Annotated in this window: 56 protein-coding genes and 1 riboswitch (1 of these 57 running past the window's edge); of the genes, 43 read left to right on the plus strand and 13 right to left on the minus strand. The window is 41.0% G+C overall.

All coding sequences use genetic code 11. From position 1 onward, the window contains the following. Nucleotides 1–126 precede the first annotated feature (126 nt). The 19 genes from tnpA to ACT170_RS09795 all read left to right on the plus strand — a co-directional run bounded on the left by tnpA (nt 127) and on the right by ACT170_RS09795 (nt 17510). Nucleotides 127–600, plus strand: coding sequence for an IS200/IS605 family transposase (gene tnpA / locus ACT170_RS09705; protein ID WP_002891962.1), 474 nt, complete (start codon nt 127–129; stop codon nt 598–600). Nucleotides 601–1185: 585 nt separating this feature from the next. Then, complete coding sequence (locus tag ACT170_RS09710; protein WP_048790367.1) at nt 1186–1464, plus strand: chorismate mutase; 279 nt, start codon at nt 1186–1188, stop codon at nt 1462–1464. Nucleotides 1465–1542: 78 nt separating this feature from the next. Beyond that, nucleotides 1543–2898, plus strand: coding sequence for an anthranilate synthase component I (gene trpE / locus ACT170_RS09715; protein WP_368404454.1), 1356 nt, complete (start codon nt 1543–1545; stop codon nt 2896–2898). Continuing rightward, nucleotides 2895–3461: an aminodeoxychorismate/anthranilate synthase component II gene (locus ACT170_RS09720; RefSeq protein ID WP_013991050.1), complete on the plus strand. Its 567-nt coding sequence runs from the start codon at nt 2895–2897 to the stop codon at nt 3459–3461. The genes trpE and ACT170_RS09720 overlap by 4 nt, the downstream gene beginning before the upstream one ends. A gap of 89 nt (nt 3462–3550) precedes the next feature. After that, a complete protein-coding gene (trpD, locus tag ACT170_RS09725; protein WP_037604060.1) occupies nt 3551–4555 on the plus strand; it encodes an anthranilate phosphoribosyltransferase in 1005 nt (334 codons plus the stop codon). After that, nucleotides 4552–5319, plus strand: coding sequence for an indole-3-glycerol phosphate synthase TrpC (trpC, locus tag ACT170_RS09730; RefSeq protein ID WP_022496113.1), 768 nt, complete (start codon nt 4552–4554; stop codon nt 5317–5319). Before trpD ends, trpC begins: the two co-directional genes overlap by 4 nt. Beyond that, nucleotides 5306–5887, plus strand: coding sequence for a phosphoribosylanthranilate isomerase (locus ACT170_RS09735; RefSeq protein WP_037611884.1), 582 nt, complete (start codon nt 5306–5308; stop codon nt 5885–5887). The genes trpC and ACT170_RS09735 overlap by 14 nt, the downstream gene beginning before the upstream one ends. Next, the gene (gene trpB / locus ACT170_RS09740) at nt 5884–7092 is read left to right on the plus strand and encodes a tryptophan synthase subunit beta (protein ID WP_037604058.1); all 1209 of its coding nucleotides are present in this window, start codon (nt 5884–5886) and stop codon (nt 7090–7092) included. Before ACT170_RS09735 ends, trpB begins: the two co-directional genes overlap by 4 nt. 3 nt (nt 7093–7095) lie before the next feature. After that, on the plus strand, nt 7096–7878 hold the full coding sequence (gene trpA / locus ACT170_RS09745; RefSeq protein WP_070437788.1) for a tryptophan synthase subunit alpha: 783 nt from the start codon (nt 7096–7098) through the stop codon (nt 7876–7878). Nucleotides 7879–8039: 161 nt separating this feature from the next. Then, complete coding sequence (locus tag ACT170_RS09750; protein ID WP_173018408.1) at nt 8040–8177, plus strand: YrhK family protein; 138 nt, start codon at nt 8040–8042, stop codon at nt 8175–8177. Nucleotides 8178–8664: 487 nt separating this feature from the next. Continuing rightward, nucleotides 8665–9795: an MFS transporter gene (locus ACT170_RS09755; RefSeq protein WP_230310999.1), complete on the plus strand. Its 1131-nt coding sequence runs from the start codon at nt 8665–8667 to the stop codon at nt 9793–9795. Nucleotides 9796–9962: 167 nt separating this feature from the next. After that, complete coding sequence (locus ACT170_RS09760; protein WP_004183215.1) at nt 9963–10394, plus strand: CopY/TcrY family copper transport repressor; 432 nt, start codon at nt 9963–9965, stop codon at nt 10392–10394. Between the two features lie 3 nt (nt 10395–10397). After that, entirely contained in the window at nt 10398–12626 is a 2229-nt protein-coding gene (locus ACT170_RS09765) for a heavy metal translocating P-type ATPase (protein ID WP_444818263.1), read from the plus strand. 80 nt (nt 12627–12706) lie between these two features. Continuing rightward, on the plus strand, nt 12707–12910 hold the full coding sequence (gene copZ / locus ACT170_RS09770; RefSeq protein ID WP_002884431.1) for a copper chaperone CopZ: 204 nt from the start codon (nt 12707–12709) through the stop codon (nt 12908–12910). 138 nt (nt 12911–13048) lie between these two features. Then, entirely contained in the window at nt 13049–14095 is a 1047-nt protein-coding gene (locus tag ACT170_RS09775) for a D-alanine--D-alanine ligase (RefSeq protein WP_179968994.1), read from the plus strand. 440 nt (nt 14096–14535) lie between these two features. Continuing rightward, nucleotides 14536–15216 carry an amino acid ABC transporter permease gene (locus ACT170_RS09780; RefSeq protein ID WP_444818264.1) on the plus strand — a complete coding sequence of 227 codons (681 nt, stop codon included), beginning with the start codon at nt 14536–14538 and terminating at the stop codon, nt 15214–15216. Continuing rightward, nucleotides 15176–15853 (plus strand): amino acid ABC transporter permease, encoded by a 678-nt coding sequence (locus ACT170_RS09785; RefSeq protein ID WP_022496121.1) that lies wholly within the window; start codon nt 15176–15178, stop codon nt 15851–15853. Before ACT170_RS09780 ends, ACT170_RS09785 begins: the two co-directional genes overlap by 41 nt. A 1-nt stretch (nt 15854) precedes the next feature. After that, entirely contained in the window at nt 15855–16613 is a 759-nt protein-coding gene (locus ACT170_RS09790; protein ID WP_022496122.1) for an amino acid ABC transporter ATP-binding protein, read from the plus strand. A gap of 42 nt (nt 16614–16655) precedes the next feature. After that, on the plus strand, nt 16656–17510 hold the full coding sequence (locus ACT170_RS09795) for a cysteine ABC transporter substrate-binding protein (protein ID WP_002884332.1): 855 nt from the start codon (nt 16656–16658) through the stop codon (nt 17508–17510). A gap of 117 nt (nt 17511–17627) precedes the next feature. Here the strand turns inward: ACT170_RS09795 and ACT170_RS09800 are convergent, their stop codons facing one another. Genes ACT170_RS09800 through ACT170_RS09810 form a run of 3 tightly spaced genes read right to left on the minus strand, consistent with a single transcriptional unit; the run spans nt 17628 to nt 19672 of the window. Further along, complete coding sequence (locus ACT170_RS09800) at nt 17628–18311, minus strand: hypothetical protein (protein ID WP_022496123.1); 684 nt, start codon at nt 18309–18311, stop codon at nt 17628–17630. Then, nucleotides 18283–19008: a hypothetical protein gene (locus ACT170_RS09805; protein WP_444818265.1), complete on the minus strand. Its 726-nt coding sequence runs from the start codon at nt 19006–19008 to the stop codon at nt 18283–18285. Before ACT170_RS09805 ends, ACT170_RS09800 begins: the two co-directional genes overlap by 29 nt. Further along, complete coding sequence (locus ACT170_RS09810; protein ID WP_148512909.1) at nt 18977–19672, minus strand: hypothetical protein; 696 nt, start codon at nt 19670–19672, stop codon at nt 18977–18979. The genes ACT170_RS09805 and ACT170_RS09810 overlap by 32 nt, the downstream gene beginning before the upstream one ends. A 142-nt stretch (nt 19673–19814) precedes the next feature. On the opposite strand from ACT170_RS09810, the gene ACT170_RS09815 reads away from it, so the two are divergent. The 3 genes from ACT170_RS09815 (at nt 19815) to ACT170_RS09825 (ending at nt 23836) form a co-directional block, all read left to right on the plus strand. Further along, nucleotides 19815–21188, plus strand: coding sequence for a UDP-N-acetylmuramoyl-tripeptide--D-alanyl-D-alanine ligase (locus ACT170_RS09815; protein ID WP_179968992.1), 1374 nt, complete (start codon nt 19815–19817; stop codon nt 21186–21188). Nucleotides 21189–21276: 88 nt separating this feature from the next. Next, nucleotides 21277–21942: a YwaF family protein gene (locus tag ACT170_RS09820; RefSeq protein WP_179968991.1), complete on the plus strand. Its 666-nt coding sequence runs from the start codon at nt 21277–21279 to the stop codon at nt 21940–21942. Nucleotides 21943–22291: 349 nt separating this feature from the next. Then, nucleotides 22292–23836 carry a peptide chain release factor 3 gene (locus ACT170_RS09825; RefSeq protein WP_002884210.1) on the plus strand — a complete coding sequence of 515 codons (1545 nt, stop codon included), beginning with the start codon at nt 22292–22294 and terminating at the stop codon, nt 23834–23836. Nucleotides 23837–24365: 529 nt separating this feature from the next. On the opposite strand, the gene ACT170_RS09830 is transcribed toward ACT170_RS09825, so the two are convergent. The 3 genes from ACT170_RS09830 to thiT all read right to left on the minus strand — a co-directional run bounded on the left by ACT170_RS09830 (nt 24366) and on the right by thiT (nt 27243). Next, nucleotides 24366–25544 (minus strand): ryptide export MFS transporter, encoded by a 1179-nt coding sequence (locus tag ACT170_RS09830; RefSeq protein WP_048790316.1) that lies wholly within the window; start codon nt 25542–25544, stop codon nt 24366–24368. 112 nt (nt 25545–25656) lie between these two features. Next, nucleotides 25657–26499: an Rgg family transcriptional regulator gene (locus tag ACT170_RS09835; RefSeq protein ID WP_444818266.1), complete on the minus strand. Its 843-nt coding sequence runs from the start codon at nt 26497–26499 to the stop codon at nt 25657–25659. A gap of 168 nt (nt 26500–26667) precedes the next feature. Beyond that, nucleotides 26668–27243 (minus strand): energy-coupled thiamine transporter ThiT, encoded by a 576-nt coding sequence (gene thiT / locus ACT170_RS09840; RefSeq protein ID WP_049553635.1) that lies wholly within the window; start codon nt 27241–27243, stop codon nt 26668–26670. Nucleotides 27244–27324: 81 nt separating this feature from the next. Beyond that, nucleotides 27325–27444, minus strand: a riboswitch (TPP riboswitch). Nucleotides 27445–27547: 103 nt separating this feature from the next. Between thiT and ACT170_RS09845 the strand changes: the two genes are divergently transcribed. The 3 genes from ACT170_RS09845 (at nt 27548) to ACT170_RS09855 (ending at nt 30627) form a co-directional block, all read left to right on the plus strand. Next, a complete protein-coding gene (locus tag ACT170_RS09845; RefSeq protein ID WP_013991039.1) occupies nt 27548–27928 on the plus strand; it encodes a PH domain-containing protein in 381 nt (126 codons plus the stop codon). 12 nt (nt 27929–27940) lie between these two features. Then, nucleotides 27941–28846 (plus strand): magnesium transporter CorA family protein, encoded by a 906-nt coding sequence (locus tag ACT170_RS09850; protein ID WP_004183190.1) that lies wholly within the window; start codon nt 27941–27943, stop codon nt 28844–28846. A gap of 194 nt (nt 28847–29040) precedes the next feature. Further along, nucleotides 29041–30627 (plus strand): DEAD/DEAH box helicase, encoded by a 1587-nt coding sequence (locus ACT170_RS09855; protein ID WP_004183188.1) that lies wholly within the window; start codon nt 29041–29043, stop codon nt 30625–30627. A 56-nt stretch (nt 30628–30683) separates the two neighbouring features. On the opposite strand, the gene ACT170_RS09860 is transcribed toward ACT170_RS09855, so the two are convergent. The 3 genes from ACT170_RS09860 to ACT170_RS09870 are packed head-to-tail and all read right to left on the minus strand — an operon-like array spanning nt 30684 to nt 32706. Then, nucleotides 30684–30953: a GIY-YIG nuclease family protein gene (locus tag ACT170_RS09860; RefSeq protein ID WP_104021280.1), complete on the minus strand. Its 270-nt coding sequence runs from the start codon at nt 30951–30953 to the stop codon at nt 30684–30686. A gap of 3 nt (nt 30954–30956) precedes the next feature. Next, nucleotides 30957–31721 (minus strand): tRNA1(Val) (adenine(37)-N6)-methyltransferase, encoded by a 765-nt coding sequence (locus ACT170_RS09865; RefSeq protein WP_004183185.1) that lies wholly within the window; start codon nt 31719–31721, stop codon nt 30957–30959. Nucleotides 31722–31770: 49 nt separating this feature from the next. Then, complete coding sequence (locus tag ACT170_RS09870) at nt 31771–32706, minus strand: polysaccharide deacetylase family protein (RefSeq protein WP_022496131.1); 936 nt, start codon at nt 32704–32706, stop codon at nt 31771–31773. A 129-nt stretch (nt 32707–32835) separates the two neighbouring features. Here ACT170_RS09870 and ACT170_RS09875 point away from each other — a divergent pair, with 129 nt between their 5' ends. The 14 genes from ACT170_RS09875 to ACT170_RS09940 all read left to right on the plus strand — a co-directional run bounded on the left by ACT170_RS09875 (nt 32836) and on the right by ACT170_RS09940 (nt 49305). Further along, a complete protein-coding gene (locus ACT170_RS09875) occupies nt 32836–33591 on the plus strand; it encodes a lysophospholipid acyltransferase family protein (RefSeq protein WP_037599200.1) in 756 nt (251 codons plus the stop codon). Nucleotides 33592–33703: 112 nt separating this feature from the next. Next, on the plus strand, nt 33704–34399 hold the full coding sequence (locus ACT170_RS09880) for a helix-hairpin-helix domain-containing protein (RefSeq protein ID WP_104021279.1): 696 nt from the start codon (nt 33704–33706) through the stop codon (nt 34397–34399). After that, a complete protein-coding gene (locus ACT170_RS09885; RefSeq protein ID WP_444818267.1) occupies nt 34389–36629 on the plus strand; it encodes a DNA internalization-related competence protein ComEC/Rec2 in 2241 nt (746 codons plus the stop codon). Before ACT170_RS09880 ends, ACT170_RS09885 begins: the two co-directional genes overlap by 11 nt. A gap of 85 nt (nt 36630–36714) precedes the next feature. Further along, nucleotides 36715–37977, plus strand: a complete 1263-nt coding sequence (locus ACT170_RS09890; RefSeq protein ID WP_084915391.1) for a UDP-N-acetylglucosamine 1-carboxyvinyltransferase — start codon at nt 36715–36717, stop codon at nt 37975–37977. Between the two features lie 65 nt (nt 37978–38042). Next, a complete protein-coding gene (locus tag ACT170_RS09895) occupies nt 38043–38588 on the plus strand; it encodes a GNAT family N-acetyltransferase (protein WP_324711573.1) in 546 nt (181 codons plus the stop codon). Beyond that, nucleotides 38581–39861 (plus strand): CBS-HotDog domain-containing transcription factor SpxR, encoded by a 1281-nt coding sequence (gene spxR / locus ACT170_RS09900; protein ID WP_002884454.1) that lies wholly within the window; start codon nt 38581–38583, stop codon nt 39859–39861. The genes ACT170_RS09895 and spxR overlap by 8 nt, the downstream gene beginning before the upstream one ends. A gap of 39 nt (nt 39862–39900) precedes the next feature. Further along, entirely contained in the window at nt 39901–40761 is an 861-nt protein-coding gene (locus ACT170_RS09905) for a methionyl aminopeptidase (RefSeq protein WP_004183173.1), read from the plus strand. A 1-nt stretch (nt 40762) separates the two neighbouring features. Continuing rightward, entirely contained in the window at nt 40763–41722 is a 960-nt protein-coding gene (locus tag ACT170_RS09910; protein WP_002891558.1) for a YihY/virulence factor BrkB family protein, read from the plus strand. Nucleotides 41723–41812: 90 nt separating this feature from the next. After that, nucleotides 41813–42322 carry a QueT transporter family protein gene (locus ACT170_RS09915; RefSeq protein WP_002891556.1) on the plus strand — a complete coding sequence of 170 codons (510 nt, stop codon included), beginning with the start codon at nt 41813–41815 and terminating at the stop codon, nt 42320–42322. A 50-nt stretch (nt 42323–42372) separates the two neighbouring features. Beyond that, a complete protein-coding gene (gene ligA, locus ACT170_RS09920; protein WP_444818268.1) occupies nt 42373–44331 on the plus strand; it encodes an NAD-dependent DNA ligase LigA in 1959 nt (652 codons plus the stop codon). A 9-nt stretch (nt 44332–44340) separates the two neighbouring features. Then, nucleotides 44341–45354 carry a diacylglycerol kinase gene (locus ACT170_RS09925; RefSeq protein WP_004183144.1) on the plus strand — a complete coding sequence of 338 codons (1014 nt, stop codon included), beginning with the start codon at nt 44341–44343 and terminating at the stop codon, nt 45352–45354. Nucleotides 45355–45476: 122 nt separating this feature from the next. Further along, nucleotides 45477–46502, plus strand: a complete 1026-nt coding sequence (locus ACT170_RS09930; RefSeq protein ID WP_038676603.1) for a hypothetical protein — start codon at nt 45477–45479, stop codon at nt 46500–46502. 78 nt (nt 46503–46580) lie between these two features. Beyond that, nucleotides 46581–47570, plus strand: a complete 990-nt coding sequence (locus tag ACT170_RS09935) for a helix-turn-helix transcriptional regulator (protein ID WP_022496795.1) — start codon at nt 46581–46583, stop codon at nt 47568–47570. 106 nt (nt 47571–47676) lie between these two features. Continuing rightward, nucleotides 47677–49305 carry a hypothetical protein gene (locus tag ACT170_RS09940; protein ID WP_038676601.1) on the plus strand — a complete coding sequence of 543 codons (1629 nt, stop codon included), beginning with the start codon at nt 47677–47679 and terminating at the stop codon, nt 49303–49305. A gap of 37 nt (nt 49306–49342) precedes the next feature. On the opposite strand, the gene ACT170_RS09945 is transcribed toward ACT170_RS09940, so the two are convergent. Both ACT170_RS09945 and ACT170_RS09950 read right to left on the minus strand, forming a co-directional pair. Beyond that, nucleotides 49343–49822 (minus strand): QueT transporter family protein, encoded by a 480-nt coding sequence (locus ACT170_RS09945; RefSeq protein ID WP_013991025.1) that lies wholly within the window; start codon nt 49820–49822, stop codon nt 49343–49345. 72 nt (nt 49823–49894) lie between these two features. Next, nucleotides 49895–50722, minus strand: a complete 828-nt coding sequence (locus ACT170_RS09950) for an exodeoxyribonuclease III (RefSeq protein ID WP_002884246.1) — start codon at nt 50720–50722, stop codon at nt 49895–49897. A 548-nt stretch (nt 50723–51270) separates the two neighbouring features. Here ACT170_RS09950 and ACT170_RS09955 point away from each other — a divergent pair. Then, nucleotides 51271–52320, plus strand: coding sequence for an LLM class flavin-dependent oxidoreductase (locus tag ACT170_RS09955; RefSeq protein ID WP_022496799.1), 1050 nt, complete (start codon nt 51271–51273; stop codon nt 52318–52320). Between the two features lie 95 nt (nt 52321–52415). Next, nucleotides 52416–53168, plus strand: a complete 753-nt coding sequence (locus ACT170_RS09960) for a DUF4767 domain-containing protein (RefSeq protein ID WP_129852021.1) — start codon at nt 52416–52418, stop codon at nt 53166–53168. An 83-nt stretch (nt 53169–53251) separates the two neighbouring features. Here ACT170_RS09960 and tehB read toward each other — a convergent pair whose 3' ends face one another. Further along, nucleotides 53252–54130, minus strand: a complete 879-nt coding sequence (tehB, locus tag ACT170_RS09965; protein ID WP_444818269.1) for an SAM-dependent methyltransferase TehB — start codon at nt 54128–54130, stop codon at nt 53252–53254. 778 nt (nt 54131–54908) lie between these two features. After that, on the minus strand, nt 54909–56231 hold the full coding sequence (locus ACT170_RS09970; protein WP_118189195.1) for a matrixin family metalloprotease: 1323 nt from the start codon (nt 56229–56231) through the stop codon (nt 54909–54911). A 213-nt stretch (nt 56232–56444) separates the two neighbouring features. Here ACT170_RS09970 and ACT170_RS09975 point away from each other — a divergent pair, with 213 nt between their 5' ends. Further along, nucleotides 56445–57182, plus strand: a complete 738-nt coding sequence (locus tag ACT170_RS09975; protein ID WP_201041672.1) for a LytR/AlgR family response regulator transcription factor — start codon at nt 56445–56447, stop codon at nt 57180–57182. A gap of 310 nt (nt 57183–57492) precedes the next feature. After that, a protein-coding gene (locus tag ACT170_RS09980) for a sensor histidine kinase (RefSeq protein ID WP_444818270.1) crosses the window boundary here: on the plus strand, nt 57493–57671 show its 5' portion. Its footprint extends 1000 nt past the window's final position; the window shows 179 of its 1179 coding nt (coding positions 1–179); its start codon is at nt 57493–57495; its stop codon lies off the right edge, out of view.

Here is a 57671-nt window from a genome sequence, read left to right on the forward strand (position 1 = left end):
CGAAAACCACTAGCTGTGCTAGTGGTTCCGAAAAGCTTTTAGCGATGTATCAAAAAAGTCCCCCTAAAGTGTTATATTAGATAAGGTTTCCCGACCACTAACTAATATACAAAAGGAGGACCCCTGATGAGACAGGATAATAATAGTTTAGCACATACTACATGGAATTGTAAGTATCATATTGTTTTCGCCCCAAAATATAGACGTCAGATAATTTATGGGAAATACAAAGCAAGTATTGGTCAAATCTTACGGTTATTATGTGAAAGAAAAGGTGTTGAAATTCATGAAGCAGAAGCTTGCCCAGATCATATTCACATGTTAGTGAGTATACCACCGAAACTAAGTATTTCTTCATTTATGGGATATTTAAAGGGTAAAAGTAGCTTAATGATATTCGACCGACATGCTAATTTAAAGTATAAATATGGGAATCGCAAATTTTGGTGTCGAGGCTTTTATGTTGATACGGTTGGGCGAAATCAGAAGCGAATTGAAGAATATATTCGTAATCAATTACAAGAAGACGTGATAGCAGATCAGCTCAGTCTTTTTGAGGAATATGATCCGTTTACAGGTGAGAAGAATAAAAGAAAGTAATCTTAAAGAGACCCGCTAGACGGGTCAGCTAGCAAAGGTGGTGCTGAAGGGAAACCATTCGGTAGGCCTTTAGGCCTCGGCCGGTAGCAGAGGCTTTCAGCCGAAGAGCAAGCCACCCGTTCTCACGGGTGGTTTTGACTTTGTAAAGTGTGACGACAAGACTATCTCGCTCTCTGAATTAGGTATAGACGAATCTTATAAGGGAGGAATTGTCAAAATTAACAGAAAATTCTTGACATCTCTCTAAAAAGGAGTACAATAGTTAGTAAATCAGAAAGTAACTGGTCTTAGATTTTCAGGGAGCCTGCGGTGATTGTGAGTAGGTAATCGAGATGAGCGAACATTGGGCTGATTGGATGATAATGAGAAGGTAATACATATCCTTCTCGGTTGGCACCCCTTACCGTGCAACTCCTTGTTAGAGGAGATAGAGATGATGGTCGTTTTTTTGGAGACCATTAACTGAGGTGGTACCGTGTTAAACTAGATTTAATGCCCTCACAGAGTTTTTCTCTGTGAGGTTTTTTGTTTACTTTTATCTTTAAAGAAGTGTTATTTCATTATTCAATGAAAGGTTGGGTATTTATGGATGCATTAAGCGATATTCGAATGGACATTGATAATATTGACAGACAGTTGCTTCGACTATTGGCCCAACGTCAAATACTTGTGGAAAAGGCAGGACGGCTTAAACCCAAGGGAGACAAGGTTGCTGTCCAGGCTAGTGATCGTGTTGCTCGAGTGATAGCAAACCGTCGTAAGGAGGCACTAGAGCTTGGCTTATCTCCAGATGTGGCTGAAAGTGTTTGGAGAAGCATGATTAAAGCATTTATTGCTTTGGAAGAGAAAGTGAACAAAGAATAATATGGTGCCAATACATCCTATAAAGGAGCCTTGCATCAGTCTTATTACTCTCGATAAACCAGTTTGAAAGGAAATATTATGAGAAAAATTTTACCAGCCGATACCTTAACACCAATCTTGGCTTATATGCGTGTTCAGGGGGAACACAAGGTTATCCTTGAATCTATTCCTCGTGAGAAGGAAAATGCACGTTTTTCTATTGTTGCCTACAATCCGGTCTTTGAAGTAACCTTCAAGGATGGTGTTCTTTATGAAAATGGTAAGGCGATTGATCAAGATCCTTTCGAATACTTGGACCAAGTAACAGTCAAGGGCATCAAGTCTGACCTACCTTTCGCAGGTGGTGCTATCGGGTTTGCAGGCTATGACATGATTGGTCTCTATGAAAATATCGGTGAGATTCCAGAAGATACGATTGGGACACCTGATATGCATTTCTTCATCTATGAGTCTTATTTGATTTTTGACCATAAGAAGGAAAAGGTATATGTGGTTGAGGACAATATCTACTCTGGTCGTGACAACGATGCGGTGCGTCAAGCTCTTGGTCAGGTGGTAACCAATCTCCAGACTCAGGCACCAAACGAGTTTACACCTCAGGCCTTGCAAGCCTTGCAATTTTCAAATCATATCGAAAAAGAAGTCTTCATGGATATGGTGGGTAAGGCCAAGAAACTTATTCGTGAGGGAGATATGTTCCAATGTGTGCTTAGCCAACGTTTTTCAGCGGACTTTGAGGGAGATCCTTTAGATTACTACCGTAACTTGCGTGTGACCAACCCATCAAACTATCTTTATTTCTACGATTTTGGAGACTATCAGGTGATTGGTGCTAGTCCAGAGAGTTTGGTTTCAGTGAAGAATGGAGAGGTGGTAACCAATCCGATTGCTGGAACTCGCCCTCGTGGTGCCAATGAGGCTGAAGATGCTGCTTTGGCAGATGAACTCTCACATGATGTCAAAGAAACTGCGGAACACCGTATGTTGGTTGACTTGGGACGTAATGATATTGGTAAGATTGCTAAAAATGGTACAGTCAAGGTGACCAAGTATATGGAAGTTGAGTATTTCCGCTATGTGATGCACCTTACTAGTGTGGTTAAGGGGCAACTCTTGCTGGAATTGACAGCACTTGATGCACTTAAATCAACCCTACCAGCTGGAACCGTATCAGGAGCACCTAAGATTCGTGCCATGCGTCGTATCTATGAGCTTGAGCAGGAAAAACGTGGTATTTATGCGGGAGCTATTGGTTATCTGTCTGCGACAGGAGATATGGACTTTGCCATTGCCATCCGTACTATGATTCTCAAAAATCAAAAAGCCTATGTTCAAGCAGGTGCAGGTGTTGTTTACGATAGTGTTCCTGAAAATGAATTTTACGAAACGATTAACAAGGCGAAAGCTATGACAAGAATAGGAGATGCCCAATGATTTTATTAGTTGATAACTATGACTCTTTTACCTATAATTTGGCACAATACCTAGGGACATTTACAGAGGTAAAGGTCTTGCGTAACGATGATGAGACCCTCTATGAAGAGGCGGAAAAAGCTGATGGGCTTGTTTTTTCACCAGGTCCAGGTTGGCCGGCTGATGCGGGTAAAATGGAAGCCTTGATTAAGGATTTCGCTGGTAAAAAACCGATGATGGGGATTTGCTTGGGGCATCAGGCTATTGCGGAAACTTTTGGCGGTAAACTTGGCTTGGCTAAGAATGTCATGCATGGGAAACAAAGTAACATCACTTTTGAAACGCCATCACCTATTTTCAAGGATATCGACAATGATGTCCCAATCATGCGTTACCATTCTATTGTTGTTGACCAAATGCCAGAGGGCTTTGATGTGACAGCTATTACAACTGATGATCAAGAAATCATGGCCATTCAACATAAGGAGCTACCTATTTACGGTTTGCAATATCACCCAGAAAGTATCGGAAGTCCAGATGGGCTTAAGATGGTTGAAAATTTCGTAAAAATCGTTGCAGGCTAGTTGGATAGTCTTTGGACTAGATTTGTCTACGCTCAAAACCTCTCGCGTGCATCAGATAACATTGAACAGTTTTTTAAAGGAAAACAGATATGAAAGAAATATTCCTACAAATCTCAAACCGCCAAGACTTGTCTCAAGATCAAGTCCAAGCAGTCTTTGACCGTATTCTCAAAAATGAAGTCTCAGAAAGCCAAATCGCTGCCTTCCTTATGGGGCTTAAGACTAAGGGGGAAACAGCAGATGAAATCACAGGTATCGTGCGTGCCCTCAAATCACATGCGACTGCCTTGCCTGAGACTTTCACGGATGCTATGTGTAACTGTGGAACTGGTGGGGACCAGTCTTATAGCTTTAACATTTCGACTACTGTTTGCTTTGTCCTAGCAGCGGGTGGTATCCGTATGGCCAAGGCTGGTAACCGTTCGATTTCCTCTAAATCTGGTTCGGCAGACGTCCTTGAAGCCCTTGGAATCAACGTTGCGGCATCACCAGAAACCCTATCTAAAGCACTTGACGAGGTTGGTTTGGCCTTTATCTTTGCCCAAACCATGCACCCAGCTATGCGTTTTATCGGTCCAGCTCGCCAAGCTCTTGGGATTCCAACGATTATGAACTTGGTTGGGCCACTGGCTAATCCACTTGACCTTGAGACACAACTCATGGGGCTCTATCGTGTGGAATTGCAGGAGATTGTTGCTAATGCTATTCAACAGTTGGGACGTAAACGTGCGGTTATTATCACAGGTCCTGACAATATGGACGAAGCTGCCCTCTATGGCACTAACACCTACACCCTTTTGGAAGATGGTCACATCAGCCAGCACACTTTCACTTATGAAGATTTGGGTATGGAAAAGGTTGAGTTGTCTGACATCACAGGTGGCGATGCCAAGGAAAATGCAGAGATTCTCCTTAGTGTCTTGAAAAATGAAGCTAGTCCTTATCTTGAAACAACAGTGCTTAATGCAGGTCTAGGCTTCTTTGCCAATGGTAAGGTTGAGACTATTAAGGAAGGTGTTGAGCTTGCTCGTCAATTGATTGCGGACGGCTCAGCCCTAGAGAAACTTCGCCAACTCCAAGAGGTACAAGTATGAGTAAAGCCTTTCTCCCAACAATCTTAGAACAAAAAGAAAAAGAAGTGGCCCAGTTGGTCATGGAAGACTTGCAGCCCTTACGTCAGACCTATCGTCTTTATGATTTTCTCAAGTCAAATCAAAACAAGCTGCAAATTATTTCTGAAGTGAAAAAAGCTAGTCCAAGTATGGGTGATATTAACCTAGATGTGGATATTGTGGCTCAGGCCAAGACCTATGAAGAAAATGGTGCAGCCATGATTTCTGTTTTGACAGATGAGGTTTTCTTCAAGGGTGATATTTCCTATTTGAAAGAAATTTCGTCACAGGTGGCTATTCCAACCTTGGCTAAGGACTTCATTATTGATGAGAAACAGATTGTGCGTAGTCGTAATGCGGGTGCGACAGTCATTCTCTTGATTGTAGCCGCCTTGCCAGAGGCTCGCCTCAAGGAGCTCTACGATTTTGCGACAAGCCTTGGCTTGGAAGTCTTGGTTGAAACGCATAATCTGCCAGAATTGGAAGTTGCTCATCGTATTGGTGCTGAGATTATCGGCGTTAACAACCGTAATTTGGTCACTTTTGAGACAGATATCAACACCAGTCTTGAGTTATCAACGCATTTCAAGGACAAGCCTGTTTATATTTCTGAGTCGGCTATTTTTACAGGTCAGGATGCTGCCTTAATTGCCCCATATTTTAATGGGATTCTAGTAGGAACTGCCCTTATGACAGCTGAAAATGTGGCTGAAAAGGTCAAGGAGTTGCAAATTGACAAAGGTTAAAATTTGTGGACTATCGACACCAGAAGCAGTGGCAACTGCAGTTGAAGCAGGTGCTGACTACATTGGCTTTGTGTTCGCCAAGAGCAAGCGTCAAGTGAGTCTTGAACAAGCTCGCGAGCTGGCTAAAGGGGTGACTGGTCAGACAAAAATCGTTGGTGTCTTTGTTTCACCAAGTCTTGAGGAACTGGAAGAAGCAATTGGTCAGGTTCCCTTAGATATCGTTCAGATTCATGGAACTTTTGATGAAGACCTGATTCCAAAGATTTCAGTACCAGTTATTCGAGCTATTCAGATTTCAGATAGTGATTCTCAAGTCAAGAGCCAGGCGGATTATCTTCTCTTTGATGCTCCCATTGCTGGTAGCGGTCAGACTTTTGACTGGCAGCTTTTGGCTGATAAGCAGATTGAGCAGGATTATTTCATCGCTGGTGGCTTAACTGTGGACAATGTGGCAGAGGCCAAGGAGACTTTCCACCCCTATGCCTTAGATGTTTCCTCAGGTGTCGAGACAGATGGTCACAAAGATTTAGACAAGATTAAAGCATTTATAGAAAGAGTGAAAGCATGACATATCAACAACCTGATGCAAAAGGATTTTACGGAAAATTCGGTGGTCAGTTCGTTCCAGAAACGCTGATGACAGCCGTTATTGAATTGGACAAGGCCTATCGTGAAGCCAAGGAAGACCCAAGTTTCCAAGCGGAATTGGATGACCTCCTCAAAAACTATGTGGGACGTGAGACGCCACTTTACCACGCCAAACGTTTGACTGATCATATCGGTGGAGCGCAAATTTATCTTAAACGTGAGGACCTTAACCACACAGGTGCCCACAAGATTAACAATGCCCTTGGTCAAGTCTTGCTTGCCAAACGTATGGGCAAGAAGAAAATCATCGCCGAAACTGGTGCGGGTCAACACGGTGTTGCAACAGCAACAGCCGCAGCCCTTTTCGACATGGACTGTACAATCTATATGGGTGAAGAAGATGTTAAACGTCAGGCGCTTAACGTTTTCCGTATGGAATTGCTTGGTGCCAAGGTATTTAGCGTAACAGATGGTTCGCGCGTACTTAAGGACGCTGTAAATGCAGCCCTTCGTGCTTGGGTTGCAGGTATCGAGGATACGCACTACATCATGGGTTCTGCCCTTGGTCCTGCACCATTCCCAGAAATTGTTCGTGACTTCCAATCTGTCATCGGTCGTGAGGCCAAGCGCCAATATGCAGAGATTTCTGGCGGTAAATTGCCTGATGCTGTAATGGCTTGTATCGGTGGTGGTTCAAATGCTATCGGTATGTTCTACCCATTTGTTAATGATAAATCAGTAGCCATGTATGGTGCTGAGGCTTCTGGTTTGGGGCTTGATACTGAAAAACATGCCGCAACCTTTGCCAAAGGCCGTCCAGGTATTCTTCACGGAGCGCTTATGGATGTTCTCCAAGATGCTCATGGTCAAATCATGGAAGCCTTCTCTATCTCAGCTGGTCTGGACTACCCAGGGGTTGGTCCTGAGCACTCTTATTTCAACGAAATTGGACGTGCGACTTACGACTCTATCACAGATGAAGAAGCTCTCGAAGGCTTCAAACTTCTGTCACGTTTAGAAGGTATTATCCCTGCCCTTGAGTCTAGCCATGCCATTGCGCTTGCGCAAAAAGTGGCAGCTAAGATGTCGCCAGACCAAAGCCTCATTGTCTGCCTCTCAGGTCGTGGGGACAAGGACGTTATGCAGGTTAAAGAACGTTTCGAAGCTGAAGCAGAAGGGAAATAAACCATGACAAAAACACTAACAAAACACCTACAAGCTATCAAAGACAGTAAACGCGGTATTTTCGTACCTTATATCATGGCTGGTGACCACGCTAAAGGTCTAGACGGGCTCTTTGAGACTATCGCTCTCTTGGAAAATAGTGGTGTCTCAGCTATTGAGGTGGGTATTCCATGGTCAGACCCTGTGGCCGATGGTCCCGTTATTGAACTAGCAGGACAGCGTAGTTTGGCTAAAGATGTGACTTTGACCGCTATTATCAAGAAGCTTCAGGAACAAAAAACGCAGGTTCCTTTGGTTATCATGACCTACATCAACCCAGTTTATCAATATGGTATTGAAGCCTTTGTTAAGGACTTGGCAGAGACATCTGTCAAGGGGCTCATTATTCCTGATTTGCCAGATGAACACGCTGACTTTATTACCCCATATTTGAAAGACAGTGATATTGCTCTCGTGCCTTTGGTAAGCTTGACTACAGGTATTGACCGTCAGAAACAGTTGATTGATGGAGCAGAAGGTTTTATCTACGCCGTTGCCATCAATGGTGTTACTGGTAAGACTGGTAATTACCGTGATGACCTTGACAAACACTTGGCTAACTTGACTGCCCATGCTGATATTCCAGTGCTTACAGGTTTTGGTGTATCAACAGAGGAAGACATCAAACGTTTTAACGCTGTGTCAGACGGTGTTATCGTGGGATCAAAAATTGTCCGTGACCTCCACGACGGTAAGGAAGAAGAAGTCGCTGAATTTGTTACATTCGGTTCACACTTTGAAAAATAGCAGATGCTACTCTCCAGAAATGGGGAGTATTTTTTATCAAATCATTCTTTGGGACAATTTGATTTTCTTAGTTATCAAGCTTATAATATGGGTGGATTGTAGCGAATTAAATATATCTCTTGTTTTTATTTTCATCTTACTTATAGAAAGAAGGTAGACACATGAAAGTATCATTGAGGGTAATACTAGGGGTCTGTTTCTTAATAGGAGCCTTACTATTCTTCTATCGGGGAGAGAATCATTATGCACTGATTTTCCTTTTGGTTGGTGCCTTGTATTTCTACAAGGGCTTGAGTTGAGAGTTAAGCTCGTAATCAGCTTTTGTATATCTCGTATCGAATGAATAAGCCTTTTTAGTGACATAAATGTCACTATTTTTTTCTTTTCGAAAACTATAGAATGATTTTATAGTTTATTTAGAGCTAAAAAAGTAAGGAAGAGAAGGTATCTCTGAACATGATTGATTATATTTCTTCATTCTTTGTATCACACAAGAAAGCTCTAGCAATACTCTTTATGATTATTTGTTTGGCTGTTATTTACCCTGATATGTTTAAATTTTTGTATGTTGAAGGCAGGGATTTTGGACGTAGCCTCGTTAACTCAGTCTTATCTTAGTAAAGTGTGGCACCTCTTAGGAGGTGTTTTTCTAATGCGTTGGTCAAGTTGTCAGTGCTTATTGAAGGCTAGTATGTTCAGTGTTACAATAAGGACAATGAAAAAGAAAAGGTTTAGAAATCGCTAATGTTTAACAACAATTCCAGAATTATTTTCCTAAATAGGTTTTTGTCACTGATTATCGAGTATGGCTATGCGATAGCACTGAGCATTATCTTTTCTAAAATCTCGGTGGACTATGTCTTAGGGCTGTGGATTGCCAAATTCTTAGGAGGGATTCTTGCCAATGTGGGACATCAATTTGTAGGAAAAATCACAAATAAAAAATATGTTTTGATTGGTATTGAGTTGCTTAAGGCAGTTTGTTTGGCTTTGATCTATCTTGCCATGGGCAGTATTTTTGTATTTGCTTTGGTGGTTCTGACTGAAGTGCTGACAACCTACTTTAACAGTTTGTTGTCCTCAGCGGTGCCTGTGATTGTTAAAAAAGCCAACTTGCAAAAGTTTAACAGTACCTATACCATGATTGGGTCAGCTTCCTATTTCTTAGCACCTATGATAGTTGGTCTTTGGGGAAGCCTTGATTTAGGGAGCCTGTTTTTGGTCTATAGTGTGCTAACTCTACTTGCAACCCTCTTATTGTTTAAACTGGGACCAATCATTTTTGACCGTGAGAATGAATCAGAAGAGGAGGTTTCTTCCAGTCAAGGTATTTCTATTTTTGGAAGGCAGAGTGTCGTCCTTAAGATGGTTATGATGACTATACTCTTACAGTCAGTGGGTGTCTTATATGATGCTTATGAAGTTATCTTCCTGACCAAAGATGTCGGTATTTCTAGTCAGGCCTATTCTTTCTCTCTGTCCTTCTTGGCCATTGCCTTTCTAGCAACGAGTTCAATTCTATCTTTCAAAAGTCTCACTAAATACTCCCCTATGACCGTTTACTTGTTAGGCTCTCTTGTCTATTTGGGTTATGTTGTCGTCTTTCCATTCGTACCTAATCTACCGACTGTTTTGCTTAGCTATATCTTTTTAGCAGTTGGCCAAACGATATCTGGAATCTCGCAAAATGTTTACCTGCAGGAGAAGTTGAATCCTCTACAGCTCAACAATCTTTATTTGAAAATCGAAGTCTTGAATCAGGTTTTGACAGGGATTGTTGTATTTGTTAGTGGTATGCTTATCAAGAGAGGTCTGCAGGTCACTACGATTTATTTAGGATACAGTCTTCCAGTCATTATACTCGTTTTGGGAATAATGCTTATGACTAAACTGTATCAGAAAAATCCAAAGGCATAATTTTTTGCCTAAGATAATGAAAGTCTTCCAAGGTCCTTGAAGTGATCTTGGAATTTTTAAACAAAATAAATCTACAAATGTAAACAAAACCCTTGACACGTTTTCATGATAGCGTTAAAATAAATCTACAAACGTAAACGAACAACAACATTCAGAAAGGAGCTATCATGCTGACAATTTCATCTGCGGAATGGGAAGTCATGCGAGTGCTCTGGGCTAAGGGGCAGGCGACTTCTTCAGAGATTATAGCGATTCTAGCTAAGAAGCTAGACTGGTCGGCTTCGACAGTTAAGACCTTGCTTGGACGTTTGGCGGACAAGGGTTACCTAACTAGTCAGCGTCAAGGACGAGGCTTTATCTATCAAGCTAGCTTGGGGGAAGATGAAGCGAATTTTCAAGCTTTAGAGGCTGTTTTTGATAAGATTTGCCTGACCAAACACAGCGACTTGTTGGGTCAACTCATCGAGAAGACGCCGATGACTCAAGCTGATGTGGATAAGCTGCAGGCCTTGCTTCTAGCAAAAGAACCTGTGGATCAGGTGGTGTGTGACTGTGTGCCTGGCCAATGTGCTTGTGGGCATCATATGGAGGTGATATAGGAAATGGCAAAAGAAACCTTTGTGGTTAATGGGATGACCTGTGCATCCTGTGTAGCCAACGTTGAAAATGCTGTTAATAAGTTGGATGGTGTGGACAAGGCTGTGGTTAACCTAACCACCGAAAAAATGTCTGTGGATTATGCTGGGGATAAGGTCAGTCCAGAAGCTATTGAAAAGGCTGTGGCTGACGCTGGTTATGAAGCCGAAGTCTACAATCCAGATACAGCCAAAAGTCAGGAAGAACGTGAAGAAGACAAGATTCACAAGGTGCGTGAGCGTCTCATTTGGTCATCAGTCTTCACCATTCCTCTCTTTTATCTAGCTATGGGGCCAATGGTCGGTCTACCTGTGCCAAACTTCTTGTCTCCTCATCATGCAGCTTTGACTTATGCCTTGGTGCTACTAGTTTTGACAGTGCCCGTCATGTGGTTGGGCCGTTCTTTCTATAGTAATGGTTTTCGTACCTTGCTCAAAGGTCACCCAAACATGGATGCCTTGGTAGCCTTGGCAACGTCGGCAGCCTTTCTTTATAGTCTCTATGGTACTTACCACATTTCATTGGGGCATGCACATCACGCCCACCAACTTTATTTTGAGTCAGTGGCTGTTATCTTGACCCTGATTACTCTAGGTAAGTACTTTGAAACCCTCTCTAAGGGTCGAACTTCAGAAGCTATCAAGAAACTCATGCACTTGTCAGCCAAGGAAGCAACTGTCCTTCGTGATGGTAAGGAAGTCAAGCTTCCTGTGGATAAGGTTGTTCTTGGTGACCATATTGTGGTCAAACCTGGGGAAAAGATAGCCGTGGATGGGCGAGTGATTTCTGGTAGCTCTGCCATTGATGAGAGTATGCTTACAGGTGAGTCACTGCCTATTGAAAAATCAGCTGGTAAACCAGTATTTGCAGGTTCTATTAATGGTCAAGGTAGTCTGATTTATGAGGCGGAAAAGATTGGTAAGGACACCTTGCTTTCCCAAATCATCAAATTGGTTGAGGATGCCCAACAAACTAAGGCACCGATTGCTAAGATTGCTGATCAGGTGTCAGCGGTCTTTGTTCCCGTTGTTATGGCTATTGCTCTTGTATCTGGCCTCTTCTGGTACTTTGTCATGGGACAAACCTTTACATTCGCTATGACAGTAGCAGTTAGCGTCTTGGTTATTGCTTGTCCATGTGCTTTGGGACTTGCGACACCGACAGCCATCATGGTTGGTACAGGGCTTGGTGCAGAACACGGTATTCTCTACAAGCGTGGGGATGTGCTCGAGTTAGCTCACAAGGCTGATGTCCTCGTTTTTGACAAGACAGGAACCATTACTCAGGGTAAACCTCAGCTCGTTTCTAGCTATACTTATGGAGATAGCGGAGTAGCCTTGCAGCTTTTGGCATCCTTGGAAGCCAAGTCTGAACACCCTTTGGGTCAAGCCATCCTTGTGGCAGCAGAAAATGCTAACTTGGACTTGTTAGAGATGGACAATTTCTCAAGTTTGACTGGACGAGGACTAACTGCAAGCTATGCAGGAAAAACTTATCTAGCTGGGAATCAAACCCTTATGGCTGATGAAAAAGTCGACTTGACTTCAGCACAAGCTGATTTCCAAAGCTTGACAGCCGATGGTCAGACACCGATTTTCTTGGCTGAAGATGGCAAGTTAATCGGACTCTTCGGTGTAGCCGATCAGGTTAAAGCAGACAGTGCAGATATGGTGGCAGCTCTTCATCAAATGGGCAAGGAAGTCATCATGTTGACTGGGGATAATGACCAAACAGCTCAAGCTATTGCCCAAAAGGTTGGTATCAAACGTGTCATCAGTCAAGTGCTTCCGCAAGAAAAATCTAGAGTGATTAGTGACCTGCAAGCAGAAGGAAAATCAGTCATTATGGTTGGTGATGGTATCAATGATGCCCCAGCCCTTGCGACTGCTGATATCGGTATTGCCATGGGTTCAGGGACAGATATTGCCATGGAAAGTGCCGATATGGTCCTTATGAAACCAAATCTCATGGATGTCGTTAAGGCTCTGAAAATCAGTCAAGCAACTATCACAACGATTAAAGAGAACCTCTTCTGGGCCTTTATCTACAATATCCTGTCTGTCCCAGTGGCCATGGGTGTCCTCCACCTCTTTGGTGGTCCGCTTCTTGACCCAATGATAGCAGGACTGGCCATGAGCTTTAGCTCTGTCTCCGTCGTTCCCAATGCTCTGCGACTCAAACGCCGCAAAGTCTAAGTGTCAGTTACTTATAACTCCCGCCACTTAAGCTAAGCTGTGTATCAAAAAAAACAATTAAAGAAAAGGAAGAAAGAAAAATGACAAAAACATATAAGATTACAGGAATGAAATGCCAAGGTTGTGTCAACACCGTTACCGAAAAACTCTCTGCTGTCAAAGGCGTAGACAAGGTTCAAGTTGACCTCGAAAACAAACAAGTCACTATCGAAGGGAAACCATGGAAGTGGTCTCTCAAACGTGCCCTCAAAGGTACTAAGTTCGAACTTGGTGACGAAATTTAAGACAGGAATGAAACAGCTCTTAGGCTGTTTTTTTCTGCCTATAATCTTTTTGAAAATCCCTTCCTTTTGTGATATGATTAAGGTAATTATGTTCTCAAAATTGAGAATAGAAAATCAAGAAAAGAAAACGGTATACCTATGTCTAAACAAACCCTTATCCTTCTCTACGGTGGACGTTCAGCAGAACGTGAAGTGTCTGTGCTCTCAGCTGAGAGCGTTATGCGTGCGGTGGATTACAGCGCATTTGAGGTTAAAACCTACTTTATCACTCAGTCTGGTGATTTTATCAAAACACAAGAATTTACAGAAACACCAGGTGATGACGAGAAGCTTATGACTAATGACACAGTTGTGGCTAGTCAGGCTATCAAACCAAGCGATTTTTATGAAGAAGGCGCTGTGGTATTCCCGGTTCTTCATGGTCCTATGGGTGAGGATGGTTCTATCCAAGGTTTCCTCGAAACCCTCAAGTTGCCATACGTGGGTACCAATGTTCTTTCATCAAGTGTGGCTATGGACAAGATTATGACCAAGCACATTCTTGAAGTTGCTGGTGTGCCTCAGGTTGCCTACACAGTCTTCATCGAGGGTGAAGATTTGGAAGTAGCAGTAGCAGAGACGCTTGAAAAATTGACCTTCCCAGTGTTCGTCAAACCTGCTAACATGGGGTCATCTGTTGGGATTTCTAAAGCTGAAAATGAAGCAGAGCTTCGTGCAGCGATTGATCTGGCTCTCAAATATGATAGCCGTATCTTGATCGAGCAAGGTGTGGTTGCTCGTGAAATCGAGGTTGGTATCCTTGGCAATACGACTGTCAAGACGACAGATCCAGGTGAAGTAGTTAAAGACGTGGCTTTCTATGATTACCAAGCCAAGTACATTGACAATAAAATCACCATGGACATCCCAGCTCACGTGCCTGCAGAAGTCATGACGCAAATGCGTGCCTATGCGGCCAAGGCCTTCCGTGCCCTCGGTGGTTGCGGTCTTGCCCGCTGTGATTTCTTCCTGACAGAGGATGGAGCCATCTACCTTAACGAGCTCAACACTATGCCAGGTTTCACCCAATGGTCTATGTACCCACTTCTTTGGGAAAATATGGGACTTTCTTACTCAGACCTTATCAAGGAATTGGTAGCCTTGGGACAAGAAATGTTCGACAAACGTGAAAGCCATTTGATTTAAGAAATATGATTTAGAAAACAGACATCTTAGTCTCGGAGAAATTTCTGAGACTGAGGTGTTTTTTCTTTACAGAAATCCAGATTTTATTTATATCTTTTCTTTATCACCTCGATAAAAAATACATATTATCCAAATAATCTAACAGGTGGTAGAATAAATCTAACGTTTCAAATGAAATAAAGCAATTCGTTCGTGTTTGATGAAGATTTGCGTATCGCGATGATTATCAGAGGCGAGTGAAGGTCAAAGGGCTAGAAGTAGATGGCAGTCAGCAAGTGTTGACGAAATTTTACACGCCCTTTGTATCTTGTAGAATTGAACATAGGCTAAATTCCTAGAACAAAAGATAGACTTCCTAGTGTGCCAGCACACGTCGTCAGTTTCCTATTTGTTTTACGGAATTTTACACGCCTTTTGTATCTTAAATGAGGAGGTAAGTTTTGGACTGGTCCATTGTTCAACAGTATTTGCCCTTTTATCAGAAGGCATTCTTTTTAACTTTACATATTGCCGTTCTGGGGATTCTTGGTTCCTTCCTTTTGGGCTTGGTGGTGAGTGTTATTCGTCATTACCGAGTGCCGATTTTGAGTCAGCTTTCGACGGCTTATATTGAGTTATCTCGTAATACGCCGCTCTTGATTCAGCTTTTCTTTCTCTACTTTGGCTTGCCTCGTATAGGTTTGGTTCTATCGTCAGAGGCTTGTGCTGTGGTAGGTTTGATTTTCTTGGGTGGTTCCTACATGGCGGAGTCCTTCCGAAGTGGCCTAGAGGCTGTTAGTGAGACCCAGCATGAAGTGGGGTTGTCTATTGGTTTGACGCCATTCCAAGTCTTTCGCTATGTGGTCCTTCCTCAGGCAGTGGCTGTGTCGCTTCCGTCATTTAGTGCTAACGTCATCTTCCTTATCAAGGAAACGTCAGTATTCTCAGCGGTAGCCTTGGCGGATTTGATGTATGTGGCCAAGGATTTGATTGGTCTTTACTACGAAACCGATGTAGCTCTAGGTATGTTGGTGGTGGCTTATCTCTTGATGTTGCTGCCGATTTCTCTAGTCTTTAGTTGGATTGAAAGGAGGTTACGCTATGCAGGATTCGGGCTTTCAGGTTCTTCTTCAGGGGAATAATTTCCTACGTATCTTACAAGGTTTAGGCGTAACTATTGGAATTTCCATCGTCTCGGTTCTTCTGTCCCTTTTACTAGGAACACTTTTTGGGATTGTCATGACTTCGAAGTCTAAGATTATTCGTTTCTTGTCACGTATTTATCTGGAATTTATTCGTATCATGCCCCAGTTGGTCTTGCTCTTTATTGTTTATTTTGGTCTGGCTAGGAACTTTAACATCAATATCTCAGGCGAGCTATCGGCTATTATCGTCTTTACCCTTTGGGGAACGGCTGAGATGGGTGATTTGGTGCGTGGGTCAATCACGTCGCTACCTAGACACCAGTTTGAGAGCGGAAGGGCCCTTGGCTTGACCAATGGGCAACTCTATACCTATGTGATTATTCCACAAGTCTTGCGTCGCTTGTTGCCTCAGGCTATTAACCTGGTGACACGGATGATTAAGACGACGTCCTTGGTGGTTTTGATTGGCGTGGTTGAGGTGACCAAGGTTGGTCAGCAGATTATCGACAGTAACCGCCTGACTATTCCAACAGCTTCTTTCTGGATTTATGGCACGATTTTGATTCTTTATTTTGCCATTTGTTACCCAGTATCTAAGCTGTCTACTTATCTTGAAAATCGTTGGAGGAATTAAGATGACAGAAAGCATTTTACAAATCAAGGATTTGAAAAAGTCCTTTGGGGACAATGAGATTCTCAAAGGCATCTCCTTGGATGTTAAACAAGGTGAAGTCGTTGTTATCCTGGGTTCCTCAGGTTGTGGGAAATCGACCTTGCTACGTTGCATCAATGGCTTGGAGACGATTCAAGGAGGCGACATTCTCCTTGATGGCAAGTCTATCACTGGCAGTAAGAAGGATTTCCACTTGATTCGCCAGAAAATCGGAATGGTCTTTCAAAGTTATGACCTCTTTCCACACTTGGACATCCTGCAAAATCTGATTTTGGGGCCGGTCAAAGCTCAAGGGCGTAATAAGGAAGAAGTCATTGCGGAGGCTGAGAAACTTTTGAATCGTGTGGGACTTCTGGACAAGAAGCATAGCTTCGCACGACAACTGTCAGGTGGTCAAAAGCAGCGTGTGGCCATTGTTCGTTCCCTGCTCATGCATCCTGAAGTTATCCTCTTTGACGAGGTGACGGCTTCGCTTGACCCTGAGATGGTTCGTGAGGTTCTGGAATTGATTAACGACCTCGCTCAAGAAGGACGGACCATGTTGATCGTGACCCATGAGCTTCAGTTTGCGCGTGCTATCGCTGACCGTATTATCTTTATGGATAAGGGAGTCATCGCTGAGGAAGGTACTGCTGAAGAATTCTTCAATCATCCAAAGACACAGCGAGCTCAAGAGTTCCTCAATGTCTTTGACTTCAGTAAGTTTGGTGCCTATTTGTAACCCATTGTTTTTAGTGAAAATATAATATTTTAGGAGATATTTATGAAATTAACAAAGAAAATTTTTGCCCTATTAGCCCTCGTCTTTGCCTTGGTGGCAGTGACTGCTTGCTCAAGTAACAGTAGCTCTGGTAAATCAACAGCCAAAGCACGTACCATCGAAGAAATTAAGAAGAGTGGTGAACTCCGTATCGCCGTCTTTGCGGACAAGAAACCTTTCGGTTATGTAGATAACAAGGGTGCTTACCAAGGTTACGATATTGAACTTGGGAACCGTTTGGCCAAAGATTTGGGTGTTAAACCTAAATACGTCTCAGTAGATGCGGCCAACCGTGCAGAATTCTTGATTTCAAATAAGGTAGATATTACCCTTGCCAACTTTACAGTAACTGATGAACGTAAGAAACAAGTGGACTTCGCCCTTCCTTACATGAAAGTCTCAATCGGTGTGGTGTCACCTAAAGACAAGGTCATTAAGGACGTTAAAGAGCTTGAAGGTAAGACTTTGATTGTTACTAAGGGAACAACTGCTGAAACTTACTTTGAAAAGAACTACCCAAATATCAAATTGCAAAAGTATGACCAATATAGCGATGCTTACCAAGCCCTCCTTGATGGTCGTGGCGATGCCTTCTCAACTGATAATACAGAAGTTCTTGCTTGGGCTCTAGAAAATAAAGGTTATGAAGTAGGAATCACATCACTTGGTAACCCAGATACCATTGCCCCAGCCGTTCAAAAAGGTAACAAAGAACTCCTTGACTTTATCAATAAAGACATTAAGAAACTTGGTAAAGAGAATTTCTTCCACAAAGATTATGAAAAAACACTTCGTCCAACTTACGGTGATGCAGCTAAAGCTGATGACCTCGTGGTTGAAGGTGGCGAAGTGAAATAAGACTGACAGCCTTCGTAAGAGGCGAGTCTTGCTTAATAAGAATAAAAACCCACCCCGTGGCTATTTAGCTTAGCTAGAAGCAGGGATGGTTTTTCTTGTTTTAGGGTGATTTTTTTCTCACTTTTTGCTTTTTATGTTTCTCCAACAAATGACAATACATGACAAGAAAAGGGCTCCCATCATTCCCCAAAAAAGAAATGGTTCAATATAATCAAAAAAAGTTTTGCGTTCACCATAGACCGAGGTAGAGCCATCTTTCCAAGTAATGGTTTTGTCCCTATCATCAATCCTTTTGTAGGACTCACCATTATAAGTCAAATAATGATCCTTCCGTACATACATATTCAAATAGTTATGGCCGTTCTTTGTGGGAAGGTCTGAGAACAGACTTTCCTTGGCGTAAACTTCAATGTAGATGGTTCCATCTTTAAGACCTTTAATTTTCTGAGTTCGAGCATTTTTGATAAGGAGTTTTCCATCTTGTATAATTTCCCAATCGTACTTACGACTTTTTCCTCCTTCGTTATAGGAAATAGCAAGCTTGTGATTTTCAGACTGCCATAGCCCGTAGATACTATTTTCACTGATACCATCATAAAAGCATCTAAGATAGATGGTGACTATAGGTACCATGAATAGAAAACAAATCCTCAAAATCTTGACTAAACGGTCTTTGAATTTACCCCAACGTGCTCGCCATCCAGTTTTGTACTTTTGTGTTCTTCGATATTCATTTTGTGAATGATCTTTTCTATCAATTTCCTGTTGATCACTATATTTTTTCTTTATTTGATGCCTCATTTAACCTATTTTTCCTTTTTAGATTTCTTTTTATTCGCCAATCGACAAAAATGGCATACAAAATCATAGAACCAATAATTCCAAATACGATATAAGGTTTCAGACGATCAAACAAGGTTATTCGTTGACCATAAAGGGATTTTGAACCATCGTTCCAGGTAATACTCTTGTTTTCATCATCAACCCGTTTGTAGGATTCGCCATCATAGGTCAAGTAATTGTCTTTACGGACATACATATTCAAATAGTTGTAGCCGTTCTTTGTGGGAAGGTCTGAAAACAGACTTTCCTCAGCGTAAACTTCAATATAGAGGGTGCCATCCTTGAAGCGTTTAATATCATCAACGCGTGCATCTTTAATAAGGACATTTCCATCTTGAACAATATCCCAATCACGCTTACTTCCCTTTGAACCATCTTCATATGATATGGCAAGCTGATGATTTTCAGATTGCCACAGACCATAGATACTGTCTTTATATACGTTATGATCAAAGAAAATAACATAGATAATGAATATAGGTAAGATGATTAGGAAACCTATCCCCAAAATGTTAGCTAAACGGTCTGTAAATTTATCCCAGCGTGCTCGCCATCCCGTTTTACATTTTTGTTCTTTTCGATATGCTTTTCGTGACTGATACTTTCGATTGAGTTTCTTTCGGTCAGCGTATTTTCTGTTTGTTTGGTGTCTCATTGAGTTTTTCTTTCCTCTTTTGCCGAGCCTCTAAAATAACAAGAAAGAAGCCCAGTCCCAGAATTCCACGATAGATAGTTTGAACAATTGTAGATAGGTTGGTTTTCCGTTCACCATAAGGGCTGGTAGAACCATCTTTCCAAGTAATAGTCTTGTTTCCAGAATTGATACGCTTGTAGGACTCACCGTCATAGGTAAGATAATTATTTTTGCGAAGATAGAAATCCATATAGCTGAAGCCGTCCTTGGTGGGGAGGTCTGTCAGGTAGCCTTCCACAGTGTAGAGCTCCATGTGAAGAGTCCCGTCATTAAGACGCTTGATCGGGCGAGTTCTAGCAGCATAGATAATATATTTACCATCCTGTACGACTTGCCAGTCGATATTTCCTCGTTTCCGAATATGCTTATAGGAAATCGCTAACTTATGATGATTAGACTGCCAGAGACCATATATGTTATCTTCATTGACTGTATAATGATCATAATAATAAAATCCACCATAAAGCAGTGCTAGTAGCACTAAGATAATCAATTCAGATGTTGGCTCTAGTGGGATTATCTTTCTCCAATCAAACCGCCATCCTTTAGGTTCCTCAATACTTTGGCAGTCGCTATTTATATTTTCCTCTCCTTTAGAGAGAGTGATTAATTTTTTCTTTGTCATGCCTAATCCTCTCATCAACCATTGTAACAAATTCATCTCCCAAGCAAAAGCTAGCCTGATTTGTGATATAATTGGGAGTGATTGCGGGCAAGAAAATCTTTTTTCTTGCCAGACTTGTAAAAATAAAATAGAGGATTTTAAGATGAAACTGACACTCCATGAAATTGCCAAGGTTGTTGGCGCTAAAAATGATGTCACAGCCTATGAAGATGTTGCCATTAACCAAATTGAGTTTGATAGCCGTAAGATTACAGCGGGCGACCTCTTTTTGCCGCTCAAAGGTGCGCGTGATGGACATGATTTTATCCAAACAGCCTTTGACAATGGTGCTCTAGCGACATTCACAGAAAAAGAATTATCGGCTGATCAAGCCCATATCCTAGTTGATGATGCTCTTGAAGCCTTCCAAAAACTGGCTGCCTACTATCTTGAAAAGACTGGTGTTGACGTTATTGCGGTGACTGGTTCTAACGGTAAGACAACGACCAAGGACATGATTCATGATATCTTGGCCACAACCTATCGTACTTACAAGACCCAAGGGAATTACAACAATGAGATTGGTCTTCCTTATACTGCCCTACACATGCCTGATGATACGGAGAAAATCGTCCTTGAGATGGGGCAAGACCACATGGGAGACATTCACCTCTTGTCAACCTTGGCGAAGCCAAAAACAGCTGTTGTTACCTTAATCGGAGAGGCTCATTTGGAATTCTTTGGTAGCCGTGACAAGATTGCTCAAGGTAAAATGCAAATGCAAGACGGTATGCCTGATGGTAGCCTCTTGCTTGTACCTAGTGATCCTATCGTCGATCCATTCTTGCCAAGCAATCTTGACGTGGTACGCTTTGGAGATGGTGCAGATCTTACAGTCTCTGAGTTAACAGAATTCAAGGATCACCTCACCTTCTCAACAAACTTCCTAGACGGACAAGTTACCTTGCCAGTCACTGGAAAATACAATGCCACAAATGCCATGGTTGCTGCCTATGTCGCAAAACACTTGGGTGTAACTGAGGAAAATATCCTCTCAGCTCTTGCTAACTTGCAGCTTACAAAGAACCGTACTGAATGGAAAAAAGCAGCTAACGGTGCCGACATCCTTTCAGATGTCTACAATGCCAATCCAACAGCCATGAAGCTCATTTTGGAGACCTTCTCAGACATTCCTAAGAATGAAGGAGGCAAGAAAATTGCTGTCCTAGCTGATATGAAAGAACTCGGTGAACAGTCTGTTCAACTTCACACACAGATGATTCTAAGTCTGACACCAGATGCTATTGATACGGTGATTTTCTACGGTGAAGACATTGCAGAATTATCACAACTTGCTAGTCAAATGTTCCCTCTTGGTCATGTTTATTATTTCAAGAAAACAGCTGACGAAGACCAATTTGACGCTATGGTCAAACAAATCAAAGAAAGCCTAGGCGAGCACGATCAAATCTTGCTCAAGGGCTCTAACTCTATGAACCTAGCCAAGGTCGTGGAAGAACTCCAAGCTAAGGATTAAGTTCTCTAACCTGCTCTTCAAGCAGGTTTTTGCTTTACCCTGAAATTTGATATAATAGCAGGCATAGTAATTTCAGCAGGAGAAGAGAATGAAGGAATTTTTGACAACCACCCAAACTCATCCACCCCAGATACCTTTGCCCTATTATTTGCTTATGCTTTTGTCAATGGTACTTCTGAGTTACTTGAGCTGGCGTTGGTATAAGAATAATATATGGCGTTGGACCTTTCTCATTATCCAAGCCATTCAACTCTTTGCCCTATACACTTGGTACCTCTGGCAGGGCTTTCCTCTTTATATTAGTCTCCCCCTTTACCATTGCCGCATGGCCATGTTTGCTGTTCTCCTCTTGAAAAATAGTAAGATAAAGAGCTATTTCGCTATTATGGGAGTTGTCGGGACTTACTGTGCATTGATTTATCCAGTATTTGATCCCTATGAGTTTCCTCATATCACAGGCTTTTCTTTCCTAATTGGCCACTATGCCCTACTGGTCAATAGCCTGAATGTCATTTTTAATAGTTATAAAACTCATCCCATCAGCCAGTGGCTGATTGTGGTGGCTACCTTATTATTGAATCTAGCTTTGGTAATAGTTAATCAGACTATCGGTGGAAACTACGGCATGCTTAAACACACGCCATTTATTATGGGAACTCCCTTATTTGTCAAATATCTTGCCGTTTCAGGAGCTCTGATTATTCTCATGATAATCATGAAAAAAGGTCTGGAGCATTTTGAAGACAAATATTAAATAAATGAAGAAACACGCTATCAGAAAGTTGATAGCGTGTTTTTTCATTTTATTTGTTTTATTCTAACACAAAACGCTTTCAGAATTGCTTTCACACTGTAATTTGGATATAATAAAAGAGCTGTGCCTGCGAGAATTATCGCAAGCCTCGACAACAAATGTAGCTTTCAAAAGACAGAAATTTTCTGAAAGAAGTGCTACAACGATCTTGCTTTTCGTTCTGGTAAAAAACCTATTGCTATTAGTAGCTCTGGGACATGGAGTTTCTGAGATTTACAAAGAAGCTGCTGACATCCATACCACTAAGGAAAAGTAACAAAAAGATTATTTTCAAAGAAGAAAGAAAACTATGAGTATCCAAGACGAAATCAAAAAACGCCGTACTTTTGCCATCATCTCTCACCCCGATGCTGGTAAAACAACAATCACTGAACAATTGCTTTACTTTGGGGGTGAAATCCGTGAAGCTGGTACTGTAAAAGGTAAGAAAACTGGAAACTTTGCTAAATCAGACTGGATGGATATTGAGAAACAACGTGGTATCTCAGTAACCTCATCTGTGATGCAGTTTGACTATGCCGGCAAACGTGTCAATATCCTAGATACCCCAGGGCACGAGGACTTCTCAGAAGATACCTACCGTACCCTTATGGCGGTTGACGCTGCCGTCATGGTCGTTGACTCAGCCAAAGGTATTGAGGCCCAAACCAAAAAACTTTTCGAAGTTGTCAAACACCGTGGGATTCCTGTCTTCACCTTCATGAATAAATTGGACCGTGATGGACGTGAGCCACTTGACCTCTTGGAAGAGTTGGAAGAAGTGCTTGGTATTGCTAGCTACCCAATGAACTGGCCTATCGGTATGGGTAAAGCCTTCGAAGGACTTTATGACCTCTATAATGAACGCTTGGAGCTCTATAAAGGTGACGAGCGCTTTGCCAAGATTGAAGATGGTGATACTCTTTTTGCCAACAACCCATTCTATGAGCAAGCTAAAGAAGATATTGAACTCTTGACAGAAGCGGGTAATGAATTCTCTGAGGAAGCGATTTTAGCTGGTGAACTGACACCGGTCTTCTTCGGTTCTGCCCTTACTAACTTTGGGGTTCAAACCTTCCTCGATACCTTCCTTAAATTTGCGCCAGAACCACATGGCCACAAGACAGTTGATGGTGATGAGATTGATCCTCTTAACAAGGATTTCTCTGGTTTTGTTTTCAAAATCCAAGCCAACATGGACCCACGTCACCGTGACCGTATTGCCTTTGTTCGTATCGTGTCTGGTGAATTCGAGCGTGGTATGAGTGTTAACCTAACCCGTACTGGTAAAGGAGCTAAGCTCTCTAACGTCACTCAGTTCATGGCCGAATCTCGTGAAAATGTCGAAAATGCCGTGGCTGGAGATATTATCGGGGTTTACGATACAGGAACTTACCAGGTTGGTGATACCCTTACTGTAGGTAAAAACAAATTTGAATTTGAGCCACTACCAACCTTTACGCCAGAGTTGTTCATGAAAGTTTCTGCTAAAAACGTCATGAAACAGAAGTCCTTCCACAAAGGAATTGAACAATTGGTGCAAGAAGGAGCTATCCAGCTCTACACCAACTACCAAACAGGCGAATATATGCTTGGTGCCGTTGGTCAACTTCAGTTTGAAGTCTTCAAACATCGTATGGAAAATGAATACAATGCTGAAGTTGTTATGACACCAATGGGTAAAAAGACTGTGCGTTGGATCCAACCTGAGGACCTTGATGAACGCATGTCATCAAGCCGAAATATCTTGGCTAAAGACCGCTTTGACCAACCAGTATTTCTCTTTGAAAATGACTTTGCCCTCCGTTGGTTTGCGGATAAATATCCAGATGTAACATTGGAAGAGAAGATGTAATGTACTAAGATTGCTTGGCTATTTCATAGCCTAAGCAATCTACGCCACGTCCTTTGGGACCGTGGCTAAGTCCCTTACTAACTCGAAAACGGAAAATTATCGTTTCCGTTTTCTCATGTCGTAATACTATGTATAGTTTATGTAAATCGTTCATCTTTTGACGCTAGCCGCTATCTTGTGGCTAGCTAGCCGTCTCACTAACTACGTCAGCCGAATAATATCGATTCGTCTGACTTCGTGTCGTAATATCTTAATGATGTTATTTATGAAGTGTTCTATGTGACCGTGGCTAAGTCCCTTACTAACTCGAAAACGGAAAAGTATCGTTTCCGTTTTCTCATGTCATAATACTATGTATAGTTTAAGTAAATCGTTCATCTTTTGACGCTAGCCCCTATCTTGTAGCTAACTAGCCGTCTCACTAACTACGTCACGTCTCTAAAACAACACAAAAAAATATAGGACTATCTAATCAGATAGTCCTATTTTTTTTATAAACCTAATAGTTATCAAGTATACCTATGATTAATTACTTTAGATAATTACGATTATGATAAATCAAGCCAGCTTCTAAAAGTATGCAAATTGTTGATAGCCAGAAACTTGTTGTAATTCCAAATTTTTCAGTAATAGAACTCATCAGAAAGACGAAAACTGAAAAAGCAAGGGTTGAAATGACTTCAAATACAGAATAAACATGTACTAACTGATTTTCATCGACAGTTTCCTGAAGAAAGACACTTTCAGGTACTTCTTTTAACTGAGAAAAGAAGCCGATTAAACTTGAGAAAATAAAAAATGTTTGTGTGTTTGAGAAAAAGAGGATACTGGCTGTGATGGTCGCCATTGCTAAGAGTGAAAAGAGAATACTTTTCCACTTATGCGCTAAAAAATTTTCGGATAGTTTGTAGACAATTATTCCACCTAAAATGATACCAAGGGAATAGGCTGTATTTGAGTAGCCCCAGTAACTTTCAGTTTGTTTTAACACCTCGGTTACAAAAACAAGGATTACAGACGATACCCAGATTGTATTTGAGAAGTCCTCTAATAAATTTGCTTGAACAAATAACTTTAATTTAGGATTTTTTGCAACTAACTTCCATCCTTTTACTAGAGTATCAAGATTTGTCTCCGCTTCTAACTGCTCAATTTTGGCCTGAGGAAGAGAGAGCATCACAAAAGTGGAAAGGAGATAAAGGAGTAAGACTATCAACAGTGTGGGAAAAAGACCAAGCGAAGTATATAAGAGACCGCCCAGTCCCCAACCAATCAATTGTACTCCCTCACCACTCATTGATAAGGCAGCATTTGCCTTTCCCAAATTTGTGGCATATCTAGGAATCATGGCATAAGATACGGGTGACGCAAAGCCATCTAAGATAGAAATAGCGACAACAAAGATATACAATCCTAGGGCTGGAACAAATTGAGCCTTAATGAGCATTACAAGGAGTATTGCTAATAAAAAAGTCTTTCCACATTGAGTGAAAGAAAGCACTCTATTTAGGGATATTTTTTTAATCACCAATGGCACTAGAAGGCTTGCCACGAAAGCTGACAATCCGATTAGAATCGGAACCATTGAGGTTGCAATAACGGATTTTGTAATGACGTAGATATTTGCAATGAGGGATACCCTGAGAAAAATGTCAGCTAAGTTAGCAAATAACTGAGAGATAAGTAATTTCAGAAAGGATTTAGACATACCGTTTCTCCATATTGGTTACCAAATCTGGAAATGAAATTGGATTCACACATATTTTTAAATAATTTTACAAGAATAATAAGCTTATTTAATAAATTCCCATATATGCTTGCTAACTATTTTTATCTATCAATTTTTTCAAATGCGCTTCATAAGTCTTTACAATATTCTTGCTCCCTGCCAATTTCATGGCATCAATACATTTCTTCATTTCGATAATAGACTGATTGCTTCCTTCTTTTTTATATTGATAATAATTTTGTGCATATTGAAAAACCAATCGTTCATAAATTTCAGTCTCGATAAAAAAGCATTGGTTTAATTGTTTTTCGAAATACAGTGCATCAATGAGCTCTCCTCTTTCTATACATGTAATATAAACATTTAATAACATGGTTGATATCATGCGTCGATTATTAGGAATCTCTTTGTAAAAATCAGACCTTCTAGACATCTCCTTTGCCAAAACCATAAGAGTCTCATGGTTCAACACATCTAAGGTATTTGCAAAAATCAATAATTCATAATAACCCCAGTACTCAACACTAAATAGATAATCGGTTAAATCGGTTAGGTCCTGCTGTGTATAATAGCTTTCTCCCGATAAATCCTGTAAGCGAATTTTTAATAAAATAGTATTAATGTGATGAAATTTTTCTCGTTTAGGTTCTGATTTTAGTTGGGAATTAAGTAGTTTCTTTAATCCATTAATATCATGAGTCGATACAAAAAGCTGAATCTTTGCTAATAGTTCATTCAGTTCATCACGATGAAAATCATGGACAGCATACATGAATTCGTCAATAGGCATGTTGATCTCGTCCAATATCAACATAAACTTTGTAATGGTTAAGTCTGTCTGACCTTTTTCAAAACGAGACAGTTGAGATGTCGAGATACCAGCTTTTGCGACATCTTTTAATCGTATCCCTCTTGATTCACGAAATTTTTGCATGGGAAACCTCCAGTTTGCATATATGGGAACATATATTGTTTTGTATCTTAACATAAAAAATAGTAAAACAAAAGTGAGGTTATTACTGTGAATAGGCAATAATTGCTGTTTTTTATATAAACAAGAAAAACCATAGGACTACCACTTAAGACTGTCCTATGGTTTCTTTTATTTTTCCGTATTTAGTAACCTGCCTAGGAATCGTTGTAGGGCGAAGAAAACGATGAGGCTGGCCAATGTTTCTCCAAGGAAGGATGAGCTATTGACAATAAATGAATAGAGATAAGGGCTTTGTCCTTTAGGGGCATAGCTTCCCCAAAAGATGACACCGGCTATAAAGTGAATGAGGTAACGAGCAAAGCTACCAAGCAGAATCCCCTCAGTAATCACCATCAGAGACTTGACTTTATTGCCTTCTTTAATAGCTTTATCAAGGGCTGGTTTGACCACACCACTGATACCAATCAGACTAAAGGCGACAAAATATTCCAGAAAACCTTGTGTTAAGGTTAGCCAACCACCGGCTGCCTGTCCTGTCACCACTTGAAGTAGTCCCCAGATAAGACCTCCCATAGCACCAGCTTTTAAGCCCCAGCGAAAACTGAGGAGAAAGATGGGCACCATTTTAAAGGAAAGGGAAATCCAAGGGCCTAGTGACATGGGTTGGGTGACTAGGTCCAGAATATAAGCAATGGTTGCAAAAAGGGCAACCTCAATCATTGGTCGAATATTTGTTTTCGACATAAAAAAACCTCCTATACCAATCGTCTTGATTGGCTGTTTTTTGCCACATCAAAACGACGTCATAGAAGTTCCTCTATTTCAATCTATTTTGAGACACATCCCTACGCAGGTCCTAACCTGATCAGGTGGTAAGAGTTTAGGCAGGTCTTGAAGAAAAAATCAAGCTAGCCATTCTCAGCAATTGCTCCTCTTGTGACTCTTTAATTGTACTACTAGAAACCCATTTCTGCAAGTGTCTGAAATCCTAAAATTGTGGTATAGTTAAAGCAAGGATTATCTTTACAATAAAAAAGGAGAAACAACTATGGGACTTTTTTCAGGACTGCTTGGCAACGCATCTAAAAAAGATAATGATAAGGTTGAGCGCCAATTGGAGGGGATTTTAATTCCAGGTGAACAGGTGGAGTTAGCCTATGTTTTAGTTCGTGACTTGATTGTCTTTACAGAGAAGCGCTTGATTTTAGTCGATAAGCAAGGTGTTACAGGAAAGAAGACTTCCTACAAGTCTATCCCTTATCACTCGATTTCTCGTTTTACTGTAGAAAGTTCAGGGCACTTTGACCTAGATGCTGAACTTAAGATTTGGATTTCATCAGCATTGGAGCCCGCAGAGGTCCTTCAATTTAAGAGTGATAATAATGTCTTTGAAATCCAACAAGCTTTGGCAGCAGCAGTGCTAAAGTAATGAGGAAGAAAAATGTTTATTGAAAAAGAACTGGGTTATAAGCGTCACTGGATTAATATTGACTCAGATATTATTTCTGAGCAATCCTACCTTTATACCAAGTATGATATTGACCAGGAAACCATAGAGTATGCCTTGGATAAAAATGAACGAGCTCACATGGACTACAACCGTGAGAATGGAACAATCACTTTTATCTATAATGTTCTGGCTCTTGAGAAGGACAAGGAATACTATGAAACCATTCCTCTGACCTTTATTGTACAAGATACGCGTTTGGTGACCATTAGTAACGAGGATAATGCTTATGTGATCAGCAAAATGCAAGACTATGTGGATAACCATGAGGATTTATCTATTTATAAATTGCTTTTTGCAGGACTTGAGATGATTTCAAATGCCTACTATCCCGTCATTGAACGTTTGGATCAGCAAAAAGATGAGGTTAGTCGACGTCTAAGGCAGACTACGACAAGTAAGAATCTTTACGACCTTTCAGATTTGGAAACAGGCATGGTCTATTTGGTGGCTGCAGCTACACAAAACCGTCTTCTATTGGAACACATCAAGGGGCACGCCATTTATCGTCGTCTCAACGAGGTCGAAAAAGAACAGTTTGATGATGCTATGATTGAAGCTAGACAGTTAGTAGCCATGACGGACCTAATTTCTAAGGTCTTACAGCAACTGTCAGGTTCTTATAATAATATCCTAAACAATAACCTGAACAACAACTTGAGTAATTTGACCATTATTGAGGTACTCTTGGGAGTACTTGCCGTTATTACAGGCTTCTTTGGGATGAATGTTCCTTTACCGTTTATGACGGTCAGTCCAGCCTGGATTTTCATCATTATCGGTAGTGTAATTCTTTGTTTGGTCTTGGCCCGCTACCTGCGTTGGTTGGTCCATAAATAATAATTAGTGAGTGAAACCGTCTTCTCAAATTGAAGGCGGTTTTAAAACGTTATTTTCTGTCTTTTTATTTCTAAATATGATAGACTAGATGAGTTGTTAAAATAAACGACTATTAAATACAGGTAGTTAATCTACTACACAACCAAGTCTCATAAGGTGGCTTCGCACCGCCTTCAAATAGAAAGAAGAATACTTTGAAATTTACAGATTTAAACCTATCAGAAGACATCCAATCAGCTGTTGTAGCTGCCGGTTTTGAAAAACCATCACCTATCCAAGAGTTGACAATTCCACTCGCTCTTGAAGGTAAGGATGTTATCGGTCAGGCCCAAACTGGTACTGGTAAAACAGCTGCCTTTGGTTTGCCTACCCTAGATAAAATTCGTACAGAAGAAAATACAATCCAAGCTCTTGTTATTGCCCCAACACGTGAGTTGGCAGTGCAATCTCAAGAAGAGCTTTTCCGTTTTGGTCGTGACAAAGGCGTTAAGGTTCGCTCAGTCTACGGTGGTTCTAGCATTGAAAAACAAATCAAGGCCCTCCGTTCAGGTGCCCACATCGTTGTAGGGACACCAGGTCGTCTCCTTGACCTTATCAAACGTAAGGCTCTTAAACTCAATAACATCGAGACTTTGATTTTGGATGAAGCGGATGAAATGCTTAACATGGGCTTCCTTGAAGACATTGAAGCTATCATTAGCCGAGTACCAGAAGAACGTCAAACGCTCCTTTTCTCAGCAACTATGCCTGATGCCATCAAACGTATTGGTGTGCAGTTCATGAAAGATCCTGAGCATGTGAAAATCAAGGCTAAAGAATTAACCAATGTTAACGTTGACCAATACTTTATCCGAGTGAAGGAACAAGAGAAGTTTGATACCATGACTCGCCTTATGGACGTTGACCAACCAGAATTGTCAATCGTTTTTGGACGTACCAAACGTCGTGTGGATGAGTTGACACGTGGTTTGAAACTTCGTGGTTTCCGTGCCGAAGGTATCCATGGTGACCTTGATCAAAACAAGCGTCTTCGTGTTATCCGTGACTTCAAGAACGACCAAATCGATATTTTGGTTGCGACAGACGTTGCAGCGCGTGGTCTTGACATTTCAGGTGTCACTCACGTCTACAACTATGATATTCCACAAGATCCAGAAAGCTACGTTCACCGTATTGGACGTACAGGACGTGCAGGCCAATCAGGTCAATCTATTACTTTCGTAGCACCAAATGAAATGGGTTACTTGGGAATTATCGAAAACTTGACTAAGAAACGCATGAAAGGTCTTAAGCCACCAACAGCTCAAGAAGCCTTCCAAGCTAAGAAGAAAGTTGCTCTTAAGAAGATCGAACGCGATTTTGCGGATGAAGCTATCCGTTCTAACTTTGACAAGTTCAAGGGTGATGCGGTTAAATTGGCTCAAGAATTCACTCCTGAAGAATTGGCACTTTACATCTTGAGCTTGACCGTTCAAGACCCAGAGACAATGCCAGAAGTGGAAATTGCTCGTGAAAAACCATTGCCATTCAAACCATCAGGTGGTGGCTTTGGTGGTAAAGGCGGCAAAGGTGGCCGTGGCAACCGTGGTCGCGATAACAACCGTCGTGGTGGATACCGTGGCGACCGTAACCGCGATGACCGAGACGGTGGCCGTCGTGACTTCAAACGCAAGTCTAAGAAGAATAGCCGTGACTTCGAAAACCGTGGCAACAAACGTCCACACCGTACCTCAAGCGAAAAGAAAAACGGCTTTGTTATCCGTAACAAAGGTGATAAATAAACAATGAAAACGCTCTATGAAAATAGAGTGTTTTCCTATATCAAAAAAACACACGGTTATTTTTCCGTGTGTTCTTTGATATAGGCTAGTTTTTTCTCTCGGCTTTTTTTCTTAAAGAGTGCTTCGGCGCTCATGGCTTCTGGTTTGCTGGCGAAGGCTTCTGAATAGAGGAGTTTGACTGGTAGGCGGGCTCTGGTATACTTAGCGCCTTTGCCTGCGTTATGGGTTTTGAGGCGGCGTTCGACGTCTGTGGTATAGCCTGTATAGAGTGTGCCATCGGCACACTCAACCACATACATGTAGGCTTTGTTATCCTTTTCTGTCATCGTCTAGGACTCACCCTCAGCCTTTTTTCCAAAGTAAATCTCAAAGATTTCGTCGGTATAGTCTCCATTTTCCTTATGCACAAAGAGAGGTGGAAGGATTTTCAAGCCATCTGTCGAGCCGTCTTTAATGGCTTCAATCAGGAGCATATTAGCCTCACGTCCCATCTTAGGATAGATAAACTGGATGCGTTTAGGTGCTAGATTATATTGGCGCATGGTGTCGATGATATCCAAAAAGCGGTCAGGACGATGCACCATGGCAATACGTCCGTTAGATTTGAGGGCATGACGAGCGACCTGGCAAATTTCCTCTAGATTGGTCGTGATTTCGTGACGGGCCAAGAGGTAGTGCTCGGACAGATTCTTCTTGGATGTTTCTGTCGCCTTAAAGTAGGGAGGGTTACAGAGAATAAGGTCTACCTGAGATCGTGGGGCATGGTCAAGCAAATTTTTTAGGTCGTCATTAACAACGGTCACCTGGTCCTCTAGTTGGTTGAGAGTGACGGAACGTTTGGCCATGTCAGCCAGGCGTTCTTGTAGCTCAACCAAGGTAATTGGTGCCTCAGTGCGTGTACTAGCAAAGAGGCCAACGGCACCATTTCCCGAACAGAGGTCGACGATTAACCCCTTCTTGGGAATTTTTGGAAATCGAGAGAGGAGGACACTGTCGATAGAATAGCTGAAGACCTCCTTGTTTTGTATGATTTTTACATCTGTGGAGAAGAGTTGGTCAATGCGTTCTCCATCTTTTAAAATTGGATTTGTCATAGCTTTTATTGTAACAAAAAACAGCTCCCAAAGGAACTGTTGTGAGTGATTACTCTAGGACACCAAAGGTGTAGCCTTGGTCTTTGAAGTATTCGATGATTTGTGGAAGGGTCTGAACTGTGAGCTCCTTACCAGCAGTGTCGTGCATAAGGACAACCTTAACATGACTCTCAGGGAAATATTTTTGTGAACCATCCAAGTAGGCCATCATGGTTTCAGATGTTGTTGGGCGAACAGAGGCTGGTTCTGCATCACCACAAAGCATATTCCAGTCAATCCACTGGACACCTTCCTTGGCGAGAGCTTGGTCAGTACTTTCTAGACCTTGCCATGACATATGACCACCAGGATAACGGAAGATTCTTGTCTTGAAGTCTTTACCTAGGATGGCTTGGAAATTAGCCATGGTTTGGTTAACCTCAGAAACAATCTGACTTTGATTAGGAACACGTCCTGGATAAAGGAGATTAAAGTTATGGCTGAGGCTATGGTTGGCAATCGCATGTCCTTCTGTAATTTGGCGTTTGAGGATGTCCGCATTTTCTTGTGTAATGGTGTAACCAATGTGGAAGAATGTGGCGTGAACACCGTATTCTTTCAAAATACTCATGACTTGTGGGGTCAGTGTTGGATCAATCCCATCGTCAAATGTTAAAAAGACTACCTTGTCGTCGATATCCTGAGACTGGCCTCGAATAGTGTTATTCACAGCAGTAACATCGTAAGCATAGTCAGAAGCTGCAATGCTGTGGTTACTACCTTTCTTGAGTTGTGTTTCATCATCTTCTTTAGCTTTTTCTGAAGATGAGCTTGTGCTATTAGCGACTTGTTCAGTCTTTTCAGCCTTGGCTACTTGTTCAGATTTCGTGTTATGGCGTTGGAATAGGACAAAGCCTAGGATAGCCAGAACAACCAAGTTTGCAATAATGAGGCAAAGATTAAGTGCCTTTCGATTTTTCCCTATAATCTCAATACTTTTTTTCATAGTTACATTATAGCTCAAACTATTAGAAAGTGCCACACCATTTTCAAGACTTTTACAAAGAAATTCGGTGAAAAAAGAGCTCCTTTTTTGGTATAATAGTAAAAAACTTGTAGAAAAAGAGGTAAAAACGTGTTTTACGCTTATTTACGTGGGCTTGTTGTCTTCCTTCTTTGGATTATCAATGGTAATGCCCATTACCACAATCGCGATAAATTATTGAACAAGGATGAAAACTATATCTTGGTTGCTCCGCACCGAACGTGGTGGGACCCTGTTTATATGGCCTTTTCAGCCCGTCCTAAGCAGTTTATTTTCATGGCTAAGAAAGAACTCTTCAAGAGCCGTATCTTTGGTTGGTGGATCCGCATGTGTGGTGCCTTCCCAATTGACCGTGAAAATCCTGGTCAAGAAGCTATCAAGTACCCTGTTAACATGCTTAAGAAGAGTAATCGTAGTTTGATTATGTTCCCAAGTGGTAGCCGTCATTCTTCTGATGTTAAGGGTGGGGTTGCGGTTATCGCTAAGATGGCCAAGGTTAAGATTATGCCAGTTGTTTATCAAGGACCTCGTGAGCTCAAGGGGCTCTTAACGGGTGAACGTGTGGATATGAACTATGGTAATCCTATTGATATTTCAGATTTGAAGCGTTTGAATGACGAAAATATTCAAGAGGTTGCTCGTCGTATCCAATCTGAATTTGATCGTCTCGATGAAGAAGCTTTGAGCTATCAAACAGGCAAAAAACCAAACCCATTGACATATATTTACCGTGTACCTCTCGCTCTTGTGGCTATCATTGCAGTGCTTTTGACCATGGCTTTCTCATATGTAGCTAGCTTTGTTTGGAACCCTGAAAAACACCGTGCCAAAGAAACGCAGAAATAAGCTAATAACTCTGTCAGACATAGTAGATCTGATGGAGTTTTTTTTACTTTTTGATATATTTTTCAAATTTTTTACGAATAAGAAAGAAAATATATCAATTAAGGAGAATAGCGTGAAGGAAAAGATTCTAGCCTATGTCAAGGATAATCGTCTGTTTGTGAGTGTCATCGCTGTACTGACGGTGATTTTCTGCTTCTTTCTATGGATGACTTGTGGTGCCGGCAACAGCATGGAGGCGGAGACGTCTTATACAGATGTGACAGCTTTGTCAACATCCTCATCCAAACAAAGTTCACAGTCTATTTCTGAGGCGTCTTCCCAGTCAAAGACTGAAGGAAGTGAAAAGGAGAAGTCAAAAGTAACGGTAGATGTAAAGGGGGCTGTGGCTAATCCGGGTGTTTATACTTTAAAAGCAAGCGCTAGGGTGATTGATGCCATCAAAGCTGCTGGGGGAATGACTGAGGATGCGGATGCTAAGAGTGTTAACTTAGCTGCAAGCCTGTCGGACGAAGAGGTTGTTTATGTGGCAACTAAGGATGAAAACCTCTCTGTCCTTGGTCAATCAGGAACTGGTCAGGTCTCTGACAAAGGAGGGCAAACTAGTGCTAAGGATGGCAAAATTAACTTAAATACAGCGACCTCAGAGGAGTTGCAAACCATTTCTGGAATTGGAGCTAAGCGGGCAGAGGATATCATTGCCTATCGTGAAAGTCATGGAGGATTTCAATCCGTAGATGACTTGAAAAATGTCTCAGGAATTGGTGATAAAACTTTAGAAAAAATCAGAGAGTCCCTCTATGTGGCTTAAAAAAACTCCAATCAATCTTTTTTCCTTGGCTCTGTTAATAGCTGCTCTTTATTTTACGATTTTTGCCACTAATGTTTATGCTATTGGGGCTTTGTCTTTTCTTTTAGGATGTTTTTTGAAGCATCATTGGAAGAATAAGGCAGCCCTAAAGTTGGTGGGACTTGTAGGTAGTTTCTTTTTGGTCTACTTTTTATTCTTGCACCACAGAGCTACCATACAAGATAAACAAGCTCCTACTGAAATCAATCAGGTGACTCTGGTTGCTGATACGCTGTCGGTTAATGGTGAGCAATTATCAGCTATTGGAAAGGCAAAGGGACAAACCTATCAGGTCTTTTACCGACTTAAATCTGAGAAGGAGCAGCATTTTTTTAAGACTACTAGCCAAACGTTGGTATTAAAAGGGAAAATAAAGTTATCCCAAGCAACTGGTCAACGTAATTTTCAAGGGTTTAATTATCAGTCTTATCTAGCCAGTCAAGGTATTTATCGAATGGCTCAGATTGAGCACTTGGACCATGTGGTGCCTCAAAAATCTCTATCTCCCCTAGCTTTTTTCCATCAACTGAGGAGGAGGGCATTGGTTCATATCCAGACGCACTTTCCTAATCCTATGAGACACTATATGACAGGCCTGCTCTTTGGGTATTTGGATAAGGAGTTTGATGAGCAAAGTCAGCTTTACACGAGTTTAGGGATTATTCATCTATTCGCACTTTCGGGGATGCAAGTCGGCTTTTTTCTGGGATGGTTTCGTTACGGACTCCTGCGTTTAGGTCTTCCTAAAGATTATCTATTTATCATTTTACTGCCTTTTTCCTTATGCTATGGCTTAATGACAGGTTGGACAGCTTCTGTCCTACGTTCCTTGATTCAAAGTTTGTTGGCTGAGTTTGGTATTAAAAAACTAGACAATATGGGAATAACCTTGCTTCTATTGTTTCTCTTTTTACCTCATTTTCTTTTAACAGTGGGAGGTGTTTTAAGTTGTTCCTATGCCTTCTTGTTGTGTTTGTTTGATTTTGAGGAGATGTCATCTCTTAAAAAGTCAATTTGTACGAGCTTAGTATTGAGTCTTGGGATTTTGCCCTTTCTAACTTACTATTATGGGACCTTTCAACCGGTGAGTCTAATTCTGACGGCGATGTTTTCGATAGTCTTTGATAGCTTTCTCTTACCTGTCTTGACGGTCTTCTTTGCCCTTTCAGGGTTGGTAATCTTTTCTCAAATCAACCCACTTTTTGAATGGATGGAGACCTTTTTGACTTGGATACAATCCTGGATAGGCCAGCCTTTGATTTTAGGGAAACCTAGTTTGTTTCAGTTTGGCTTGATGATAGCTATATTGGTTATGCTCTTTGATTTTTGGAAAAAGCCTCAGTTTAGGATTTGCCTTTTGATGATTTTTGGTCTTTTGATGATCTGGGTCAAACATCCTTTAACCAATGAGGTGACTATGGTTGACGTTGGTCAGGGAGATAGTATTTTTCTGAGGAGTATGAAAGGCGATACCATCCTAATTGATGTGGGTGGCAAGGTGACTTTCGGGTCAAAGGAAAAATGGCAAGAGGCTAGCCAGACGAGCAATGCGGAGAAAACCTTGATTCCCTACCTACAGGCTAGGGGAGTGTCTCAAATTGACCATCTGGTCCTGACTCATACGGATACAGACCATATTGGTGATTTGGAAGAAGTAGCCAAGCGGTTTAAGATTAAGGAAATCTGTGTCAGTCAAGGAGCTTTGACTAAGCCTAGTTTTGTGAAACGACTTCGAACTTTAAAATGCCCAGTTCGCACTCTAAAGGCTGGAGACAACTTACCCATGATGGGAAGTAAGCTACAGGTTCTTTATCCAAATAAAGTTGGTGATGGTGGTAACAACGATTCGATAGTTCTTTACGGAAAACTATTAGGAAGTAGTTTTTTGTTTACGGGTGATCTGGAAAAAGAAGGAGAGGAGGAACTGATGGTCAGCTATCCTAATTTAAAGGCTAGTGTCCTCAAAGCCGGACACCACGGTTCAAAAGGGTCATCGTCTGAAGCGTTTTTGGACCAGTTGCAGCCCTCCCTTGCCCTTGTTTCAGCTGGTGAGAATAATCGTTATAAACATCCAAATGATGAAACTTTGGAGCGTTTCAAGGAACGTCACATTAAGGTTTTACGAACAGACCAGAACGGTGCTATCCGTTTTAAGGGGTGGTTTAAGTGGTCAAGTGAAACTGTCCGATAATTGTTAGAGTTCTTAATTTGTCATGCACCTCAATCTATGGTAGAATGTAATGGCTAATATTCCAGTATAAGAAAGATTGAACAGTATGCGTAAAATTATCATCAATGGTGGTAAGAAACTTCAGGGAGAAGTTACAGTATCAGGGGCTAAAAATTCAGTTGTTGCATTGATTCCGGCCATCATTTTATCTGATGGAGTGGTTACTCTTGATGGGGTGCCAGCAATCAGCGACGTCGATAACCTCATTGAAATTATAGAAGTAATGGGTGGTTCTGTTAAGCGTGATGGCGAAACACTTGAAATCGACCCACGAGGCGTTAAGGATATGCCAATGCCATTTGGTAAGATTAACAGCCTTCGTGCTTCTTACTATTTCTACGGTAGCTTGCTTGGACGTTACGGTCAAGCAACAGTAGGTTTGCCTGGTGGATGTGATTTGGGACCACGTCCTATTGACCTTCACCTTAAGGCGTTTGAAGCGATGGGTGCCAGCATTTCTTATGAAGCCGAGTCTATGCGTATTGCGACTGATGCTGGTCAACGCATTCAGGGTGCTCATATCTACATGGATACGGTCAGTGTTGGAGCGACCATCAATACCATGTTGGCCGCGGTTAAGGCTGACGGTCGTACGGTTATTGAAAATGCGGCGCGTGAACCTGAGATTATTGATGTAGCAACTCTTCTTAACAATATGGGTGCGCGTGTACGTGGCGCTGGTACAGAAGTCATTACCATTGACGGTGTAGAAAGCTTACATGGCACTCGTCACCAGGTCATTCCAGACCGTATTGAAGCGGGTTCTTACATTGCTATGGCTGCGGCTATCGGTAAGGGAATTAAGGTTAAAAATGTTCTTTATGAACACCTTGAAAGTTTTATTGCTAAACTTGAAGCAATGGGTGTTCGTATGACCGTTGAAGAAGATGCCATCTTTGTGGAAGAGCAAGGTGATCTAAAACCTGTTGACATTAAGACATCGCCTTATCCAGGTTTTGCAACGGATTTACAACAACCTATGACGCCATTGTTATTGAAAGCAAGTGGTCGCGGAAAAATCATAGATACAATTTATGAAAAACGTGTGAACCACGTTCCTGAATTGGCTCGTATGGGGGCTGATATTCAAGTACTCGGTGGACAAATTATTTACAGTGGTCCAACGCAACTTTCAGGTGCACCAGTAAAAGCTAGTGATTTGCGTGCAGGTGCGGCACTTGTTACAGCGGGTCTTATGGCAGAAGGTCAAACTGAAATTACCAATATTGAGTTTATCCTTCGCGGGTATTCAAATATCATTGAGAAACTTTCTGACCTTGGTGCAGATATTCGTTTGATTGAAGATTAAGTCTAAGGTTCAACCCCTAGTGGTTGAGCCTTTTTCCATTTCTAAAACTGTGTTATAATACTATCATGGATATTTGGACTAGTCTGGGTGCTTTTGCCTTTTTTGAGTCGGAGCGCCTTTCTTTTAGACCACTCATCTTTTTGGATCGTTTTGATTTACACGAAATTGTATCAAATCCTCAGAATCTACAATTCTTCTTTCCTGCCACTCAAACACAGCATGAAACGGATTGCCTTTTGGTTCATTATTTCATGAAGGAGCCTCTAGGTGTATGGGCGATTGTAGATAAAGAGTTAGATAAGATGATTGGCGTCGTTCGTTTTGAAAAGATTGATGTCCAGAAACGGACTGCAGAGCTTGGCTATTTTCTGAATGCCTCTTGCTGGGGTAGAGGTCTAATGACTGAGGCGGTTACCTGTCTGTCAGATTTGGCTTTGACAGAAATGGGAATGGAACGTATTATTCTTATTGCCCATTTGGAAAATAAGGCATCGATTCGTGTAGCGGAAAAATCAGGCTTTAAACTTGTGTCCCGCTTTAAGGGAGCAGACCGATACACTCGTACCATGCGTGATTATCTCCGCTTTGAGAAGGAGGAGAACTGTGAGTAAACATCAAGAAATTCTAGATTATCTTGAGGCCTTGCCTATCGGTAAGCGTGTTAGTGTGCGTAGTATTTCGAATCACTTACAGGTTTCTGATGGAACTGCCTATCGAGCAATTAAAGAAGCCGAAAATCGAGGGTTGGTTGAGACTCGTCCTCGGAGTGGGACGGTTCGAATTGAAAAGAAAGTCCAAGTTCGCCTTGACAGGCTGACCTTTGCGGAGATTGCAGAGATTACAGAGTCTGAGGTTATCTCTGGTCATGAAGGTCTGGAACGTGTCTTCAGTAAGTTCTATATTGGAGCCATGACTATTGAGAATATCACCCGTTATCTAACTAAGGGAGATCTTCTTATTGTTGGGGACCGTGAGGATATTCAATTGCTTGCTCTAGAACACAATAATGCTATTCTAGTGACGGGGGGCTTTCAGGTTTCCGATAGGGTAAAAGAGCTTTCTCGTTTGAAGCAATTTCCAGTTATGGTAACAACTTACGATACCTTTACCGTGGCAACCATGATTAACCAGGCGCTTTCGAATGTCCGTATCAAAACAGATATCAAGACTGTAGCTCAAGTCTATACCAGACGAGAAGACTACAATTACATGACTCCAGAAATGACGGTCAGAGATTTTCAGAATTTGGTTAAACGGACCAACTTGGTACGTTTTCCAATTCTATCTGAGTCTGAAAAAGTGATTGGTATTGTGACCATGCGGGATGTGTCTAATCAGCAACCAACGACCATGCTTAAGGCAATCATGACCAAGCCGACGGTGACACGACTTGAGACTAGTCTGGCAACTGTTGCCCAAAAGATGATTTTTGAAGACTTTGATATCATTCCTGTTGTGGATGAAGAAAAACACTATCTAGGTGTTATCACCCGTCGTCAGGTTTTGGAAGAACTTCAGGACAATAATCGTGGCAACTTGCACACCTTTAGTGATCAAATGATAGCTAACCTAAACCAGGACAAGCATGCTTTCAGCTTTGAGGTAGAGCCCACTATGATTGACAATTCTGGAAACCTCACTCAGGGTGTTCTTGCAGAGATGGTTAAAGAGGTTGTCTATCGTATCATGGAAAAGCAGGAACAAAATGGTCTTGTGATTGAAGAGATGATGTTTTACTTTCTTCAGGCAGCTCAGATCGATGACAAGGTGACGATTACACCAAGTATTATTGCTGAAACCAGACGTAGAGCCCATCTGGACCTTATGGTTACTCACGGAAATCATACCGTCTGCAAATCAGTCGTTGTGGTTAAGAAAACTTAGTAACTAAAAATAAAAGATATAAAGAAAACGGAGAAAACAATGATTACATTAAAATCAGCACGTGAAATTGAAGCAATGGATAGGGCAGGGGATTTTCTTGCTAGCATTCATATTGGTCTACGTGACCTCTTGAAACCAGGAGTGGATATGTGGGAAGTAGAAGAGTATGTACGTCGTCGTTGTAAAGAAGAAAATGTTCTTCCCCTTCAGATTGGAGTTGAGGGAAGCATTATGGATTACCCTTATGCAACATGCTGTGGCCTTAATGACGAAGTGGCACATGCCTTTCCACGTCACTATATTTTGAAAGATGGTGACCTCTTGAAAGTTGATATGGTCTTGTCAGAACCTATCGATAAGTCAGTCCTTGATGTGTCAAAATTGGACTTTGACAATGTTGCTCAGGTTAAAAAATACACGGAATCATATTCTGGCGGTTTGGCTGACTCATGTTGGGCTTATGCGATTGGAACGCCATCTGACGAAGTGAAAAAACTTATGGAAGTAACACGTGAGGCTATGTACCTTGGTATTGAACAAGCGGTTGTCGGTAACCGTATCGGTGATATCGGGGCAGCTATCCAAGAATACGCTGAAAGTCGTGGTTACGGTGTTGTTCGTGATTTGGTTGGACACGGAGTTGGGCCAACAATGCACGAAGAACCAATGGTGCCAAACTATGGGGTGGCTGGACGAGGTCTCCGTCTCAAAGAAGGAATGGTTTTGACTATTGAGCCAATGATTAACACTGGTACTTGGGAAATTGATACGGACCTTGAAACGGGTTGGGCTCACAAAACTCTTGACGGTGGACTTTCTTGTCAATATGAACACCAATTTGTTATTACTAAGGATGGTCCAGTAATTTTGACTTCTCAAGGCGAAGAAAGAACTTACTAATATGAAACGACAAGGCTTAATGGCCCGTCTCTTGGATAAACTCCAGTGGCGCCCTTTGCAGGTTTATCTTAGGCATTATCGTAGTGCAGAGATAGACATTTCAACTATCGCAGTGGCTTACTATCTCATTTTGACGATTTTTCCGCTCATTGTCATTGCGGCCAATGTCTTTCCCTATTTGAATATTGATACGACAGATCTCTTGAAGTTTATGAATGAGCACCTTCCTAAGCAGTTTTATGCACCTGCAGCCAACGTTGTTCAGGATATCTTCTCGACACCTTCTGGACAGTTGCTAGGAGTTGCCTCTTTGACGGGATTCTGGACTATGATTAAGTCCTTGTCTTCACTTCAAAAGGCGATTAACAAGGTATATGGTGCTTCAGAACACCGTGATGTCTTTATTAGTCACATTATCGGTGGTTTCATGAGTCTGGTAATCTTATTCCTGCTCACCTTTGCACTAATGCTGTCCACGATTATTCAGTCGGTCCTTCGAGTTATCAATCAGACCTATCCTATTGGTTCCAAGATGACCCAGCTTATTTTAAATAGTATTCAGCCTCTAAGTATTGCAGTTGTCTTCCTGGGAATGATGGTGCTTTATTTCGTGCTTCCAAATGTGAAGATTCGAAAAATCCGCTATGTTATGCCAGGAACAATATTTACGACTTTAGTGATTGGCTATTTAAGTAACTTGTTTGGAACCTACGTGATTCGTACCTTGAGTCGATTGGTTGACATCAAGTTATTTGGATCCATTATGATTTTCGTCTTCATGCTTTGGTTCATCTTTTTGGCCAGGATTTTGATTTTGGGTGCCGTCTTTAATGCGACCTATCAAGAACTTAGACAAGGTGAACTAAAAAGTAGAAGAGGAGATGTGATTACTATTATTCAGAGCTTTTCTGGAGATGGTAGTGACAGCAAAAAACACAAAAAACATGAGGATGATTCCTAGATGATAAAAAGAGCTTGGTGAGATCCAGGCTCTTTTGACGGGATTATTGATTTTTCGTAGCTAATAAAAAACATTGATTATGGAGGAAAAATGAAAAAACAAACTGTTCGTGATTTAACACATATTGCTATTGTGGCGGCCCTTTATGTAGTCTTGACTGTTGTGCCACCTTTTAACTTAATTTCCTACGGTCCCTACCAGTTCCGAATTGCAGAAATGTTCAATCTTTTAGGATTTTATAATCGCAAGTATATCATTGCCGTTACTTTGGGCTGTGTGATTGCTAATTTCTTTAGCTTTAACATGATTGATGTGGTTGTTGGAAGCCTATCAACATTGGTCTTTGTCGGTTCAGGTGTTTATTTCTTTGACCGTTTTAAAAACCAAGACATTTTGGGTGGCCTTTTTGACAAGGCTCATGTTTTCTTTGCCTTTTACTTTTCATTCTTCATGGTGACGATTGCGGCTGAGTTGACTCTAGTTACTCAAGCACCATTTTGGGCAACTTGGTTCACTGTTGCTATGGGAGAATTGGCATCACTCTTGGTTGGTGCAATTCTTATTAAGAAATTGGCCAAAGTCATTGATTTTGTTTCCTAAATTAACGTCTGTAAAGGCGTTTTTTTCTGCTTTTATGTTAAAATGTTCCTATGGAAAAACGAATGAAAGAGCTGGTTGCTAAACTTAACCAGTATGCAAAAGAGTATTATACGGAAGATAATCCATCGGTGTCAGACGCGGACTACGATAAGCTCTATCGTGAGCTTGTAGCTTTGGAGGCTGAGTACCCTGAATATGTTCAAGCAGATAGTCCTACGCATCGTGTGGGAGGTCTGGTCCTTGATGGTTTTGAAAAATATCAACATGAGTATCCGCTTTATAGTTTGCAGGATGCTTTTTCACGAGAAGAACTAGATGCCTTTGATCAGAGAGTGAAGGCTGAATTTCCTAATGCTGATTATATGGCTGAACTCAAAATTGATGGTCTCTCTATCTCGCTAACCTATGTGGATGGTGTTCTCCAGGTAGGTGCGACACGTGGTGATGGTTCTGTCGGTGAAAATATCACTGAAAATGTCAAGCGTATCTCTGACATTCCTCTCAAGTTGGACCAACCGCTTAATATTACCGTTCGTGGAGAGTGTTACCTGCCACGGGCTGAGTTTGAACGCATCAATATCCAGCGTCAGGAGAATGGTGAAGCCGAATTTGCCAATCCACGTAATGCTGCAGCGGGAACCCTTCGTCAGTTGGATACCAAGGTGGTTGCGGAGCGTCGTTTGGCGACTTTCCTTTATCAAGAAGCCAGTCCAACGGAACGTTTGACACAAAATGATGTCTTGAATGAAGTGGCAGAACTAGGTTTCTCTGTTAATCCACGACGTATTGTCACATCCTCTATGGATGAGATTTGGGACTTTATTCAAGCTGTTGGACAGGATCGCGATGACTTGGCTTATGATATTGATGGTGTTGTTATAAAGGTCAATAGTTTAGCCATGCAGGAGGAATTAGGTTTTACAGTCAAGGCACCACGTTGGGCCATTGCCTATAAATTCCCTGCTGAGGAAAAGGAAGCAGAGCTTCTCTCAGTGGACTGGCAGGTAGGTCGTACGGGTGTAGTAACGCCGACTGCTAATTTGACTCCGGTGCAATTAGCAGGGACAACCGTTAGTCGAGCTACCCTTCATAATGTGGATTATATTGCTGAAAAAGACATTCGTATCGGGGATACCGTTATTGTCTACAAAGCTGGTGATATTATCCCTGCAGTACTTCGTGTAGTAGAAAGCAAGCGTACAACGCAAGAACCGATGGAAGTACCGACGCAATGTCCATCTTGTGGCAGTGGTCTCTTACATTTTGAAGATGAAGTTGCCCTACGTTGTATTAATCCTTCTTGTCCTGCTCAGATTAAGGAAGGCCTCATCCATTTTGCCTCTCGTGATGCCATGAACATCGCAGGTATGGGACCTTCAGTGGTTGAAAAGCTCTTTAAAGCTGAGTTGGTTAAAGATGTGGCTGATATCTATGGTTTGAACAGTCAAGATTTCCTCCAATTGGAAGGTTTTAAGGAAAAGTCTGCTGAAAAACTTTATGCAGCCATTCAAGCCTCAAAAGAAAATTCTGCAGAGAAATTGCTCTATGGTTTGGGTATTCGTCATGTCGGTGCCAAAGTTAGTAAGCAGTTGCTAGAAGCATTTGGAAGTATACAAGAGTTAGCAAGTGCAGATGTCGAGGCAATTGCTGCTGTAGATGGTTTAGGAGAGGTTATTGCCAAGTCCATCCAGCGCTATTTTGCCAAGGAAGAAGCTCAGGTTCTTCTTAAAGAACTGGAAACCTACGGGGTTAATTTGGCCTATCTTGGGCAAAAGGTAGCAGATGATGCCATCCTATCTGGTAAGACAGTTGTTTTGACAGGAAAATTGGAGCATCTTAAACGTAGTGAAGCAAAGGAAAAACTAGAAGCTCTGGGTGCTAAGGTGACAGGTTCTGTCTCTAAGAAAACAGATTTAGTAGTTGCTGGTAGTGATGCCGGAAGTAAGTTGGAAAAAGCACAAAGCCTAGGAATTGACGTAAAAGATGAGGCTTGGTTGCTGGATTTATAGGAGTTCAATATGAAACAAAAACGTGCCCGCTTAATTTATAATCCAACATCTGGACAAGAAATTATGAAAAAAAATGTTGCCGAGGTCTTGGATATTCTGGAAGGTGCTGGCTTTGAAGCGTCAGCCTTTCAAACAACACCAGATGAGAACTCAGCAAAAAATGAGGCCACTCGTGCGGCTAAAGCAGGCTTTGACTTAGTCATTGCTGCAGGTGGCGATGGAACAATCAATGAGGTTGTTTCTGGGATTGCCCCACTCAAAAATCGCCCACAAATGGCGGTTATTCCAACGGGGACAACAAATGACTTTGCACGCGCTTTAAAGATTCCAAGAGGAAATCCTGTTGAAGCAGCCAAGGTTATTGCTAAAAATCAAACCCTTCAAATGGATATTGGTCGTGCCTATGCTGATAAATACTTCATCAATATTGCAGCTGCGGGTTCCTTTACGGAACTAACTTATAGTGTGCCTAGTCGCTTAAAGACAGTCCTTGGTTATTTGGCCTACCTTGTTAAGGGGGCAGAGTTGTTGCCACAAGTTAAGAAGGTTCCTGTCCGCATTACGCATGATGAGGGTGTCTTTGAAGGTGGCCTTTCCATGATTTTCGTTGCCTTGACCAATTCAGTTGGTGGCTTTGAAACGATTGCCCCAGATGCTAAACTGGATGATGGTAAATTTACACTAATCATGGTTAAGACAGCAAACCTCTTTGAATTGGTAGACCTTATTCGTCAGGTTCTCCAAGGTGGTAAACACATCTACGACAAGAGAATTTCCTATATCAAAACGAGTTCGCTGTATATTGAGCCTCAGGGGAAAGATCGTATGATGATTAACCTAGATGGTGAATACGGTGGTGATGCACCTATCCAGCTTCAAAACCTTAAAAATCACATTGAATTCTATGCTAATATTGATGAGATTTCAGATGATGCCATCACTCTTCCAGATACAGACGAATTGGCCCTCGAAGCCATCGCACAAAAATTCAGTACAGAAGCTGAAAAAATCGAGAATGACTAATGTTAAACCTTTAAGCAACCTAAGACAGGTTGCTTTTTAAGTATATCTGTAGAAAATGACGCTTTCATTTGTTACAATAGATAAAACTGGGAAATTGTTATATAGAATATTTAGAGGAGTAGATGTTTAATAAAGAAAGTAAACGTTATTTAAGTGATGATCATCGAAAGAATGGTGATCAGGTTTTCGAGTCGGCTTTTAGTAATCAAGGGCCAGAGTTTGAATCTGCTTTTCAGGAGGAAAAAGCTGAAAAGCGACATTTCTTTTTGACCTTTGTTTTGCCATTGATACTCTTAAGTGTGAGCTGGATGTCGGTCTTCTTATCTTGGAGGTATAAGCCGATAATACTGTATCTAGCTGTAATTGTGGCTTGTTTTGTCCTTGCTATCATTCTCTTTAGAATGGGACAGAAGCTAGGTAGATTTCTCTTTGCCGCAATCGTGCTTGCCCTGATTGGATTATCCTTCTTTGCAACTTTAGGTGGTTCTGTCTATCGAGGCGCTATGAAAAAATACAGGCTGATCCAACAAGTATCCCAGTCAGAACTTGATGAGGAGAAACCCGATAGTGATGATCCAAAAGACTACGAAGATAAGTCTGCGATTTATAACTGGACGGAAGAAGATTTTGAAAATCTGAAACCTAAGGCTGATACTTTACGTTGGATTATTGAAAGTCATGGTAAGGGCAATTATGTCGAGATGGAATCCAGTGGTCTCAAGGTGAGATATGACCGTGGAGATGGCAATGAGTATATTGATCTCTCTTTTGTGAAGGACGAAAAGAGACGCTTTGTTTATGATGGTGGAACAGCGACTTATCCACTTGATGGCGTCACTGAAGTTGATAACTATAGCAGTAATTGGACTGAAGAGCAGATAAATAGCTTACGTACCAAAGACCAAGCTTATCTTGGACCAATAACATCCTTGTCTGAGGTAGTGAGGGAACATCCTCAGGCAAAAGGGGCCTGGAGAAGTATAAAGGTCCATTCATCAGGAATCATGCATAAGTCAGTTGATCTTAATTACACTGATCAGAATAGTCCTATTGAGAAAGCACAATTGTTAAGACTCTCTTTTGAGTACAACGAAAAGAAAAAGGACTATTATTTGAGCTATAATTCTGTGGCTCGTCGCCATTGGTAATGGATCATCTATGATAATGAATAACTAGACAGCAATTTTTTAGTAATAAGAGGTTTGATTATAAAGGGGGATTTTATAATGACAGCATCAAAAACCAAACGTCTCTTGTACTTTATGTCCGAATTGGAAAAGGGAAATGACATTTCAAAAACGGATTACCTCGCTCGCTTTGGCATAAGTGAGCGTACGCTTAAAGAGGATGTGAGTGAGCTCAAGGAGAATTTGACTGAACTCCGGCCAAATATGAAGGTTAAGTATTCCAGAAAATACGGTTCCTACCATGCCCAGTATGAACAAGGCTATGGTAACCTTAAATACAATCAGGCAGTTATCCTATCTAAGATTCTTTTAGAGAGTCGAGCTCTTCGAAAGGATGAAGTAGCAGAGATAATCAACATCTTTGTTGAGAGGGCTGTAGACGACAAGGAGCGCAGACGTATCAAGCGATTGACTGAGCTAGAACTGGATAGTTATCAAGAACTTAAGATTTATCAGGAACAAGATAAGTCACTCTTACCAGCTATTTCAGCCATTTTCGATGCCATTGTGGACCAACGTCCATTGTCATTTAGTTACCGTAAGCCAGGAGAAAAAGTGGAGGAATATAAGGTCTTTCCAATTTCAGTCATTTTTGACAACCATTATTTCTACTGTATTTCTTACAAACTGGATGATAACTTTACTTGTGATTATCAGTTCTCTGAAATCCGTTATTTCCGTGTGGATCGTTTCCAGACCATTCATAAATCCGAAAATGATTTGGCTTTCACGCTCAGTCCAGAACAAAAAGACTGTCTTATTACAGATGAGCAGGTGCGTTATCAGGCTTTCTCAATGCTTTCTGGTAACGAGTGGGCTCGAATTACCTTTGAGTATAAAGGACTTTACCGTGATGTCTTGGAATCCGATATTCCAAAACTAAAATTGCTTGAGGAAAGCACTAGTGATGGTATTGATCAGGTCCGCTATGAGATTGAAACTTTTAGTTTATTAGGTTTTCAAAAGTATATTCAACGCTTTGATGGGGATTTTGTGTTCCTCAAGATTGAAGCAATAGATAACAAATGAAAAAGGCCTTCGGTTATCCGAATGCCTTTTTAAATCTGACAAAAATAGTACAATTGTGTTAAAATAGGAGTACGGAAACGTTATCATTTCCATAAGGAGGGAAAATATGAAAGAAAAGAAAAAAGAAATGCAAAAACAAGTCTTAAGTCTTTTAGGAATCTTGATTTTTGCTTTTGTCAATGTGTTTATCTTTGATAATAAGATGGGCGCTGGTTTTTCTGCCTTCTCAACTATCACCCTGATGAGTATTGGACTTTTGTCTAAGCGCACCAGTCTGCGAGTTTTGGCCATTATTTCCTATCTCATCAATGTGGTAGCAGCCGTTTTTGGCTTCAACTACGTTGGTTTTCTAACAGCAGTTCAAGCCATTGAACTTATCTTCGTTATCTGGTATCTTTACCCACGTGACACGTTTTTGAGGCGAGATACAACTGATAAATACACTTACCGCTATCGTTGGATTCATTTGCTCTTGACGGTTTTAATCTCAATTGGAGGTTATATCGTTTTTACAGTTGTTTCTAGTATTTGGAATGGTTCCTTCCTAGAATACGGTGGGAACACAGCTCTCATCTTTGCCATGCAATATTTACTCTTTTTGAGTATTACCAAGTCAAGGGAAGATGAACCGACCAAGGTTGCTCATTTGTTCCAAAAGGAACGCCGTACTAAGGAAATGAAAGCGGCAATAGAGGCTGAACGCCAAGCCAAAGAAAGAGCACTTGCACAAGCCTTCGAGGTACCTTTAAAGGCACCTAGTCAAACGGCTGCAAAATTTGGTAACAATATGATCAAATTTGCATCTGTCTGGCTTTTGGTGATGGATATGTCCATCTTGGCTTATTTCTTCCGTCCAAATGATGTTGGTTTCGGTTTTGGCGCCTTCTTTGTACTCTTGACCATTGTCTTGTCCTTGATTTTCAAATCTGAGGAAGACAAGGAGGATGTTTTCTCTATCATCTATCACAAGGTCCGTCCGATCCAACCTATTTTCTTCATTTTACTTTTGATTGCCCATGCGCATAAGTTCAGCTACGGTGCTGCTTACGCTCTCTTGTTCTCAGCTGCTTATTTCTTCTGGGCTATTAACAAGATTAATATGAAGACCCTCTTGACCTTTACAGTCATCATTTATTTCTTCCCAGTCTTTGGTTACCTTTCTAACCCATACCGTCTGGGTGCTGAAAACCTTAAGATGGTAGGTGAACTGGTGACAGATCGTGAGAAGTCTAATACCTTCTATCTCGGTCACTATTGGTCACTTCTAGGTCTCCAGAGTGATGGTGAATATGAAGGAGTCCCTACTTCTTGGCAGGCTGCTAAGTTCGCTGACATTCAGACATTCTCTGATGATAGTGACATTACTTCAGGTGTTTTCCAAGTGAATAGCCACAATGATTATGATTATGATTTGCATTTAACAAATAACAAGGGCACCATTGAAGTCACAACTGGCTCTGGAAAAGATAAGAAAGAATACCAGTTCACTGACTTTGCCAGAACTTATTATCGATATGAAAAATTGAAAAAAACGGATAACCAAAAGCGTTATAAAGATTTTTACAAGGTAGGTACTGTTTCGACTGAGTTGGGAACTTATAATCTTTACCTCGAAATGAATCAAGATTGGGTTGATGAGTATCAAAAAGATCCTACTAATGTTGACTACCGTTTGCTTATCTCTGGTGACAAATTGACACCAAAAGAAGCTTACGAAAAAGCTTTTGATTACTAAAAAATATCTCTGCACATTGCAGAGATATTTTTGTTTGTCAGTCTTTATATCCTCGTTTAGCCAACTCTCGTACAAGGACAGCTCCCAAGATTGAAGGAACTAATTGTCCCAGGAGGAGATTAATAACGAGAGCAAAATAAGGAAGTTTGAGCAAGGCACTAAGCCAGATTGGTACCACTAAAGCAGGAACGAGTAGGATTGGAAGGATGATGAACCAGCTAGATAACTTGGCTTTACGGATGAGGTAGATGCTACCAGTTGTTAAAAAGCTAGCACAGAAACCACCAACCACGTCAATCAATCCCAAACCTCCAAAAGAGTTTGCGATGGCATTAGCCAGACTAATTGGGAATACCAAAAATGGGAAGATGTAGGTTAATCCATATAAAGCGGTGGCCAGACGCATCTGAACCGCACCAAAGGAAATGGCTTGAGACACAAAGAGGATAGCGATGTAAAGAGCCATCATAATAGCTGACAGAACGAGCTTTTGAGTGGTATTAAGTTTGGTTTTCATAATTTCTCCTTAATTGGGCATAGTAAAAGAGTAGCAGTTCTACTCTTTTTGTGATTTAGGTCTAGAGTTATTTTATAAATCAATCTCTAAGACAATAGGTGTGTGGTCTTGGCGATCACCAGAGTCAATCATGTCTGATTTTGTGACCTTATCGGCAATACGGTTTGAAGTCAACCAGTAGTCGATTCTCCAGCCTGTATTGTTGATTTTAGATGTTTTACTACGTTGGGCCCACCATGTGTAGGCTCCTGTAACGTCGCCATTGAGGTGACGGTAGGTATCGGTGAAACCTTTTGCAAGGAGGTTAGTGAAACCAGCACGTTCTTCATCTGTAAATCCTGGTGAACGACGATTACTTGAAGGATTAGCCAAGTCGATTTCCTTGTGGGCAACATTGTAGTCACCAGTCGCAAGAACTGGTTTCTGAGCGTCCAATTCAGCTAGGTAATCCGCATATTTTTCGTCCCAGATTTGACGTTCAAGCAGACGTTTGAGGCCATCACCAGCGTTTGGTGTGTAGACCTGTGTCACAAAGAAATTGTCAAATTCGAGAGTGATGATACGTCCTTCACAGTCCATGGTTGAAGGTGCTCCGATTTCAGGATAGGTAATGACTGGATTCAGTTCTTTTTTATACAAGAACATGGTTCCAGCATAACCTTTACGGGCAGGTTCAACAGATGAACGCCAAGTATTGTCATAGTCAGGGAAATAGTCTTCCAAGATTTGCAAATGCTTTTTAGTCGGACCTTTAGCAGACAGTTTTGTCTCTTGAATAGCAATGATGTCTGCATTTTCAGCGACCAAGGTGTCGATAACAGCGCGTGATAATTGAGCACGTGCAGAATCACTAGTAAGGGCGGCATTTAGGGAATCAATATTCCAAGAAATTAATTTCATGTGTACAGTTTCCTTTTTTGAATCTTTCCTATCTATTGTAGCAGAAAATAAGGTGTCAGGCGAGTTATGGGTTTGATAAGGGAAGCTAGGAGGAGTATACTTATCTTAGATTGAGAGGTACATATTAATGAAAAAGCAATCCTACATTTATTACTTGTTTTGGGTGCTCTTGTTGATACAAATCATTCTTACCATTATGGCTAGTCTGTCACAGGGAATTATTCTTCCCCTTGCCATTTTTCCAGGGATGAGTCTCTTCTTTCTATTTTGCTTAAGGTATCTCTTGCATTACAACCTTAATCAATCTCCCTCGGAACCCTTATTTGTCCTTCGTAGGAGTGGTCTTGGAACTAGTTTAAATCCTAGAAATCCCCTAGGCTATAAGCTTAGTCTCCTAGTGGTCATGGGTGTTTTAGTTCTCCTTTTCTGCCTAACCCTATTAGCCTTTCTTGGAAAATAGAGTCTTAGGCTTTTTTATTTGTATTTATCACTAGTTAGCGATAATGTTATTCTCATAACAAATAAAAGAATTACTGGAGGAAAGATTTATGACGATTGAACTTGGCATTTCAACTTTTGGAGAGACAACCCTCCTAGAATCAACTGGAAAAGCTATCTCTCATGACCAACGTATTAGAGACCTCGTTGAAGAAATTGAATTGGCGGATCAAGTTGGACTAGACATTTATGCGATTGGAGAGCATCACCGTGAAGACTTTGCGGTATCGGCACCGCAAATTGTTCTTGCAGCAGGTGCTGTGAATACCAAGAAGATTCGTTTATCTAGTGCAGTAACCATTTTGTCGTCTATTGACCCGGTTCGTGTCTATCAGCAGTATGCAACCATTGATGCTCTGTCAAATGGTCGTGCAGAAATCATGGCGAGTAGAGGTTCTTTTGTTGAGAGTTTTCCACTTTTTGGCTATGATCTTTCAGACTATGATGAACTTTTCAATGAAAAACTAGACATGCTTCTGGAAGTGAAAAAGCAAACGAATTTAACTTGGCAAGGTAAGCATACTCAATCTGTTGACAATCGCCCTGTGTATCCGCGAGCAGTCCAAGATGATTTTCCATTATGGGTAGCGACAGGTGGTCACATTGAGTCGACCATTCAAATTGCGGAAAAAGGTCTGCCAATTGCCTATGCTACAATTGGAGGAAATCCAAAGGCCTTTGCAAAATTAGTTGAGGTTTATAAGGAAATCGGTGCTCGAAATGGTTATTCGGATGAACAACTTAAGGTGGCTGCCCATTCTTGGGGTTGGATTGAAGAAAATAATTTCCAAGCGATAGAGAATTATTTTTATCCAACAAAACAAACAGTGGATAACATTGCTAAGGATCGCCCGCACTGGTCTGAAATGACTAAAGAGCAGTACTATGCTAGTGTTGGACCAAACGGAGCCATGTTCGTTGGGGACCCTGCTCACGTTGCTCAAAAAATCATTCGTATTATTGAGGATTTACAGCTAGATCGCTTCATGCTTCATCTCCCAATTGGTTCTATGCCACATGAAGATGTTCTAAAGGCTATTAAACTTTATGGTGAAGAAGTGGCGCCGATTGTTCGTCGTTATTTTGAAAATAAAGGGTAATTGGTTGAAGGTAGACCTCAAGTTCTCTCTACTATTGTCATCATCACTGTTCTATGATAGGATGGAAGATAATTGATAAAGAGAAGAGGAAAATTATGCGAAAGCTGTCAGAAGCAGAATGGATAAGTCGTTTTGAGCAAGTTCAAGGGCGGAAACCGAAACCAGATGAACTACAATTAGCTTATCAGTCTGGCCTTATTGGAATCTCGAAAAATTATAATTATATCTATATTCTTCTGGGGGCTCTAGTAGCAATCGTAGTTGGCATTGGCTTGACTCTAGTCTCTAGTTCAATGAAGAACGTCAAACAGACCAAGTCATCTGCCACAGTGGCTAGCTCGATATTCTCATCGACAGAGAAGGCTAAAACCACATCAAGTCCTTCATCGAGTGAACATTCGAAGACGAATGAATCTAGCAGTGCAAGTATTGATACACCAGATGCTAACCACGCCAAGGAGGCTTACACTGAAAATCCACGTTGGACCAATGATAAAGCTAGTCGACTTGCTAGTCTGATGGTTTCTTGGGGCAATCAGATGAATCAGCCTGGATACAAAGAAATCACCAATGAGGCTTCTTCTTTGCCTATCCGTTGGATGTCGGACCATAACCAGACTGTGGATGCTACTTATGCTGCAAATGGTAATAGCAGTTCTGAGTATACCATTGTTTCCGTTTACGAGAGATGGGAAAATGTATCTGTTCACCGTTATTTCTTTACCATCAAAAAAGATGGAACTCCCTTTGTGCTTTATTCACCAACTACCAATGGTGGTGTCTATTATGTCAAAGAAACAGAAAATGCAGACCTTAAATCAGGATATGCAGACATTGTAAACAATTAAAAAACTAGGAATCCGACTGGGTTCCTAGTTTTTACTTTGAAGACAAGTCAAGCTGTGTTCAGCTCTTCTACAGTCATTCGCTCTTATTTAACCTTCTTAGCTAACATGGTTGCAAATTGAAGGGCGATGGGATTGCCATATTCATCCAAACGGTGAAGGTGACCAAGATTTTCATTATACTTGACTAACTCCCAGTCACTATAATAATTTTTCAACTCTCCCTCTTCAAACGTAAATGGGAAAGGCATGGTACAAGGGTGTTCATCGGTATCCATGGCACAAACAATCAGATTGTAACCACCTACGACAGTACGCTCTTGCATATTCTTGATAATAGCCGGAATTTGATCGGGATCAAGGAACATAAAGACTACTGTTGAGAGGATGAAATCAAAGGTCTCAGACTCAGGAAGAGCAGCAGCATTGATATCGTAGTAGCCAGCTCTAACATTGTAATTTTCCTCATCTGCAATCATTTGGATGCGTTGTGTAGCTTCGTTATTAACATCAACGGCTGTAACATCATGTCCAAGAGATGCCAAATAAAGAGCGTTACGGCCATGACCACAGCCTAGGTCAAGGGTACGACCAGGTTTGATATGGCCAGATTGGACTGCTTCAAGAACCTCGGAATGGGCTTTAGTATCATACTTTTTAGCCATGTAGTCTTCAGGTTTACAGTAAAAAGAAAGATAGCATTCCAAATCATCTGAAGCAGCAGCGATGCGATGCCAAGCTTGTGGTTCAACAAAAGGAATCTCTGTCTCGGGGGTAAAGAGGTGCTCGGCAGTAACCTCTCCCTGTTCGTCTAATTCGTAGAAGTGAAGAGATCCCGATAGAATGGTCAATTTAGCCCAAGTTCCTACCTTAGTATTGTGTTTTTGCGTCACCATTTCCGGAAGTGTTGTAGCTGTCCAGTTTGGTAAACGTTTGTAGCAAAGAAGTTGCTGATCTATAGTCATTTTATGAGTTCCTTTCAAACGGTATGGCTCTATTATAGCAAAAGTATAGAAAAAGAAAAAAGGCCTAGCCGGGTGAGCTAGACGATTTTCTTGTGAGAGATCTGATAATCTAGGAATGGGGAAAAGTGTTTGGGGAAGATAGGTATAAATGTTAAGAAGGGTTCCTAGACTATTTAGAAAATGTTTATGAGAACAATAAGTTTTAAATGATAAAACATTTATCTATAACTCATTAGGTCTCTCTTTACATTATCTATTGTACCAAAAAAAATCAGAGAAAATTTACATATTTTTAAAATATGTAAGAAAAAATCATGAACAGTCATTTTCTGATCTTGAATGGTAATTTTGTGAGAATTATTTTGAACGATTACTAATCTACTAGGTTAATATCAAGGCCTATGTGCTTTAGATACAATAAAAAACGCCTAGCTGCTGTTGCTAGACGTTCTTTATTAGGAGAGATCTGGAAATCTAGGAATGGGGAAAAGTGTTTGGGGAAGATAGGTATAAATGTTAAGAAGGGTTCCTAGACTATTTTTATTCTGTTTATGAGAATAATGAGCTAAAACTAACAAAGTTGAGTTTTCTAACTCATCCGGTCTCTCTTTACATTTTCTATTTTACCAAAAAAAATGGAGAAAACTTTACACATTTTTAAAATATGTAAGAAAAAATCATGAACAGTCATTTTCTGGTCTTGAATGGTCATCTCACTTGTATAAAAAAAACAGAACCTGATAGGTCTGCTTATAAATTATAGTGATGGTGTAAGAACTTAAATCTTGCTATAGAGCTTCTTAACATTGTTAATATCAACTGGTTGGATACTTGTCTTACCACCTTTAGGTTCCATTACAGAGGCAACAGCACTGTTGTGCTCAAGTCCAATTGAGTGGCCTAATTCGTGTTGCGCAGTGTTAAGGAGTTTTCCACCATTCTTTTGATAATAATTGTTTTGAACATGGAAGGTGTTCAAGTAAACAGTAGCATTACTATATTGCTTAGTTGGGAGGTAGTAAGTAGAGTAGGTAACCCCAAGAGGAGCTGCCACATTACCTTCATAACGTTCATCAGCAATGATGTTAGCTTTTTGTTTATCGTTAGTGAGCAAGAAATTAAAGGCACCAGTGTTATTCCAAGAAGTGATAGCTTGTTTGTAGGCATTCACGATTTCAGGATTCTTCGCATTGATGAAGACTGTTGCTTCCTTACTTGACCAGTGAGGAGTGTCGTAATTCTCTTTTACCAGTTCGTTATTCTTTTGCCATACTTGAGCAACTCGGTCCACTGGTTTAGCAGGTTGGATAGGAGTAGCTTTAGGAGCTGTAGGTTTAGTGACAGTCGTTGTTGGCTTCTTAGGTTGTGTCGTTGTAGAAGGCACTGGCTTGTTTACAACAGTTGTTGGTTTCTTAGGTTGAGTTGTAGATGTTGTAGGTTTGTTAGCGACTGTGGCTGGTTTTTTAGGTTGACTAACAGCAGGAGTTGATTGTTTAGGTTTTGTTGTAGCTGTTGTCGTGGGCTTTGTAGAAGGTGTTAATGGTTTTGGAATATAAGTAGATAGAATCTTATGAACGTTACCATTATTAATTTCTGTTGACACCCATGTAGCACCATCTTTTGACCAGGTTTGTGCTTGAGCGACAGTTTCGGTTTTTGGTTCAGAGTGATTTTCTACAGCCTTATGATTGCTATCTGTATTTGTCGGAATTCTAGTCTCATAGGTTTTGCTACCAGTCTGGCTGTCGACAGTACTGCTAGCTGTTTGACTATCTTGTTTCAATTCCTCAAAAGTCGGAGTATTTGTGGGCGTTTGTTCATAGTCATTTTCATGTGTATGAAGATCATCTACAGAGGTATGTGACACAGTAGTCACAGTAGTAGGTGTTTCACTAGATACACCTGTTTGAGTGATGGTATTGGTATTTGTAGTTGTTTCAAGTTCAGAAAATGTCATAGCCTGGTTAGGATCTGAAACATAGGTTTGATCCGCAGAGGCATGCTGAGGATTTCCCACAAGAAAAGCACTAATGATACCGACAGTTGCAAGGGTTAAGATGGTCTTTGTCTTAGTCCCTTGCGTTTTAAAAGAACGTAACATAACTTTCTCCTTTTTAATATAAAACAAAAACAGTTCTCATGATAACATCTAAAAATGAAGACAAAGTGACAAGTAGATAACAATTGTTTTATAAATGAAATGAGGTGAGTTAAAAAGACTTTATGCTGTAAAAAAAGGAATAATATCCGATTAATTATGATAAAATGTTAAATAGGTATATTAAAGTATATTAGAAAGAAAGAGGGAAATAAGATGCTTTCTATTATCGTCCTTGAAGATGATGCCTTGCAGCGTCATCGTGTTAGCCGTTTATTGGACGAAGCAGTTGAGGAGTCGAAGGCCGTTGTTGATGGGATTACCTTTTATGAGCAGGGTCAGGACTTGTTAGATGCTGATAGAGGTTCGGGTAAATCCATGGTTTATCTTTTGGATATTGACCTTAAAAATCAAACGAAGCAGGGACTAGATATTGGGCTTGAAATCCGTAAGGAGGATTTGAAAGCACAAATCGCTTTTGTTACAGCCTACTCTGAGTTTATGCCCTTGACCTTCCGTTATAAGATTCAAGCTTTGGACTTTGTTGATAAGTCTATGGAAGATACAGATCTTAAGAGAGCCTTGGTAGAACTTTTAGATTTTGCGTATTCGCAGGTTGAGCAAGAAACCAAGGCACAGAGTCTGACGGTAAAAACGGATAAAAATGATGTTAACATTCCTTATGATGACATTTTATACATTGAAACAGCCCCTGTGCCACATAAGTTGATCGCTCACACCAAGTCAAACCTAGTAGAATTCTATGGAAAAATTGCAGAAGTAGCGAAATTGGATGATATTTTCTTCCAAACGCATCGCTCTTTTGTTGTCAATGTGAGTAATGTGACAAGTGTGGATCGTACGGCTAATATGGTCTTCTTTGAGGGAGACGAGTCCTGCCTCCTATCGCGGACACGTAAAAAAGAACTTTTGGAACGATTGAAAAATCGTTAAGGCTCAGATTTTCCCCTTCTTCTCTAATCATTATTGAAAGTTTTCTGAAAATCGAGATAATTATTTAATTTTATCTCATATAATAGCAGGAAGTGTGATAAAATAGTAATGTGGCTTTTTACTGCTTATTTAAGATTACTAGAAGGAGGTGGCTAACCATTAAATGATGCTCAATTTGCAAATTGCATTAGAATATCTTTTGCATTTCATTGTCATACAGTGGATCTACGAAAAGACCAGCTTGGTCAAGGTACAACGTATGATCCTTCCTATTGCGTTCCTGGTTGAATGTATAGGGGGAATACTGGGGATGTCATATAATGTCGGTTTGTCCTTTATGACACCGTTCTACCTTCTTTTCTATGCCTATTTCTATGGCAAGGAGAGAACCACCAATATGTTGGCTTTTTATGCCTTCTATCCTCTAGTTCTCTATCTGTTGATTTTTAATGGTTATGCCTACTTCCTGATGCCAGGGTTCGGCATCAC

The organism is Streptococcus sp. cx1 (genome assembly GCF_052384325.1).
In the GTDB taxonomy this organism is placed as follows: Bacteria; Bacillota; Bacilli; order Lactobacillales; family Streptococcaceae; genus Streptococcus; species Streptococcus salivarius_G.

Coding starts and splice junctions, on each gene's coding strand:
- tnpA (WP_002891962.1), top strand. CDS start 127: ATGAGACAGGATAATAATAGTTTAGCACATACTACATGGAATTGTAAG.
- ACT170_RS09710 (WP_048790367.1), top strand. CDS start 1,186: ATGGATGCATTAAGCGATATTCGAATGGACATTGATAATATTGACAGA.
- trpE (WP_368404454.1), top strand. CDS start 1,543: ATGAGAAAAATTTTACCAGCCGATACCTTAACACCAATCTTGGCTTAT.
- ACT170_RS09720 (WP_013991050.1), top strand. CDS start 2,895: ATGATTTTATTAGTTGATAACTATGACTCTTTTACCTATAATTTGGCA.
- trpD (WP_037604060.1), top strand. CDS start 3,551: ATGAAAGAAATATTCCTACAAATCTCAAACCGCCAAGACTTGTCTCAA.
- trpC (WP_022496113.1), top strand. CDS start 4,552: ATGAGTAAAGCCTTTCTCCCAACAATCTTAGAACAAAAAGAAAAAGAA.
- trpB (WP_037604058.1), top strand. CDS start 5,884: ATGACATATCAACAACCTGATGCAAAAGGATTTTACGGAAAATTCGGT.
- trpA (WP_070437788.1), top strand. CDS start 7,096: ATGACAAAAACACTAACAAAACACCTACAAGCTATCAAAGACAGTAAA.
- ACT170_RS09750 (WP_173018408.1), top strand. CDS start 8,040: ATGAAAGTATCATTGAGGGTAATACTAGGGGTCTGTTTCTTAATAGGA.
- ACT170_RS09760 (WP_004183215.1), top strand. CDS start 9,963: ATGCTGACAATTTCATCTGCGGAATGGGAAGTCATGCGAGTGCTCTGG.
- ACT170_RS09765 (WP_444818263.1), top strand. CDS start 10,398: ATGGCAAAAGAAACCTTTGTGGTTAATGGGATGACCTGTGCATCCTGT.
- copZ (WP_002884431.1), top strand. CDS start 12,707: ATGACAAAAACATATAAGATTACAGGAATGAAATGCCAAGGTTGTGTC.
- ACT170_RS09775 (WP_179968994.1), top strand. CDS start 13,049: ATGTCTAAACAAACCCTTATCCTTCTCTACGGTGGACGTTCAGCAGAA.
- ACT170_RS09785 (WP_022496121.1), top strand. CDS start 15,176: ATGCAGGATTCGGGCTTTCAGGTTCTTCTTCAGGGGAATAATTTCCTA.
- ACT170_RS09790 (WP_022496122.1), top strand. CDS start 15,855: ATGACAGAAAGCATTTTACAAATCAAGGATTTGAAAAAGTCCTTTGGG.
- ACT170_RS09795 (WP_002884332.1), top strand. CDS start 16,656: ATGAAATTAACAAAGAAAATTTTTGCCCTATTAGCCCTCGTCTTTGCC.
- ACT170_RS09800 (WP_022496123.1), bottom strand. CDS start 18,311: ATGAGGCATCAAATAAAGAAAAAATATAGTGATCAACAGGAAATTGAT.
- ACT170_RS09805 (WP_444818265.1), bottom strand. CDS start 19,008: ATGAGACACCAAACAAACAGAAAATACGCTGACCGAAAGAAACTCAAT.
- ACT170_RS09810 (WP_148512909.1), bottom strand. CDS start 19,672: ATGACAAAGAAAAAATTAATCACTCTCTCTAAAGGAGAGGAAAATATA.
- ACT170_RS09815 (WP_179968992.1), top strand. CDS start 19,815: ATGAAACTGACACTCCATGAAATTGCCAAGGTTGTTGGCGCTAAAAAT.
- ACT170_RS09820 (WP_179968991.1), top strand. CDS start 21,277: ATGAAGGAATTTTTGACAACCACCCAAACTCATCCACCCCAGATACCT.
- ACT170_RS09825 (WP_002884210.1), top strand. CDS start 22,292: ATGAGTATCCAAGACGAAATCAAAAAACGCCGTACTTTTGCCATCATC.
- ACT170_RS09830 (WP_048790316.1), bottom strand. CDS start 25,544: ATGTCTAAATCCTTTCTGAAATTACTTATCTCTCAGTTATTTGCTAAC.
- ACT170_RS09835 (WP_444818266.1), bottom strand. CDS start 26,499: ATGCAAAAATTTCGTGAATCAAGAGGGATACGATTAAAAGATGTCGCA.
- thiT (WP_049553635.1), bottom strand. CDS start 27,243: ATGTCGAAAACAAATATTCGACCAATGATTGAGGTTGCCCTTTTTGCA.
- ACT170_RS09845 (WP_013991039.1), top strand. CDS start 27,548: ATGGGACTTTTTTCAGGACTGCTTGGCAACGCATCTAAAAAAGATAAT.
- ACT170_RS09850 (WP_004183190.1), top strand. CDS start 27,941: ATGTTTATTGAAAAAGAACTGGGTTATAAGCGTCACTGGATTAATATT.
- ACT170_RS09860 (WP_104021280.1), bottom strand. CDS start 30,953: ATGACAGAAAAGGATAACAAAGCCTACATGTATGTGGTTGAGTGTGCC.
- ACT170_RS09865 (WP_004183185.1), bottom strand. CDS start 31,721: ATGACAAATCCAATTTTAAAAGATGGAGAACGCATTGACCAACTCTTC.
- ACT170_RS09870 (WP_022496131.1), bottom strand. CDS start 32,706: ATGAAAAAAAGTATTGAGATTATAGGGAAAAATCGAAAGGCACTTAAT.
- ACT170_RS09885 (WP_444818267.1), top strand. CDS start 34,389: ATGTGGCTTAAAAAAACTCCAATCAATCTTTTTTCCTTGGCTCTGTTA.
- ACT170_RS09890 (WP_084915391.1), top strand. CDS start 36,715: ATGCGTAAAATTATCATCAATGGTGGTAAGAAACTTCAGGGAGAAGTT.
- ACT170_RS09895 (WP_324711573.1), top strand. CDS start 38,043: ATGGATATTTGGACTAGTCTGGGTGCTTTTGCCTTTTTTGAGTCGGAG.
- ACT170_RS09905 (WP_004183173.1), top strand. CDS start 39,901: ATGATTACATTAAAATCAGCACGTGAAATTGAAGCAATGGATAGGGCA.
- ACT170_RS09910 (WP_002891558.1), top strand. CDS start 40,763: ATGAAACGACAAGGCTTAATGGCCCGTCTCTTGGATAAACTCCAGTGG.
- ACT170_RS09915 (WP_002891556.1), top strand. CDS start 41,813: ATGAAAAAACAAACTGTTCGTGATTTAACACATATTGCTATTGTGGCG.
- ligA (WP_444818268.1), top strand. CDS start 42,373: ATGGAAAAACGAATGAAAGAGCTGGTTGCTAAACTTAACCAGTATGCA.
- ACT170_RS09925 (WP_004183144.1), top strand. CDS start 44,341: ATGAAACAAAAACGTGCCCGCTTAATTTATAATCCAACATCTGGACAA.
- ACT170_RS09930 (WP_038676603.1), top strand. CDS start 45,477: ATGTTTAATAAAGAAAGTAAACGTTATTTAAGTGATGATCATCGAAAG.
- ACT170_RS09935 (WP_022496795.1), top strand. CDS start 46,581: ATGACAGCATCAAAAACCAAACGTCTCTTGTACTTTATGTCCGAATTG.
- ACT170_RS09940 (WP_038676601.1), top strand. CDS start 47,677: ATGAAAGAAAAGAAAAAAGAAATGCAAAAACAAGTCTTAAGTCTTTTA.
- ACT170_RS09945 (WP_013991025.1), bottom strand. CDS start 49,822: ATGAAAACCAAACTTAATACCACTCAAAAGCTCGTTCTGTCAGCTATT.
- ACT170_RS09950 (WP_002884246.1), bottom strand. CDS start 50,722: ATGAAATTAATTTCTTGGAATATTGATTCCCTAAATGCCGCCCTTACT.
- ACT170_RS09955 (WP_022496799.1), top strand. CDS start 51,271: ATGACGATTGAACTTGGCATTTCAACTTTTGGAGAGACAACCCTCCTA.
- ACT170_RS09960 (WP_129852021.1), top strand. CDS start 52,416: ATGCGAAAGCTGTCAGAAGCAGAATGGATAAGTCGTTTTGAGCAAGTT.
- tehB (WP_444818269.1), bottom strand. CDS start 54,130: ATGACTATAGATCAGCAACTTCTTTGCTACAAACGTTTACCAAACTGG.
- ACT170_RS09970 (WP_118189195.1), bottom strand. CDS start 56,231: ATGTTACGTTCTTTTAAAACGCAAGGGACTAAGACAAAGACCATCTTA.
- ACT170_RS09975 (WP_201041672.1), top strand. CDS start 56,445: ATGCTTTCTATTATCGTCCTTGAAGATGATGCCTTGCAGCGTCATCGT.